We start from the raw sequence: 57,671 nt of genomic DNA on the forward strand, positions 1-57,671 counted from the left end.
CCTGAACCGTTGGCAGCAGCGGAAATGTTTTGCTGCTTCGTTGTGCCATCAATTGTATGCGGTCGTAGTAGTCTGTGTTAACCCGAAATGCATAATGAAAATTACCCTGCCAGTAACCGTTGCGATCGGCATCATTGTAATCGTTATACTTATCGGTGATGAGTGGCAGTGAAAGTATATTTTGTGTTTTCTCTACCGTGACGGTTTCCTCGACAGCCTGATTTATTTTTTTGATGTCTGCTTTTTTGAGACTTTCGATGTACTCTACGCGTTTCAAAAGCGCAGGCCAATAGTGATTCGCGAGATTTTGATAAACCACCGGAGCATTGGCATCCAGGGGGAACCATTTACTCTCCTCTGCCGGATCATCGCTATAGATGATGGAAACGCTATCTTCCTGAAGCTTGATGAAGACGGAGTAAACGTTATCCTGCAGTAAATATATACTGTTACCACGCTGCTGTCCCAGCATATCATAAGGACGCGTAATCGTAGCTTTTACATCATCGATATATAGTATCAGTTCATATTTATCCTCTGGTATAAGTTTGGTAGCCATCAGTCGGTTGATGTTGGCGGCATTGGCTTCGTAGTTGCCAAACACTGAAGGGACAGCTACTACCGGTTTTTGTTTCTTCAGAAGCGATTTACCTTTTTGCAGAAGCTTATACATACCAGTGCGCAGGAGTATCAGCGAATCGTCATCTTCATCGTATTCGAAACAGTCCGCGTGTAATATAGGTGCCACAATTTCATGGGTAATGTCTTGCCAGTTGCCGTCTTCGTCCCAATTGGAAATGTGTTTGTCCCACTGCGATTTGCCGGTGATGTTTACGTGATATTCATCCGTTTCTATAAATACATTTGCCCTTGCGTGGCCGTGTACGGTGAGGTCGCCATGGTTATAGTGTCCCCAAAACAGTTCGCGTATTTCAAGATTTCCGCTCACATATATTTCCTGTCCACCAACGATGAGGCTACCGGCAGAAAGATCTCCGGTTACAATAATGCTGCACGATCCGTCAGTCTCTTCGTTAAACGCATATTGCCTGATGTTCAGGTTTCCTTCTACAAAAACAACAACTATATTTTCATTGTTAAAAGGTGCATCGAGGGTGAGGGCATCCACATCAACGCTACTGCTGGCGTAAGCTGCAAAACTTCCGTCAAGATTGTCGGCTTTCCAGTGTGTACGCATCAGGCTATCGTTGGGAAGTTTGTCAAAAATCTGGCTAAGCGGTACAATCGAGAATGGCTTCATATATAGTATAAGTTCGGCTTAAAATAAAGTAATTTATCTGAGAGTTCGTTTGTAGGATGTGTAGAATATATCGGTAGATTTTTGATAACATTCTTATTCGTAATATTGTGTGTTCTGTGATGTGAACATGACGAAGCTGTTATTACTTCATGAATTACTTTCAGCACGGAACACGAATGCATGCCAACTCCGAGTTATCCTATATTGGAAATCATACCGGCTCTCCGGAATCACCTGGAGAACCGGAATATTGTTATTCTTCAGGCTCCGCCCGGTGCCGGTAAATCTACCGTGTTGCCATTGGAGTTGATGGAAGAAACGTGGCTGAGCGGAAAGAAAATTATTATGCTGGAGCCCAGGCGACTTGCTGCTAAATCGGTAGCGCAGCGTATGGCTGGTATACTGGAAGAAGATATAGGGCAGCGCGTTGGTTATCGCGTGCGATTTGAAAGTCGTGTAGGAAAACAAACGCGCATTGAAGTTGTTACCGAAGGTATACTTACCCGAATGCTTCAAACGGACAACAGCCTGGAAGAAGCCGGGCTTGTGATCTTTGATGAATTTCACGAGCGAAGTTTGCATGCCGATCTAGCGTTGGCGTTGTGTCTGCAGGCGCAGCAGTTATTGCGTGATGATCTTCGTATACTCATCATGTCCGCTACGCTGGATGGTGAGCAATTGTCATCACTGTTGAAAGCACCGATTGTTACATCGCAGGGGAAACAATTTCCGGTAACGATAAAATACCTGGGAGATGATACCTATACACCGGTAACAACGCGCGTAGTAAAAGCCGTACAGAAAGCATTGCGCGAAGAAGACGGTGATATACTGGTGTTTCTTCCGGGAGCAGGGGAGATTGTGCGTGTACTCACGCAGTTGGAAACAGAAGGTATAGATGCCAGTCTGCATCCGCTATACGGTGATCTCCCGTTTCAAAAACAACAGGAAGCTATACTGCCACATCCGTACGGTAAGCGAAAAATAGTAATTGCTACATCCATCGCGGAGACATCGCTTACCATTGAAGGTGTACGCGTGGTGGTTGATTGTGGACTGTCGCGTGTCCCTAAATTTGATCCGCGCAGCGGCCTTACACGATTGGACACCGTGCGTGTTACGAAAGATGCTGCCGATCAACGAGCAGGTCGTGCCGGACGATTGGCTGCCGGTATAGGGTACCGGTTGTGGAGTGAATCGGTGCAGGTTACATTAACCGCGAATCGTACACCCGAAATCGTAGAAGCAGACCTCGCACCACTCATGCTTGAGTTAAGTCAGTGGGGTGTAAAAGATCCGCGCGAGCTTACGTGGGTTACGCCACCACCGGCTGGTACAGCGAACCAGGCCAGGGAATTATTACAGCAACTGGAAGCCATCAGCCAGGGTGTAATTACCGCGCGTGGTAAGGAAATGCTAAAACTCCCTACACATCCGCGTATAGCCCACCTGTTGTTAGAGGCGTCTGATAAAGTATCCGCTTCACTGGCAACAGACATAGCGGCTATACTGGAAGAGCGTGATCCGCTGGCAAAAGAGTCGGGCGCAGATTTAGCATTGCGTGTAGAAGCGTTGCGTAAGTGGCGTAAAGGCGAAAAACATTTTGCTGATCGAAGTGTACTCGAACGAATTGAGCGACTCGCTTCCAACTGGCGAAGAATACTGAAGGTTGATATCGACAATACAATACCGCAGGATACGGAAGTGGGACGTTTATTGGTAGCGGCATATCCTGAACGTATAGCACAGCAACAAGGTAAACACAGCGAACGGTATAAACTTGCCAATGGACGCGTAGTAAAATTACAGGAGCATGATCCGCTGATGCGCGAGTCGTGGTTATGCGCTGCACAGCTTGATGCCGGCAGCGCTGAAGGAAAAATATTTCTCGCGGCGGCACTTCAAACAGCAGACCTGGTAAAGCTGGCACGTGAACAGGAAGCAATCCGTTGGGACGATGAACGAAATATAGTGATCGGTATAACAGAGAAGCGCGTGGGGAATCTTGTACTGGAAAATAGACCACTCGCAGCTATACCCGAAGATAAACGGATTGATGTGCTGTGTAGTATGATTCAATCCAAAGGTTTTAAATATATAGGTTGGACAGACGCGCAGTATGAATGGCAGGCACGCGTGATGAGTATAAAACAATGGCGCCAGGAAGAAGCGTGGCCCGATGTACGCGAAGAAAAGTTACTGGAAACAGTAGCCGTATGGCTGGCTCCGTTCCTGACAACCATCCACAAACTCAGCGAGCTTCAGCGGCTGGACTGGCATGCTATACTTCCATCATTACTTCCGTGGGAGTTAGGCAGTAAACTGGATACACTTGCCCCGGTACGATTAAAAGTACCAAGTGGCTCTATGATACAACTCAATTACTTTGACGATGCACGCTCACCGGTAATGGAAGTACGCTTACAGGAAATGTTTGGTTTATCCGAAACACCCGTTATAAACGAAGGTCGAACCAAAGTATTACTGCATTTACTATCACCCGGCTATAAACCCGTACAGGTAACACAAGATCTGAGAAGCTTCTGGCAAACCACCTATCACGAAGTACGCAAAGAGCTACGCATGCGTTATCCGAAGCATCATTGGCCGGAAGATCCGTGGACAGCGGAGGCCGTGCGAGGAGCGAGGAGGCGAGCGTAGCTCGGGGTGTTGATGTGCTGGTGTGTTAAGGTGTTGAGGTTGGCGGAGTGCTACGCACAGTTGTTATATTATATATGTAACACGTGGGATGGAGTATATAAAAGTATATACGAAAAAAGTGTTGATGTTATGGATTAAACAAACGCGCAAAGCGCTCCATCAACATCAACACTTCAACACATGAACACCCCAACACAAAAACACCCAAACACGTACCCACCTAAACACGTAAGCACGTGCCTACGTGCATCAGTCTTCGCGTTCGCGCTTGATCTTCACCCGCGCCTGTGGTCCTACCTGGATCGGTACTTTCTCTACCTCGAGGTTGGCGGCTTCTATACCGTATAGTTCTTCCGTGCTGAGACTATATTCTTTGAGTAATCTATAGCCTTGTATGATGAGACGGTCGAAGGAAGATATCTCGCTGTCGGAGGAAGCCCATGAATGTAAGATGATGAATTTGAAATCGGCCATCATGCTATACTTGTGCAGCGAAGGGTAGGAGCTGGTAAGATCGATCTCACCGGCATCGGCCATCTCGTGAATGATTTTATTGAACAGCAGATTTACCCGGTGGTTGGTCTTGAATCCGAGTTTGATCCGTACGAAGAAGCATCGCTTGGGAATGATCGTGTCCACTACATATTTACTGGTAAACGGACTGTCCACTGTATCTACGTGAACAAACCAGAATACATCGGCTCGCTTCGGTCTTTTCTTGAAGATCGAGTATATAATGTTTGAATCTATATAGCGCTTGCTGTCGGCCATGGCGAGGTATACCAGGTTGCTCGCTTCTTTGGGCACGGTTGTATCCGCCTGCAGATCCTGAATCATACCAACATAATGTTTCAGATCGACAAACTCGGTATGGCGTTCGCGCAGCCAGCGGGCATGCAGCAATACATACATCATTACGAAGAACAATACCGCGATGAGGAATGTAAACCATCCGCCATGTTGAAACTTATCGAGGTTCGATACAAGGAACATTCCCTCGAGCGAAAAGAAAAGTATGGCCAGTCCTGAAGAACGGAACTTCGATTTCTTGGCAGTCATGAAATAGAATACCAGCAGCGAAGTCGTCATGAGCATGTTGATCATGATGGCCAATCCGTAGGCACCTTCCATGGCAGCAGACTCCCTGAACATTAATACTACGGCTATACATCCGGCCAGTAATATCCAGTTGATAGCCGGTATATATATCTGTCCTTTTACCGTGCTTGGGTAACGTACACGGGTAGAAGGCCAGAGTTTCAGTTTCATCGCTTCGTTCACCAGTGTAAATGTACCGGAGATCAACGCCTGGCTGGCAATGATCGCAGCCATGGTGGCAATGATGATACCGAAGATGAGGAATCCTTCCGGGATGATGGCATAGAATGGAATTTTATCTCCGAGCGTTGTGCCCTGGTGATCGAGCAGCCAGGCACCCTGTCCGAAGTAATTACAGAGCAACGCTATCTTTACATAGGCCCAGCCTACACGTATATTTTCTTTTCCGCAGTGTCCTAAATCAGAATATAGTGCTTCCGCCCCGGTAGTACAGAGGAATACAGCACCCAGTAACCAGAATCCCTTCGGGTACTCGGCAATCAGGTGATACGCATAGTATGGATTGAGCGCGCGGAATATCTGCGGGTGATCGTAGAACTGCAGGATACCAAATATAGCGATGGTAAGAAACCAGATGGTCATGATAGGACCGAAGGTTTTACCGACTACGCTGGTACCAAACTGCTGGAATACAAACAGTGCAATCATGATGGCAATCACGATGGATACCGTTGGTATTTCCGGGTTGAGTATACGCAACCCTTCTATAGCAGACGACACACTGATGGCCGGGGTAATAAAGCCATCGGCAATGAGGGTACAGCAACCGATCACAGCCGGAAAAATTACCCAGGCAGCTTTATACCTTCTTACGAGTGCGTATAAAGCGAAAATTCCACCTTCACCTTTGTTATCCGCGTTGAGTGCGAGGTATACATACTTGAGCGTGGTGATGAGTGTGAGTGTCCAGAAAACGCAGGAGAGTCCTCCCAGAATCAGGTCTTCGTTTATAGTTTGCGTACCAACGATTGCCTTGAATACATATAACGGAGAGGTACCTATATCTCCGTATATAATTCCCAGTGAAACGAGAACGCCCCCAACGGATAAAGGTGTAAGATGTTTATTTGCCGAATCAGCCATATTTATAGTGCGCAGCCTTTTAGACGCGCGATGATTAGTCTGTTGCTCTTGATGTACAGGATGTAACTCGTTAGTCCCGCCCGGACACAGAGTTTATCGAGGAAGTTTGTAACTGGCAGCACAGGGGTAAACTTCCATACCAACCGGTTGCTGCCGGGATGAAGGTTCAACATGTTGTCGGGTAGAATCTTTGGTGTTTTACCGCTGATTACGTTCCCGATCATATATAGATTTACTCCTGTCTGTCGGAGATACCTCCAGGTGTTGCTTGCAGCTTTGTCTACCATACCCTGTACCAGCCGTGGAGTTGCTTCCACAAGATGGTTCAGGAAACGTTTTTGCCTGCCAATGTATGTATAAAAAGAGGATGCTATAGGATTTGATACAACGTTCGGGTATACGAATAAAGGAAGGGAGTTTTGACTATATGCATCCCGAACATTCTGTGTTTTTGATGCTTTCCATTCTTTATAGGCTGCCAAGCCACCCGCTCCACCACCAATCATGACGATACGGGGCTTGCCCAGATCTGCAATACGCGGGTGCGTGATAATTAACATGGGCATGTATATAGGGGCGAAAGTTTCTAAAAACGGTCGCAAATTTAACCCCCTTCCTGCAATCACAAAAAAGAAAAAGAAAGAATGTTCTAGCTGGCTGATCATCGTAATTTTCGTCTGTTTGGCGCAGTTCTAAAATAATTTGTGACAGGGTAATCACAACGCTGCCAAATCAGGTGTATTTTTGTTTAATAACCTCAAAAAAATCATTTATGCTTAGAAAGCTTGCTTACGCCCTGCCTATCGTTGTTATGATAGCCGGCTGTGACACAAAAGAAAAAGATGCGTTACGGTCGCAGGTAGATTCACTCAAGGTAGAACTTGAGACCAGCCAGAAGATGGCGGAAACGTTAACCGAAGTTGGTACACTGATGGACTCTATTGATGCCAGCCGTCAACTCCTGCGGGTAAATATGGTTGAAGGAACAACCTACGAAGACTATACTTCACGTATGAAAGACATCAACGGCTATGTGAAGGATACACAACGTAAACTGGATGAGCTTGACAAATCACTTGCATCTTCCAAAGCCAAGAACAGTGCCAACGCCAAGTTGATCAAGAATCTTCGCGAACAACTGGAAAGCAAGACGCAGGATATAGCGGCTTTACAGGAGCAGGTTGAAAAATACCGCAGCGAAAATCAGAACCTGATCACTACCGTAAGCATGCAGGAAGCTGAACTGGCCGACAAGCAAACACAGATCGAAGCAAAATCTCAGGAACTGGCATTGATCGAAGCACGTGTACAGGAATTGATGATCTCCAGCAAAATGTCTGAAGCTGATGCATACTTTGCAAGAGGCCAGGCTGTAGAAGAAGCAGCGAACCGTACCAAACTTGCGCCACGCAAGAAGAAAGAAACATACCGCGAAGCTGTAGAACTCTATAAGAAAGCCCTGTCACTCGGCAAGAACGAAGCACAGGATAAAATTACTGAGTTAGAGAAAAAACTCTAACGCATGTGCTGAAGTGTTCATGTGTTGAGGTGTTGAGGTTCGGTATAGAACCGTCAACCTCAACACATGAACACATCAACACACCAACACGATAGCTAGAACCACTTCTTATACCGGAAAAACGCCAGCATTCCCACTACCATTACGATCATTATTCCCCATACTCCGTAGTAGCCCCAGGTCCAGTCGAGTTCAGGCATGTGTTTGAAGTTCATACCGTATACACCTACAATAAATGTTAGCGGAATAAATATAGTCGAGATCACGGTAAGCACTTTCATAACCTCGTTCATTTTGGTATTCATCGCGTTGATGTGAATATCCGTAAGACTTGATACGAGATCTTTATAGGTATCCAGTGAATCGGTAAGGTGTATAACGTGCTCGTATACATCCGAGAAAAAGCGAAGGTTCTCTTCCTTTACAAAATCAGATTCTCCTTTTACAATTTTACTCAGTGCATCGCGCAGCGGGAATAATGCTTTGCGCAGAAAGATGAGTTCCTTTTTCAGGTTCTGTATTCTTGTAAACGTGCGCGTGGAAGGGTTCTGATATACGGTTTCCTCGGTCTCATCGATCAGGTCGCCAATGCGATCGAGTACATTATAGTAATTATCAACAATGATATCGATGAGGCGGTATAGCAGGTAGTCTGCCTGCTTCTTGCGCACGCGGCCCTGATCAAGACGAATGCGTTCGCGGAAGCCATCAAACCAGTCACCTTCTTTCTCCTGGAAGGAGATCAGGTAATCTTTACCTAAAACAAAACTGATCTGTTCGTAATCAATAGCCGTACCGTCAATGCGGTATAGCATCTTGAGTGTAAAGAAAAGATAGTCATCAAACTCTTCTGCTTTGGGACGCTGGTCGCTCAATACATCATCGATCAGGAGTGAATGCAGACAGAAGTGTGACTGTATTTTCTCGATGATATCCTGGTTGTTAAGACCGTCCACATTGATCCAATTAACCCGGTCTTTCTTTATGTGGGTGAAGACCGTATCAACAGATGTAGCAGTATATTTATCATATAACTCCCGGTTATAGGATATCAGCTCCAGTATTTCGCAGTCTGCCGGTGTGGAGGTAGAGGGAGTCTTTTGCGGGTTCATTTAGTTTCGGGTAGCATTATTGTCTTTGATATAGACCATCCGTTGCGGATAGGCGAGCGAGATACCGGCTTCGTCAAATCTGCGCTTGGTATTTTTCAGTACATCGCATTTCAGGTTAAACCCGTCAGAAGGATTCCGGGCCCAGCCATAGGCGCGAAGCTGCATCGCAGTTTCAGTAATATTTATTAATCGAACATTTACCTGCGGAACACCACTCTCAATCTCTTCCTGCGTTCGGTTATCAACACAGTCGGGATGCTTCATCGTCTCTTCCTGCAACACACGCATGGCTTGGTCAACATCGCTGTCGAATGAGACACCCATCTCTATAAAGATGCAAAGATTTTCGTGCGACAAAGACGAGTTGATGATGGTTTCGTTGTTAATAACCGAGTTCGGTATAACAATACGTCTGTTCTCAAAATCCTTGATCACGGTATGGCGAAGTGTTATATCTTCTACATCTCCGCTATATAACTGTCCTACGCGAACACGATCGCCCACACTGAAAGGTCTGAACATAACAATAAAGATACCGCTCACGATATTGGAGAAAGCTGATTGCGAAGCAAAACCTACGATGGCAGCCAGCACACCAGCCCCGGCAAACAAAGCCGTACCATAGCTCTTGAGCTTGGGTATGGAATTGAAAATAATAATGAGCGCGATGATATAAACGATAAACTCTACAGCATTTTTAAGGAAATTATACTTGGTCGGATCTACCTTCAGTTTGCTGGAGGCACCTTTTACCAGTCGCCCTATAATATATCGGAGTACTCGCGCGATAATAATGGCCACCACAAAAACGATGATGGCGAAAAAGATGTCATTCCAGAAATTTCCAACAAGGTTCATGCGGCTAAATACGGCAGTTCACAAGCAATTGTCAAGCACCTGGCGGCCGTTAATTGTTATCGGTTAACTGTTACACGTTATCCGTTAATTGTTATCTGTAAAAGCCCCTTTAGCGAATAACAATTAACGATTAACCATTAACGACTATATAACGTATGGGCCGAATTGCTTATACTTGCGCACATGTCTTTAAAGTTGGACAATATAAAGGCTCCGATTGCACGCGAGATGGAGGAGTTTGAGCAGAAGTTTCGGGCTTCCATGAAAACCCGTATACTCTTGCTCGATAAGATCATGAGCTACATTGTTAAGCGTAAGGGCAAACAAATGCGGCCGATGTTTGTTTTCCTGAGTGCTGGCACGTGCGGGCAGATCAGTGAGTCCACCTATCGCGGAGCTTCGCTTATCGAACTGTTGCACACCGCCACACTGGTTCACGATGATGTGGTGGACGAGGCTAACTATCGCAGAGGTTTCTTCTCGGTAAACGCGCTTTGGAAAAATAAGGTAGCCGTTCTGGTTGGTGATTTTCTGCTGGCCAAAGGACTCCTGTTATCAGTGGGCAACAAGGACTTTAATTTGTTAAGCATCGTATCCGATGCTGTGCGCGAGATGAGCGAAGGCGAATTGTTGCAGATGGAGAAGTCGCGCAAGCTCAACATTACTGAAGATATATACTACGAAATTATCCGCCAGAAGACAGCTTCGCTGATTGCTTCATGTTGTGCCGTGGGCGCGAGCTCTTCCGGAGCAGGCGAGGAAGCCACCAGGCTGATGCGTGAATTTGGTGAGAAGATCGGCATGGCGTTTCAGATAAAAGACGACTTGTTTGATTACGGTGAAGATGAAATCGGTAAACCCGTTGGTATAGATATCAAGGAGAAGAAGATGACGTTGCCACTCATCCACGCGCTGTCGAAGGCAAGCTGGCTTGAGAAACGCAAGATCATCAGCATCGTCAAGAACGAAAGCGGAAAACCCAGGAAAGTAAAAGAGGTAATTGATTTTGTGAAGCGCTCGGGCGGTATTCAATATGCCGAAGGAGTGATGAATAAATATCACCGCGATGCACTTCAGCTTTTAGAACGCTTTCCGGAATCAGACTATAAACGATCATTGATCCAGTTGGTACAGTTTACGATTGATCGTCATAATTAATTCTATATTCTTCCTTCGGTCACACATCCGGTAATTTTAGTAACTGCTATATTTTGACCAACTTTATACTTTAGGACAACGGATGGTTGTTGTCCCGGTATCCAGAAGGTATTCATATCCATGAGCGTTACACCAGGCAAAGACACTGCGTCAGACTTCGAGGAAGCGTTGAATATTTTATTCCAGTACTTCCGGAATATTATACCCTTAAAGGCGAGCGAGAAGAACGAACTGCGCGAGCGCATGCGCGCCCGGAGAATACGCAGGCGACAATTCATTCTGCAGGAGGGTGATGTATGCAAGCACTATACATTTATAGCCAGCGGATGTTTTCGCATGTATGCTGTGGATCGAAAAGGTACGGAGTATAATATACAGTTCGCTGCCGAGAACGACTGGATCACCGACATCGGAAGTTTCTTCTCTGAAAAGCCGAGTCATCTTTTTATAGAAGCCATCGAGCCATCGCATATATTACAGATCGAACACAAAGACCTGATACACCTGTATACCCATCATCACAAGTTCGATCGTAACTTCCGGGTAATCATTGAAAACAAGTTTGTTGAGTTACAAAACCGCGTGCTTCAAAACATCAGCTCGACTGCCGAAGAACGGTATACAGCTTTCATGGAACAATATCCGCATCTCTACAATCGCCTTCCGTCCACACAAATAGCCTCGTATCTCGGAGTTACACCGGAGTTTCTGAGCAAGATCAGAAAGTCGCTTTCTGAAAAACGTTGATGCCTTGCAACGTTGCGGGTACGCGGTATGGACAGCCCTGTATCATTGCAGTCTTAAACAAGTTTAAGAGTATTTCTTAATTTTCATTATAGGGCGCTGTGCTGTCAATGGCTCAACTTTGTATCGGTCTCAAATCAATATCGAACATATGAGCACTTCAAACGAAACACAGGCAATTCATGCTGTGATCAACGCGTACGGCAAAGCGTTGAATACAGCCGACTCTCAAACCATTATCGATCTGTATAGTTCGGATGGTTTATTCTTCCCGAATGGTTATCGCACCATTGACAAGCAACATTTGATTTCGAAAGCGGGCACGTTTTTAAAGAACGAAAAATTCTCGATCAACTTTCAGGTAAAAGATGTTGTTGTTCAGGGCGAGTTCGCTTTTGTACAATCAACATCCACCACCACCACGCGTAATTTGAAAGAACAAAAGGAAGTCACCAAAACAAGTCGTGATCTCCTCGTGTTGCGCAGGGAGCAAGGTATATGGAAAATATACCGCTATATGTTCAATGCAGTGAAATAGAGTTAGTCCCTCAAACTATATATACGATATGAAAGCTGCCGTACTTTATAAACCGGGCGGACCGGAAAATTTTGTCGTAGAAGAAAGACCTGTACCTGCAGCTGGTGCGGGACAGGTGTTGATAAAAGTGAAAGCGTTTGGTCTCAACCGATCCGAGCTCATGACGCGTAAAGGTTTTTCTCCCAACGTGAAGTTCCCCCGTATACTCGGCATTGAATGCGTGGGCGAAGTGGAGGTTGATCCTTCGGGAGAATTTATAAAAGGACAACCAGTGGCAGCGCTTATGGGAGAGATGGGCAGACTCTACGATGGAAGTTATGCCGAATATACGGTGCTGCCGAAGTCAATTGTATTTCCGTTTACGAGCCGTTTACCCTGGGAACAGCTCGGTGCATTTCCGGAAATGTTTCAGACCACGTATGGCTCCCTTTATCTTGCATTGAAGATAGCACACGGAGAAAAATTACTGGTTCGTGGCGGTACATCTTCCATTGGTATGCTGGCAACACAGCTGGCCAAAAACAGCGGACTCACGGTTATTGCTACTACACGAAGTGCTGTGAAAGAAGATATACTCCGAAAGAACGGTGCTGACGAAGTGTTGATCGATGATGGTAAACTGGCCGATGCTATACATGCAAAATTTCCGGAAGGTGTCGATAAGGTACTGGAGCTTGTGGGTATACCTACGTTGCGCGACTCGTTGCAATGTGTAAAGCCGGGCGGTACGGTTTGTATGACGGGTATGCTTTCAGAACAGTGGTCGGTAAAAGATTTTTCGCCTATGGAATTTATACCATCCACCGTTAACCTCACGGTATACGACAGTGGCGGGACAAAAGTAGACAGTCGTCACTTTCAGAATTTTATTGATGATGCAGAAGCAGGAAAGATCAGCTTAAATGTGAGCCGTGTATTCACACTGGATCAGATCAGAGAAGCCCATCAACTGATGGATAGCAATACTGCAACCGGAAAAATTGTTGTTGTTCCTTAACCCAATGGTTATGTTAAATATACCACCCATGCCAACAGCACACGATCTGCAGCCGGATGTTCGCGAAGAAGATCGCGTGTTGCAGTTTCGCGAAGATGTGCTGAAAGGATTAAAGTCCGGAACGAAGCGTTTAAGCTCCAAATATTTTTATGATGCAAAAGGCGATGCTTTGTTTCAGCAGATCATGCATTGCCCCGAGTACTATGTTACACGTTGTGAATTGGAAATATTTCGCGGGCAGGCTGCCGATCTTGTCAGGGCAATTACAATGAAAGATAAGCAGCCCTTTGACCTTATTGAACTTGGCGCAGGCGATGGTATAAAATCGCGACACTTGCTGCGAGCGTTACAGGAACAGCCCTGCGAGTTTACCTATATACCGGTTGATATATCGGGAAACATTTTGTCTTATCTCGAAGAAAGTCTGGCAGACCTTAACGGACTAAATATACTTTGCCTGGAAGGTGAGTATTTTGATATGCTCGCGGAGGCTACTAAAATTTCAGCCAATCGTAAAGTTGTTCTGTTTCTCGGAGCGAACATTGGCAATATGCCGGTATACGAAGCGGAAAAGTTCTGCGACCAATTGCGAAATGCACTGCAACCAGGCGATATCGTGTTAATGGGTTTTGATCTGAAGAAGAACCCGCAGACTATATTAAACGCATACAACGATGAAGCAGGCATTACCCGCGACTTCAATCTGAACTTGCTGACACGCATTAACCGTGAACTGGATGGTAACTTCGATCTTGATACGTTTACACATTACCAGACGTACGATCCTGAAACCGGAGCCTGCAAAAGTTACCTCGTGAGCAGTACAGAGCAGACAGTAACCGTGGCCGGTACGCCCATTTCATTCCAAGAAGGTGAATGGATATTTACCGAAGTATCACAGAAATATAGTATGAAGGAGATCGAAGTGCTGGCTGCCAATTCCGGATTTAGCATGGATACTACGTTTTTCGATTCGAAGCGCTGGTTTGTAGATGTCATCTGGATCGCGCGATAAATATACTTTTAATCACCAAATCAAGCCCACGCATGAATGCAGATTTACTGGAGCAGTATACACGCATACGGAAGCAAACGGAGTATATATGTACTCCTTTGGGGAATGAAGACTATGTTGTTCAGCCGATTGTTGATGTGAGTCCACCGAAGTGGCACCTCGGGCACACCACTTGGTTCTTTGAGACTTTTATACTGAAGCCTTACGATAAAGAATACCGGGAATTTGATAGTCAGTATAATTTTGTATTCAATAGTTATTATGAAACGGTTGGGGCACGCGTTATTCGGACAGACCGCGGTAACCTGAGCAGGCCCTCGGTAGCGGAGGTATATCAGTACCGGAAATACGTTGATCAGCACATGGTCAAATTTCTGGATAGTCATATCACTGATCAATCGCTGAGGGACACGATTGTTCTCGGCTTAAACCATGAACAGCAACACCAGGAGTTGTTGTATACCGACATCAAGTATATATTAGGACACAATCCGTTGTTCCCGATCTATAACCCGGATGACGATTTTCCAAAGTCTGCCGGTACGTCTTCATCGGCCACCCTGCGTATTCCGGCTGGTATATATGAGATAGGATATGCCGGTGATGGATTCTGTTTTGATAATGAGTGCGGACGGCACAAAGTATACCTGGATGACTATGCAATCTATACTTCGTTAGTTACCAATGCGGAATACCTGGCGTTTATAAACGATGGCGGATATAGCGATTTCAGGCACTGGCACGCTGAAGGTTGGGATTGGGTAAAGACAAAAAAAGTCATAGCACCTTTATACTGGCACAACATAGATGGGGCGTGGATGCACTATACTTTGCAGGGACTTAAACAGATTGATCTGCACAGTGCTGTTTGTCACGTAAGTTTTTACGAGGCATCGGCATTTGCAGCATGGAGCGGAAAACGATTACCCACTGAAGCGGAATGGGAAGTTGCTTCATCCGCTTTGTCTTGGGGACAACGGTGGGAGTGGACTGGCAGCGCATACCTTCCATACCCGCGCTTTAAGAGAGCGGCCGGAGCCATTGGTGAGTATAACGGGAAGTTCATGGTTAACCAGATGGTGTTGCGTGGTGCATCGGTGGCTACGCCTGCCGGCCACAGTCGGGCGACATACCGTAATTTTTTTCATGCTCCGCACCAATGGCAATTCACCGGAATAAGACTTGCCGGATAGCAGGATATACTTTAACATTGTTTGCCGGTAGCCATGTATAGTATAGCAGGCATTTCCCATAGCACGGTTGACTATGTACGATTTATTCTTTCAGAAATTCAGAGAAAAAGTTCCGCTGTCTGTTGAAGAAGAGCAGCAGATCAAGTCGTATCTCACTCCCAAGAAGCTGCGTAAGCGGCAATACCTGTTGCAGGAGGGAGACATTTGCAAGACGCTTGCATTTGTTGAGAAAGGTGCACTGCGCGAGTATTCTGTGGACAACGGAAGCGAGCATATTATACAATTTGCCGTGGAGGGCTGGACAATATCAGACCTGTTCAGTTTCTTAACAGGCGAACCGGCTATCTATAACATCGATGCGTTGGAGGATAGCGAGTTGATCCTCATAACCAGGACTGCGCATGAAGAGCTTCTGCAAACCCAGCCTAAATATGAAACGTATAACCGGGTGTTGATAACAAGCGCTTATGTAGCGTTGCAAAGAAGACTTACCGCGAGCATCAGTTTAAGCATCGAAGAACGGTATACTAATTTTACAACGATGTATCCTGACATTGCACAGCGCGTACCACAACACATGATTGCCTCCTACCTCGGACTTACGCCTGAAACACTAAGTCGTGCCCGCAAAAAAATGACTACCCGGAAGTAATTCCCTTCGCCCGTTTTATTGACAAAAGTCAATGGTTTTTCTTGCCTGAAAGCAATGCAGCGCGGTATGCTGCCATAGTAGCTTTGTATCATCAAACACAAAATAGGTATGAACACAAAGCAAACTATAGCGGTAATTGGTGCTACCGGCAACATGGGTGCAGGTATAGCACGCAATCTTTCAAAAGGTAATTACCGGTTGCTTCTTTGCGCCAACAACCAGGAAAAACTACAGGCACTGGTCCAGGACATTCGCAGGCATAACGCTGCAGCGGATATAGAAGCTGTTGATTGTACTGTTGAGGCAAGTTGGGAAGCTGATAGTATAATCGTTGCCGTTCCTTACCCGGCCGAGAAAGAAGTTGCAGACAAGATTCGCAAAGTCGCCAATCAGAAGAGCGTGATCAGTATTTCCAATCCGCTGAATGCCGCTTACAATGGCCTGACTACTGCACCGGATACAAGCGCTGCAGAAGAGTTGCAAAAGTTATTACCGAATTCAAAGGTGGTGAAGGCGTTCAATACAGTTTTCGCTGCCGATTTCGCAACACCTGTACTGGACGGCAAGCAGGTAGATTCTTTTATAGCTGGTAACAACCCGGAAGCTTTACAAACTGTTGCTGAACTTGTAAGTGCAACCGGACTCAACCCGGTTATCGCGGGCGATCTTTCCGTTAGCCGCACACTGGAGAATATGACGGTGCTGCTCATTCAACTGTCCATGAAGTATAACTATAATTGGCTGGCCGGTTGGAAAGTACTCCATCATTGATCTGAACTAAACACAAAACTATAAATATGAAAACAAACAACTTTACTTCATGGCGTATGCTCTACGCCTCTCTTGCCGTGCTGATCGTTTTACAAAGCTGTGAGCAGCGCGCATCATCACCGTACTCTCAAACCCAGGTGGATAGTTTGAAGAATATAGCGATTCAACTGGTAGCTTCGAATGACAGTATATCCAAACACCTGAAGACCTTTGATGAATTGGACTTTGATGTGTTCAGTAATCAGAAGTGGGATCGCCTGAAGGAGAGTCATGCATCCAACATTAAAGTATACTGGCCGGATGGACACGTAACAGAAGGTATCGATGTGCATATTGAAGACCTGAAGAAGTTATTTGTTCACGCACCGGATACACGCATAAAAGAACACCCTATAAAATTCGGGTCCGGAAATTATACCCTGGTAACCGGTGTCTTCGAAGGTACCTTTACCAAACCTATGCCGATCGGAAACGGTAAATTTATACAGCCCACCGGCAAAGCTTTTAAAATGCCGATGGCCACGGTAGGTATATGGGAGAATGGTGTGATGAAGGAAGAACATCTCTTTTGGGACAATCAAACATACGCCACACAACTCGGTCTTAAATAAAGTATAGTGAACAGGGGAGCGGTGGCGAGGCTCCTCTGTTTATCTTCGGTATATTTACAAAGGAGTGTTATATATGAAACGTAGTCAATTTATAAAGTCAATTGTAACAGGAACTATCGGTATGACAACATTATCAGCTTTCCGGGAATTTACTAATACGTTAGAAGAGCAGGAGCAGATTATGCCTGTGTTGTTTGTAGGACATGGTTCGCCTATGAATGGCATTGAAGACACAGCGTTTAGCAGGCGATGGACGCAGATGGCCAAAGAGATTCCTGTACCGAAAGCTGTGCTGGTTGTATCGGCTCACTGGTTTACCCGCGGTACTAAAATTACTGCGATGGATTTTCCGGAAACTATACATGACTTCGGTGGTTTTCCGAAAGCGCTGTTCGAAGTACAATACCCCGCACCAGGTAACCCGGCTCTCGCCAAAGAGACCGCTGCCTTGGTTCACTCGGCACACGTTGAACTGGATCACGACTGGGGGCTTGATCATGGTACCTGGACTATTGTGCGACACATGTATCCGCAAGCGAATATACCGGTGTTGCAACTGAGCATTGATTACACGAAGGCACCACAGTATCATTACGATTTGGCAAAGGAACTATATGCGCTTCGTAAGAAAGGTGTGTTGATCATGGGCAGCGGTAACATGGTACATAATCTTGGAATGGTTGCCTGGGATAAAATAAATGTGGAGGGATATGCGTATGAATGGGCAACAACCATCAACGATAAATTCAAGGAATTGATTATGGATGGTAATCACAAGGCGCTCATCAGTTACTCTGCGCTTGGTAAAGAAGCAATGCTGGCTATACCGACACCGGAACATTACCTGCCGCTGCTATATACTGCAGGACTGGCAACGGGTAAAGACCCTATATCTTTCTTTAATGATCAGGCGGTAGGCGGTTCGCTTACCATGACGTCCGTAAAATTTGGTTGAGTCATGCTATATGAAATAGTCTTTATTTTAATCAATACGTTAACGAACACTACGATCATGCCCCATACATCCATAAACGAAGATTATACTTCTGAGAATCTGGCGCTGCATTACCTGGTGAGACAACCCACGGTGAAAACGTCCACGCACAAAGCAATTATACTCTTGCATGGTGTTGGCAGCAACGAGCAGGATTTATTTAGCCTGGCCGACCAATTACCGGGCGATTATTATATTGTAGCAGCGCGTGGCCAGTATACATTGGGACCCGGCCGATATGCCTGGTATAATGTAGACTTCTCTACCGGTAAACCCGTTATCAATGCCGGGCAGGAGTTGTCTAGCCGCGAACTGTTGAAACAGTTTATCGGGCAACTGAAACAGAAATATAGCCTCGATGAGGTATATATAGGTGGGTTTAGCCAGGGTGCAATCATGAGTTATAGTATAGGGCTCACCAGTCCGGAACAAGTGCGGGGTATCATGGCGCTGAGTGGGAGAGTGCTGGAAACCATACAGGCATCTGTAACTGGAAATAACAGACTGTCGCGCCTGAAAGTATTTGTGGCACATGGTACGCAAGACGGCACGTTGCCTGTATTTTATGCCCAACAGGCAAAGACATTCCTGCAAACCCTGAACGTTTCGTTAACGTATCACGAATATACCATGGGACATCAGATCAATGCTGATGTGTTGGAGGATTTGGTCGCGTGGCTTAAGAAGGACTAATTGGTTCCGTACAAAAACTATATCAAGCACTATGAAAAAAAACATCCTGGCGCTGGTTGCTGGTATTGCCTGTAATCTTTCATTATCAGCACAAACAATTCAATTGGCGAATAATAAGCTGGAGCCTGTAAAGGTATCGATGTCGGTTGAGACATTGAAAGGTAAGCGCGCTGTAAAGGTTATAAAAGATTCCACCGTAGAAACATTTGATGAACCTACTTTTGTTAAACTGAAAGGTGTTGAATTCCAGGATGGCGCGATCGAGGTTAATGTATACAGTACATTACGGAAGGATGCCCCTGAGTTTGCACGTGGATTTATAGGTGTTGCCTTCCGGATTAACGATGACAATTCGAAGTTTGAATGCATCTATATACGTCCTGCCAACGGCCGGGCTGGCGACCAGGTAAGGCGAAACCATAGTATTCAGTACTTCGCCTACCCTGACTATAAGTTTCAACGATTACGAAAGGAATTTCCTGAGCAATATGAATCCTATGCAGATATAGGGTTAAAGGAATGGATCCGTATGAAGATAATCGTGAAGGGTTCGCAGGCAAAGTTATACCTGAATAATCAAAAGGAACCCTCGCTTATTGTCAACGATCTGAAGCTCGGTACAGATGCGAAGGGAGGCATTGGTTTATTTGTAGACGTGGGTACGGAAGGTTACTTTTCGGATATAAAAATAATGAAGTAACGATTCTCGTTCAATCCTAAATCTCATACGTCATCGGGGTGCATTCAAATCCCTCGGATTTTAAAAGCACCTCGATATATATTTCCGATACATGCCTGCAGGTAATACGTAACACCTTATCACAATCATCCAGATCGATCGTCCATTTTTTCACTCCGGCAACGCTGTTCATGGCCATTTGAAGTACTGGCAGATCGCGCTTGTCAACATTGGTTTTGAATAACAGGATATCCATGGTATATACTTTCAGTTATGGGTTTATATAATCGTTGGATACAAATGTGAGAAATAGCCTGGCGGCAAAACTTGATCTTGGTTAAGATCGGAAGGTTGGTTATACGTTTTGCTGTCTTGTTTCCGGAACGCAACCGTGCCGTATAGCTGTATCTCATCACTGATGTCCCAGGACGATATCCCCCGGGCGATCCTGAAATCAGATCGTTTTATCGTACTCCTGAATTCAAGTTTCAGGAGCTTTGTTTTTTCGTCCGCGTGCGTTGCGTTGCTGTGGTTTGTTATTTCAAACACCACGTATTTTGATACTCCGCACAGGCAGAATTTTCCATACAGGAGATACTCGTTATCTCCCGTTTGTTCCCAATCGGTACTTTGAAACGTGATGGTCCTGTATTCGTTCACGCGAAAGCAGGATGATCCCTTGAATCTTCTTTCAATCCATGCAGTCTTAGCCCTTACACTATCGGTATATATAGTCATCTTCAGAACAGCCGTTGAAAGATCACGTTCGGGTGATAGCATGGTAGCATCAAAGTCAGCAAATGTCCCGGTGAGTGTTTCCCCCATGGTTCGGTCAAGCGAAAAGCAAATGGAGGAGTGCCTGTGGTCGGATACATTGATTTGCGAAAGATGGTATCTGTTCATAATGACATGATTAATTATATATATAGCAGATCACGAAATAACCGGACTTGTTTCCGGTTGAGAAGGTTGTCCTTTCCATCGATCGATGATCAGGTATATAGCAGGGACAACAAACAGGGTAAGGATCATGGAGCTTGTGAGTCCGCCAATAATTACCCAGGCCATGCCATTCTTGATCTCAGAGCCGGGCCCGGATGAAAGCGCTATCGGCAACATACCGAGTATCATGGCGAGTGTCGTCATCAGGATTGGGCGAAGGCGTTCTTTACCGGCCTCTACCAGTGCATCTTTTACAGCATGACCTTCCTTTTTTAACTGGTTGGTAAAGTCAACAATAAGAATGGCATTTTTGGACACCAGTCCCAACAGCATGATCATTCCGATAATCGAAAATATATTCAGTGTTTCCATCGCGAGGGCGAGCGCAAGTAACGCACCAATCAGCGCCACGGGTATGGAGAACAACACTACGAACGGGTATATAACGCTTTCGTATAGCGCCACCATAATCAGGTATACCAGTATAATAGCCGTGAGCAGGGCCAGTCCCAGGCTGCCAAAAGCATCGCCCTGGTTTTTTACATCACCTAAATATTCTACTGTTATACCGGCAGGTATCGTTACCTGTTTTACTTTCTCTTTGATATCCGAAGCTACCGTTCCGGTAGGACGACCCACTACATTTGACTTTACCGTGATCGAATTTAACCGGTCGCTTCGCTGCAATACACTTTCACTTTGTCCGTTACCGACATCAGCAAACTGGCTGAGTAAAAATGTTTGTCCATCGTTGTTGGTAAATGGCAGGTTCCGGACATCCGCTATATCAGATCGGTTGTATTGATCAAGACTTATCAGGATATCGTATTCATTACCAGCCTGCTTGAATTTACTTTTGTCATCGCCACTAAAGGCATTTTGCAACGCACCGCCTACCTGACTAGCGTTGATTCCCAGCAGTGTCATTTTTTCGCGGTTCAGTTTTACATAAACTTGTTGCTTCTGGTTTTTTACCGAGAGTTCAACAAACTGAGTTCCGGGCACCGTGGCCACTATATCTTTATACTGTTCTGCTATTTTTCGAACCCGCTCCAGGTCTACACCTTTGATGGCGATCTGTATAGGAGCTGCATTGGTATTACCGGTAATGGACACCGGTGATACGGAAACTTTAATACCGGGTATAGATGCACTTAACTTTTGCTGGATACGAACACCGAAGTCTTCGGAAGAAATGTTTCGATCCTTTACATCTTTGAGACTCACCGTAAGTTCAGCCAGGTTAGCGCTGTTGCTGGTACCTGCTACACTTCCGGTAACAAAGCCAATACTCGAAAATACTTTTTCAACTTCCGGACTTTGCATCACAATCTGTTCAGCCTGTTGTGTTACCAGGTTGGTTTGGTAGATGGAGGCGGTAGGTGTGAGTTCAAGGCTGACCATAAGTTCACCCTGATCACCAGCCGGTATAAAGGCAGCACCGATAAAACCTTTTGCTACCAGCATAAGGGATGCTATAATAAGTATAATTACACCCGACAACAGGTAGCGTTTTTTGTGCAGCACAACGGTAAGGGCACTCGCATATATAGCTTTGATCGACTCGATAAAGCGTTCAAAGCTCAGGTTCAGTTTGCCCCACCATGTTTTCGGATCCAGCTCTGGAATTGATCCGAAGCGACTTGCCAGCATGGGCGTAATGGTGAACGACACAAACAAACTCATGAGTGTAGAGAATACGACCACCAGCGAGAACTCCCGAAGTATAGCACCGATGAGACCTCCGGATAATGCCAGCGGTAAAAACACCACAACGTCTACCAGCGTAATGGCCATGGCCGTAAAACCAATTTCATTACGACCATCAAGTGCAGCTTTCATACGATCAGCACCCATCTCCAGGTGACGGTATATATTTTCCAGCACCACAATGGAATCATCCACGAGTATACCAACCACAAGCGACATACCCATCAACGACATCAGGTTGAGTGAGAAGTCCATGAGGTACATGGCAATAAATGTTGGTATAATGGACGAAGGCAACGCTACCAGTACAAACAACGAACTGCGTACGCTATGCAGGAAGGCAAGCATTACAATAGCCACAATCAATATAGCCAGACCAAGATCTTCAATAACGAGGTCTGCTGATCGAAGTGTATAAGTGGACTGATCAGACGACACGGTAAATTTGAGATCATCACCGGTATATTGCTCTTCCATGGTGGCGAAAGCTTTTCGTACTTCCTTACTTACATTCACTGCATTGGCATCCGATTGCTTGATGATTTGCACACCGATGGAAGGTAAACCGTTTACGTGGTTGATAGCCGTTGTGCGGGCGGTGGCATCGATCACTTCGGCAACATCTTTCAAATATATACTTCCGCTGCCCGGGCGCTGTCTCACGATAAGGTTACGAATCTGCTCAACCGAATTTACGTTAGCATCATACTGAATGGACAATTGCTTATCGGTTGTCTCAATTCTTCCGGCAGGAAAAGACTGGTTGGCTTGCTTCACGGCATCCGTCACTTGCGTAATACTCATGCCGTATGCATTTAGTTTATCCTGGTTGATATTTACCTGTATCTGGCGTTCATCACCACCAATGATATTCACTTGTCCTACACCCGTAACATTTTGCAGCACCGGCCGGAGTTGTTTATCTACAAGGTCGTATAGATTTCGCGGGGCCAGTCGGGAAGTGATACCGGCACGAATTACTGGTGTCTCTTCGAGATTTACTTTACTGACGATGGGACGATCTATATCTGCCGGCAGATCATTCAATACCTGATCAGCCTTGCGCTGAATGTTCCGTTCGGCTTTATCTATATCCGTTCCGCTTTTCAACTGAATGGCAATCTGCGATACACCTTCCTGCGAAGTAGAGGTAATTTTATCAAGGCCTTCCACCGAAGCAAAGGCATCTTCCAGTTTCCGCGTCACTGACGTTTCCACTTCTGCTGCCGAAGCACCGGGATATACTGTGCTGATGGAAACTGTAGCCACTTCTATTTTCGGAAGCAGGTTATAGTTCAGTTTAAAATAACATTGCACCCCGAAGAGAATGAGCACGGTAAATATTACAATGATCAGTAAAGGCCGCTTAACGGCAACTTCTGCTATTGACATGATTGCTTCTGTTTAATGAGATATACGAACCGGAGTACCTTCTTTCAAATTGATCTGCCCGGAGGTTACAACTACATCGCCTGCACGAAGTCCTTCGATTACCTGAATGTTGCCGTTCAGTTCTTTCCCGGCTTGAATCGCCTTCTGGTGTACAACACTATCGGAGACTATATATACCGATGCATTGCGTGTACTCTCCACCAATGCTTCGCGCGGAATAACCAGCATTCTTTTCGAAGTGTTTTTGGAGAAGTCAACATACACGAATGTGCCGGAACGCAGCAGCGAACGCTCGGTGTTGGTCATCATGATCTCAACATTATAGTTGTGTGTTGCATCAGCCTGCGGACTTATAAAACTTACGTTTCCGGAAAACACTTTTCCCGGGTATACGTCTGTGGTGATCTTTACCGGTTGTCCCTGCACAACCTGGTATACTTCGCTCTCGGTGAGATTAACAGCAACTTTAGCTTTGGAGAGATTGATAACGGTAGCAATCTCGCCACCACCGTTGATATACATACCTTGCTCGGCAGACTTTACGGATATTATACCGCTTATGGGTGCCTTGATCGAAGCATCGTCTATACTTTTCTTCACCTGGTTTACCTGGTTAACGGCATCCTGGTAATTTTTGCTGATCTCGGTTACCTTTTCCTGTGTAGCAGCTTTACCCAGCCACAGTTCAGTATATATTTTCAGATCGTTTTCCAGTTTGGCGGCGTTGGTCTCTGCTTTTTGCAAATCAAGTTGCAGCGCCCGGTTGTCCATTACTGCGAGTACTTGTCCTTCGTTTACATGATCGCCCAGTTCAAAGCGTACATGCCGGAGTATACCTCCGCTCAAGGCCAGTGCTTTTACTTCTTTGAACGGAGCAATGCTACCGGTTTTAATCATGCTTAGCTCCATCACCTTTTCTTCTGCCGTAGCAACTTTTACCGGTATGCGTACGATTGTTTCCGTAGACTTGTTTTTCTTTTCATCGATCTTCTTCTTGTTTGCTGAAAGCTTGTAGGCGATCAACACAATAATAAAGAAGCCAACGATACTGATGATATATTTACTTTTCATAAGATTTAATTATAGCGCCTGGTAAAAAGTCTTTAATGTTCCCTGTGCTTTCTCCAGGTCAACCTTGGTCTGGAAAAATGTATAGAGTGAATTGAGGTAGTTGCTTTGCGATTCTTTCAAGGTATTCTGCGCGTTCAGCCACTCCGTTAAATCGGTTGTGCCTTTCTGGTATTGAAGGTTGATGGCATCAAATGAAGATTGCGCAAGGGCGATGTTCTCTTTGTTGAGTTCGAGGTTCTGCTGTTCCTGCACAAGTTTGGTTCGCGTATTCGCCAGCTCCATCTGGTATTTACTTTCCTGTAGTTTCAGGTTTTCGGTAGCGCTTTGCCATTTATACTTCGCTTGTGCGATTTGCGCGTTTCGCTTAAAGTCCAGAATAGGAATCGTAAGTTTTATACCGATGGCGGAATAGGCAGCGAGCGAAGACCATGCCTGGTTCAGGTTATCACCAAAACCGATGCTACCATAACGCGCATAGGCCGTGAGTTTAGGGTAAATTAGATTTTTTAGTCTGCGTTCATCAATCTCATTAAGACGAGTCGTAACCTGCGCTAGTTTATATTCGGTGCGGTTGCTTACCGATGCTTCATAGAGTATATCTGCTGCCGGTGTTATGAGGTTCGCGGCTTCATCACTGGAAGGTTTTACTTGCAATGAGTCCTGCATGGGGAACCCCATTTCATACTTGAGCTGATTTTCGGATAGCGTGAGATTCGTTTCGGCTACTCTGATTTGCGCGAGTGAATTGTTATAGTTCACTTTTATCTTTTCAAGATCCTTTTGCAGCGTTACGCCTTTTTTTACTTGTTGTTCCGTTATCAGCATTTGCCCGCGGTAGGTCTCATTTGTAGCATGAAGCTGATCAAGCTGTTCGCGATACACGGCTATCTCGAAATAAGCCGAGCAGATGTTATAGATGATCGTCTCTTCGTTCTTCGTAATGTTTAATTCAGCCTGAAGCTTATTATACCGGTTGGCCTGCAGACCGGTGATGAGCGATTTATCAAATATAGTCTGGTCTACCTGCGCTACCGGGTTAAGCTGATAACGTTTCGTGAATGCTACCCGCAGATCGGTAGGACTAAATATACCGGCTGGTATAACCGTTTCCTGCACTTTGATATTGTCATCAAGCGAGCCGGTCAGTGTTACGGTAGGCAGATACGCAGCCAATGCTTCACGCGCTTTTGCGTCTGCGGTTTGCTTGTCGTGCCTATATATAGCATTGTTACTGTTATTCTTCAGCCCGTATTCAATGCATGATTTTAATGTCCAAGCGTCCTGTGCCAATAGCGTGCACGAGAAGGACAATAGGATGCTAAACAATAATATTCTGATCATGATGTGTTCTTTTCGGTAGGCAGTGCCAGGCATATATCTTTGATTCGGTTTCAATTGTATATCAGAACTGGTAGCTGATACTGCTTTGTACTATAAATGATTTTTCGTGGTACGCCACATTCACGACACGTTTGTTGAGTTCGTTGAACCTGTTGAGCGAAATTTTCTGATCGGTGTTAAAGGTTTCCAGTTTTTGCATCAGGGTATAGCCGGCTACCAGGTTTAGTTTCCAGCGCTGGCCAAGCCTGGCGTCATAAATGAGACCTGCGTTGTTTTGTCTCAGGTGTATATATTGTTCTTTTTCCGGTTCGCTCAGGCGGTACATATTGTTACCGCCAAGCCACGCGGTAGCTCCAATCGAATGAACTTCTGATAATTTATACTTAAGTGAAGCGCGTACCGGTAATATAGCAAGCAGGCTCAGGCGCTTGCTGATGGTCCAGTCCATATCCAGTATGGGAAGCAGGAATGTACCGGAGTAGCTTTTTGAATACGTTGGTGTTATGCCGTACTTGAACTTTTTATTCTGTCGCAACCCGATTCTAAAACCAATATTGTAAAGTATATCTTGCCCCTCTAGGTCTTGTTTAAAATCGGAGGCAACCGTAACAGAACCTATGAACCCAATGTTGGTGGCACGCGAAAGTGAATAATTGGCAATTACCGGAATGGACACCGAGTGAAAATCATTGCTGCCTATTTTACGTTCATCCGAAAGTATAAGTCCCTGGTAACGCACACCTGCTTTGATCAATACCGGATGGGCAGTCTTGAAATTTTTATAGAGCGGTAAACTGAAGTCAACGGTTGGCATTTGCACGGTGAAACGATGTCCATCGGCCTTTATGGAAGAAACTGTATTACTTACAGTAACGCCACCCAACTTTGGTGATGTAGTGATTAATTTCTGGCGCATGATGCTGTCCATACGCGCTGCATCGTTTGCGTTTTGTTGTGTGCTGTTCTTGTTGTCAGCATTGGTATTGGATTGTGCCCGGCATACGTTCGATAGCAGGACGGCTAACAGCACCAGGAATACTATGCTAAATACATCGTTACTTTTTGTTGTCGCTTCCATAAAGATTAAATTATGGAGGCAAAAGAAGTGCAAGCAGCGTTGCTATAGGGGCTTATTATACAAAACGGCAGCCATTTTATACCAAACCCTGTTTTTGTGGGTGTCTTTATATAGCGTAGGAAATGATGTTGGTGTAATTTTGCAATTCCGAAATGATGACGTGGTAAATTATTTTCCCCAAAACATGATCAACGACCCTCAAAAGGTAAAACACCGACACATAATTAGTTTTCTTACAGAAGATCGGTATAGAATATGGCACCATGTTATATTTTTAGTGGGTCTTTTGTTGCTGCTTTGGCAATCGAATTTTTCGAATTCATATATAGGTATCTATAAATATTACAGCCTGATGACAGCTTATTTTGCTTTTGTTATCATGGTGTATATAAATATATACGTTCTGGTTCCCTATTTTTTCTTTAGAAACCGGTATGGGCTATACCTTGCGTTGTTGGTAATGCTTGTTATCCTCGGCTTGCAGGCCATGGGATATGTTTTGAATACGCACCTAGTTGATTATCGCATTGTAAGACCAACACAAATACAAGGTGTTTATGAGGGCACCGTTATATCGATTAGTATTATCCTCGTTACCACGATGGTAAAACTTCTGCAACGATGGACGAAAGACAATGACCGGATAGCCGAGTTGAACAATCTTACGTTGCGCATGGAGTTGAATGAATTGAAAAATCAGATCAACCCGCATTTCCTGTTCAACATGTTAAACAATGTAAAGGCACTGATCAGAACAGACCCGGAGAAAGCTTCGTTTGTTATTGTGAAATTGTCGGAGTTCTTACGGTTTCAGCTTTATGAGAATAACGAAGATAAAACGTTGCTAACTTCCGAGATAAATTTTTTGTCGAACTTTATTGGCCTGGAGAAAATCAGGCGTGATAATCTTTCTGTTTCCCTGCAGAGTAACACAGATCAGCGTGTGCTGAGTAGTGTTTTTGTACCTCCCAACCTGTTTACCACGTTCGTTGAAAACGCTATCAAGCATAGCGTGGATTTAACCGATACGGAAACGTATATACACATCAACATCATGGTTGAAAATCAAAAGCTATATTTCACCTGTAGTAATTCGGTAAGCCATGAATACAGGGTTGCCGATAAGAAGAACAGTGGTTTAGGACTTGTCAATATCAAAAGACGACTGGAGTTGCTATATGGCGATAGTTATAGCCTCGACATTAATGCTGCCGAACATAAATATACCGTAACCCTAATCATTCCTATATGACCTGCATAATTGTTGATGACGAGCCGCTGGCACGGGACGAAATGCAATCGTTGATACAGGAGGTGTCGCAGCTTGAAATTATAGGTAAATTTTCAAACGCCCGGGCAGCACTCGATTTTCTTAAAACGAAGGATGTTGATATTATTTTCCTGGATATAGAGATGCCGGTTGTTACGGGACTGGAGTTTGCCGAACATATACCTAAACAGAGTCTCATCATCTTTACGACAGCTTATTCTCAATATGCTTTGAAAAGTTACGAGCTGGATGCTATTGATTACCTGCTCAAACCCATTGAGAAAACCCGTGTGGAGAAAGCTATAAACAAGGCGATACTCTATAAGAATCTGCTCTCGGAAGATGTTGCTAAAAATACGGTCGAGTCGAACACAGAGAATTTCCTTTTTATAAAGGCGGACAGGCGATACTATAAAATTAACTTTCGCGACATCCGGTATATAGAAGGTCTTAAAGATTATGTGGTTATATATACCCAGCAGCAGAAGTTGCTCACGGCTATGAACCTGAAAACGATTCATCAGAAAATACCACAGGCTACTTTTCTTCGAGCCAGTAAATCATACCTCGTAAATAAAGATCATGTGGATTCGTTTGATAACCACAGTGTATATATAGGCGAATCGGAAATTCCACTGGGCGAAGTATACAAGAAGGAATTCCTGGAAAAGTTTCTGGGCAATGCACTCAATCCTGATGTATAATTTTAAGTATATATAGCGCCACAAATATCGAGTCAATAATATGTAAGCGTTGCCTTTATTATGGTGAAAAATATAGCGATACGGGGTGCTGTTCTTCATGTATATCACCAGAAGACAGGGAAGGAGAGTCCCACCCTTATTTTCCTGCACGATTCTTTAGGATGCATCGAGCTCTGGCGCGATTTTCCTGCCGCGCTTGGCAATTCCACAAACTGCAACGTACTTGTTTACGACAGGCAGGGTTACGGCAAGTCTACACCGTTTACTGCAGAAGGTCGTGACACCAACTACCTCGAGACAGAAGCAGATATACTCAGTCTGTTGATGAGGCAATGCGATATTAAGAAAGCTATACTCTTCGGGCATAGCGATGGTGGCTCGATCGCGCTGATTGCTGCTGCCAAATACCCCTCTGATATTATAGGCGTTATTACGGAAGGAGCGCACATCTTCGTTGAAGACATCACGCTAAATGGAATACGTGGAGCGGTGCAGGCCTATCAGACAACCAACCTGAAGCAACGTCTGCAAAAGTATCATGGCGACAAGACCGATGCTGTATTTGATGCCTGGACGAAGACGTGGTTAGCCGATACATTCAAATCCTGGAACATTGAATTTTTTTTACCGCAGATACAATGTCCGGTGCTGGTGATACAAGGCGAAGCGGATGAATATGGATCTATAGCGCAGGTGAATGGAATTGTTGAGCAGGTAACGGGTGATGCGCGTAAACTCATGATTCCCTCAACAGGACATACACCTCACAAAGAGGCAAGCGCCATCGTTCTGGAACACGCTACGCTTTTTATAAAGAGTTTAACGGCATCGTAGACATATACTGCTATAAACGACAAAAGCCCCACGCACTATAACATGAGGCCTTTGTACTTAACCTAAACTATTGTGAAGAAATCTATTGCAACACGATACGGGAGCGACCTGCTTCCAGTATGGCATAATCTTTAAAACCCTGAAACGCTTGGTCATCCAATGAGCCGGCTTGCTCAGGAGTATATTGTCCGCCATTGTCCCACCACTTCTTCGCGTTTTCACGCGCCTGCTTCTTGTCTACATTCTCGAACAGGTTAATGCACGAGTCGGAGATCATCCACGGTTTATCAATGCTGCTATATTTATCAAATATCATGGTGCGCATCTGCGTACCGCTGGCAACATTCTTGAAGTGAGATACGGTATAGGATAACGTCTCTGGTTCTGTCATGATCATGTCCCAGTATTTTTTAGAAGCAATGACCTGTGACGTAGTCAACAGATAGCCAAATCCGCTTTCGATCGGTTCACGGGTTATGGGACAGCGCGCTTTCAATTCAGGTTTTTTCTTACCGAGGAGTTTATCAAAAAAGGCCATAACTTTCTTTATTTATAAGGTTGATGTTTAGGAGCAACTTATACCCATTAGATACTTCGCCAGCAGCCAATAGTTGCATATAAGACTGAAAAAATCGTGAAAATGTTACAAAAGGCCCAAATTGAGTTGTATTGGGCCTTTTGTAAATCCGGATTGACTAAAAGTGTTCGTAATTGAACCTTAAACTGTCCGTAATCAGAGCTTCGCTGGTGCCTTTCCGTTCAGTTTTTCGGACTTGGTCTTCTGAAATTTCTCGTAGTTCAAAAAGAACTCTTCCAGTTTTTCTACCGGGAGCTTTTTGGCAATGATTTTCTTCTTGTCATCGAGTACAAAAAGACTTGGCGTAGTAACAGCATCGTACAGGTCTGCGTAGGTTCCGCCATAGGTGCGTGGTCCGTTTACAGTCACCCACTTCATGTTCATGGTCTTGATATAGTCGCGCATCTTGGCCATAGACGTATCGGTGCTCACAGCGTATACTTCAAGGTTGAAGCGAGTCTTATCCTTGGTATAAAAATCTACCAGCTTTGGTGTTTCAGTTTTGCAATGTCCGCAGTCCGGATCGAATATATATACAATGGTATATTTCGTTTTGATATCGTACATGGAACGCGGCTTGAAGTTCGCGTCCTGCATCATCAGGTTCGGAGCTGTTTTACCAATGAGACTCTTACGCAGGCGATCAGCATAATCCTTCAGGTTCTTCTTCAGTTTGTCGGTTACCCAGAAATCCATTTCGCCAGACGCAAAGTATTTATCGAACAAGCGTACATATACTTCATCAAGACCCATGATCTCCGGCTGTTGATATTTCAACAGGCAAGTCCACACGGCATATTTATAGGTCTCCTGGTTCTTCTTCGCTTTTACTACGATCTTATCGATAGCCTTGGTGATGGAGTCAACCTGTGGTGCATATAGTTTATCCAGATACTCGTTGATCTTGTCGCTATATACCGGGCGCGGCATGCGTAGCAAACCTTCATTGCCCAGATCAAAGTTGTCGAAGAAATGTTCGCGATACCAGCGAAGCTGAAATGTAGAGTCGATGGTGCCATCTTTCTTCTTCGGTGCCTCCGGAACTTTAAGCGCCATCGTTGATTTAAAAATGACAGCGGTCATGGTGCCGGGGTTCTTGGCGGCAATGTCACTCTGGTAAGCGACTACTTTTTCGTTCACTTTGGCAAAGGCAGCCCGTGCTTCTTTCTTTTGATCTTCAGCAATTGTGCTGTCTTGTATTACTTTGATGAAGGGCTCTGCTTCTTTATGGCGCTCCATGTTAAAGAGCATGTTGTCGAAGAAAAGACGGTTATCAGCGTCACCGGTAATTTTCATGTGCTTGATATAGTCGTCAGTTTTAGTCTCCATACTGAAATGCTGCGACTTGCTGATCACGAAGTCAAATATTTTAGACTTATCGAGTACGAGGAAATATACCCCGTGTGCGAGTTCCTTCTTGCCGGTAAACGTAAATTCACCTTTGGCGTTGGCGCGGGCAGTGTCCTTCAGGTATGTGCTTTCACCATAGTAATGTCCCAGGTAAACGGTGGTGTCTTTCCATCCGTCAACTTTAAACTTCAGATTATAGCCGGGTTGTGCGTAACAAGAGGCAGTCACTAAAAGACAAAAGGCAAAAAGTAAGTAGCGCATAATAAAAATTATTTCGGTGCGAATTTCAACATTTCAACGTTTCAGGTCAACGGTGATTAATCGCGTCTGCTGATCTTTTGTAACATTGGCTGAACCCTAAAATTATAGGGTAGGCCCGCATGTACGTGTTAAAGATTTGTTAAAGCTCCTAAATGGTACATACTGGTTCATCTTTATAGTGGCTGTCTTGAAAAAACTGGCGCTTGTTGTTGCCTCCAACCTCGTTGAGACTGCATTCGGACTGTTGTGAGCTTCCGCATTCCGTTAAAAACCGTTAAACTTGAGCCCTGAATTAAAAACGAATGTCACTTCAGATACGGAATCTTACCAAAGTCTACGGGCAGCAATACGCTGTCAATAACATTTCCTTTGAAGTGGCAGCAGGTGAGATCGTAGGTTTTCTCGGGCCCAACGGTGCCGGTAAATCTACTACCATGAAAATAGCAACGTGCTATCTTCCTCCCACCGAAGGTGAAGTGCTGGTGGGTGGCCATAACGTTGTGGACAATGCGATGGAAGCTAAACGCATTACCGGGTACCTGCCGGAACACAACCCGCTATACCTTGACATGTATGTGCATGAGTACCTCGGCTTCATTGGTAAACTATATGGATTGTCGGGGAAGACGTTACGACAGCAGGTAGCGGAGATGGTGGAGCGCTGTGGTCTTACGCGCGAACAGAATAAAAAGATTGAGACACTTTCGAAAGGATACCGGCAACGGGTTGGACTGGCGCAGGCTTTGATTCACAATCCGAAAGTGTTGATCCTCGATGAGCCCACGTCAGGACTCGACCCGAACCAGTTGGTGGAGATTCGTAAACTCATTAAAGATATCAGTCGCGATAAGACAGTGATCTTCTCTACGCACATCATGCAGGAGGTACAGGCACTGTGTAATCGCGTTGTTGTGATTAACCGTGGTAACATAGTGGCCGATGATACGGTTGAGCATCTCCTGCAAACACAACAGAGCAACGTGGTAGTGGTAGCAGAATTTGAAAAAGGTGTAACGGCCGAGCAACTTCAGCAACTGCCGGAAGTGATCAGTGTCCAATCGCTGGATACATTCAAGTTCAAGGTAGTGGCTGCAGCCGGTGTCGATATACGCCCTGCGTTGTTCCGTTTTGCTGCCGACAATAATTTATCACTCATCGGGTTGAAGCAGGAAGAGAGCTCGCTCGAAAATATTTTTCATTCGCTTACGGCACAGTCTCCGGTGGAGCATAATCAAAATTAAATTTACTTTGCTGCGTTTTTAACAATCATGCTCCAGGTACTAGCCAAAGAATTCAGTAGCTTTTTAAACTCGCTCATCGCGTATGTGGTGATCGGAGTTTTTCTTACCGGCATCGGCTTGCTCATGTGGGTTTTCCCGGAGACTTCGGTGCTTGATTACGGGTATGCCGATATGGACACGCTGTTCTCGCTCGGTCCGTATGTATTTATATTCCTGATTCCAGCCATTACCATGCGCAGCTTTGCCGAAGAGAAGAAGGCCGGCACCATGGAGTTGCTCATGACCAAACCGCTCAGCGACTGGGATGTTATTCTCGGGAAATTCTTCGCCACGTTCTGCCTGGTACTGTTGGCACTGGCACCCACCGTGCTATACTATATTTCAGTATATAGTTTGGGTAACCCAGCAGGTAATGTTGATACCGCTGGTATTGTGGGATCGTATATAGGATTGTGCCTGCTCGCGGGTGTGTTTTGCTCGGTGGGTATATTTGCATCGTCTATTACGCCTAACCAGATCGTTGCGTTTATTGTAGCAGCGTTTCTGTGTTTTATACTCTTTACCGGATTTGAATCGCTGGCAACACTTAACGTGTGGTCGGCCTATGCCTTGGTGATCAAACAACTCGGTATAGTATACCATTATGAATCACTCAGTAAAGGTCTTGTGGACAGTCGCGATGTGCTTTACTTTCTGAGCGTGATCTTTCTGTTATTATCGGCAACAAAATTAATTTTAGGAAGCAGGCAATGGTAAACTGGAAGAGCAGAAAACTGGGCGACTATTTATTCTTTGCCAACGGTATTGTGCTGGTGGTATTGATTAACCTGCTGGCATCGCATTATTTTTTCAGGGTTGACCTTACAGATGAGAAGCGCTATAGCATCAAGCCGCAGACGCGCGAGATACTCGATAACCTCGAAGAAGAAGTATATGTTGAGGTATACCTGGAAGGCGAACTGAACGCAGGCTTCCGCAGATTTCAGAAAGCCATCCGTGAAACACTGGAGGAGTTCAGAATATATTCCGACAATAAGGTAAACTATATATTTACCAATCCTGCTACAGCCAAAGGGCAGCAGGCGCAAGCCGAGTTTATGAACGATCTCGGCAGACGCGGTATACAACCTACCAATGTGATTGATACCAAGGACGGACAGCGCGTGGAGAAAATTATTTTCCCCGGGGCAATTGTATCAGCCGGAGGAATGGAATCGGGGTTGATGTTGCTGAAAGGAAGCACCGCGAAAACATCAGACGAACGAATCAACCAGTCGATTGAAAATATAGAGTTTGAACTCATTAATACAATCTATAAACTTGCAAACACCAACCGGAAGCGCATCGGTTTTGTTACCGGGCATGGCGAGTTGGAAGGAGCCGGTATCGCGAGCTTCAACAACGATCTGCTGGAAGTATACGATGTATATAAAACCAATCTGGCTACAGCAACGGATCTTCCGAAATATACCGCGCTGATCATAGCGAAACCTCACGCTGCGTTTTCGCAGATTGATAAATTCAGGCTCGATCAATACATCATGCAAGGTGGTAAAGTTGTGTTTCTCCTCGACAAACTTGATGCAAGTATGGACAGCGCCTCGCTCGAAAATTACTTTGCCGTTCCATACGACCTCAATCTTGACGATCAGCTTTTCAAATACGGTGTGCGCATCAACCCTGATCTTATACAAGACCAGAGTGCAGCGCCATATCCGATTGTTACCGGTGAAGCAGGAGGGAAGCCTCAAATGCAGTTGATCGACTGGCCATTCTTTCCGCTCATTAATCATTATGCAGAACACCCGGTTACGCGTAATCTCGATGCCGTGGTGTTGAAGTTTGCGAGCAGCATTGATACTGTAAAGGCACCCGGAGTAAAGAAGACTCCGTTGATGCTCACTTCAAACTATACACGTACCATTACCGCCCCGGTAAATGTGAGTGTAAATGAATTACGAAAGAATGTAAAGGCTGAAGATTTTTCAAAGAGTGCTATACCGGTGGGCTACCTGCTGGAAGGAAGTTTTTCATCGCTGTTCAAGAACAGATTTTTACCGGAAGGTTTAGGACAGTCAGCCGTGATCGAACAAAGTAAAGATACCAGGCTCGTAGTCATTGCTGATGGCGACATCATTCGTAATGAAGTAAATCCGCGCTCACGCCAGCCGCAGCCACTGGGGTTCTATCCATTCACGAATTATACTTTTGCCAACCGCGAATTGTTAATGAATATACTCGCGTACCTCACTGAAGATAACGGGTTGATACAGGCGCGCAGCAAACAGATACGGATTCGTCCGCTTGATCGTGAGAAAGTAAAGCAGGAAAAAATAAAATGGCAGGTGATCAATCTTGGAGTGCCGCTTGTGCTGCTGATTGTTTTCGGAGTAGTGCGCGCGTACTGGAGGAAGAATAAATTTGCCCGGTTCTGATATGCAGGAGAAAAAAAATAAACGGTTACTGATTATACTGGTCGTGTTGCTGGCAGCCACTGCGGCTACCGTGTGGTATGGCAAGCGTGACAATACTTTTGAAGTAGACGAGACTATTTTCAGAAAGGCCGATCTCCGCGAAGTAAACGAAGTTATATTACAATCGCCTGCGGGAAAAGTAGATTTGAAATACCTGGGTTCAGCCTGGAAAGTAAATGAAGCCTATAATGCAGACCGTAATATGATCGAAGTATTGTTTGCTACATTAGGTCAGGCAAAACCGAAGCGACCTGTGGCACAGTCGCAGCAGGACTCAATTAGTAAAGTAATCGAAACCAGTGGTGTGAAGGTATCGTTGATCTCGGGAGGCAAAACCGTAGAGGAATTTTTTGCCGGAGGAAATGAAGCAAAGACACAGGCATACTTTAAAGGTGTGGGAGCGGGTACCCCTTACGTTATGTCGATTCCCGGCTATCGCGTTTATGTGTCGGGTATATTTGAATTGAACGAGAAGGGCTGGCGCGATAAATACATCTTTGGTTTCAACTGGAGAAACTTCAAAAACCTGGAGGTTCGCTTCCCAAGTCGCGAAACGGACAACTTCCTGGTAGAAATGGATGATAACTTTTTTGGGATAAAAGGTGTGCAGACGGATACCTCAAAGATGAACAACTTCCTGGATGCGGTGTCGCTGCTTACAGCAGACGAGTACATCGATGCGACACCCACACTGGATAGTCTTTCGAAAAAAGATCCGCTGTTTATCCTCACGGTCACCGACATAGCAGAAAAAAAATACGAGTTAAAAATTTTTTCTTCGGGTCCGCAGCAATTTTTTGGGCAGATCGGAAACGACTGGAGCGTGCTGCACGAAAACAAAATCAGGGCTATTCTCCATCCGAAACGATATTTTTTAAAATGATTTCTTGATTTGCCGGATTTTTTTGCAATTTCCCATTCATTTTATAATTCGGTTTTCTTTATAACTTTACCGCCGCTTTAACAACCTCAAACACTTTTTCACGAATGAAGTTTATCGTTAACTCTGCTTACCTGCTGAAGCAACTTTCTAATATCAATGGTGTAATTACTACAAACCCGGTAGTTCCCATCCTGGAGAATTTCCTGTTTGAACTTGAGAAAGGAAGTTTGACGGTAACGGCTTCTGATCTTCAAACCTCGATGATCACCGAGATTCAGGTTGAATCAAAAGAAAAAGGAAGCATCGCGGTGCCTGCCCGTATTCTTCTCGACACGCTGAAGAACCTGCCGGAGCAGCCTGTTACGTTTTCTATCGATGACTCTACTTATAGTGTTGAGATTATTTCTGACAACGGTCGTTATAAACTTTCCGGTGAGAATGCTACGGATTTCCCGAAGGTTCCTACAGTATCGAATGATTTCTCAGCAGAAATTTCTACCGAGGTTTTATCACGCGCAGTAAACAACACCATTTTTGCTACCAGCAACGATGAGCTTCGTCCTGCGATGACCGGCGTATATGTAAACCTGGGCGATAAGAATACAACATTCGTGGCAACAGACGGACACCGCCTGGTGCGTTACAGAAGAACCGATGTTAAATCGGATAACGGTAATGCGATCATCATTCCACGTAAAGCATTGAACCTGTTGAAGGCAACGTTGCCTTCTGAAAATACAGACGTTAGCCTGAATTTTAACATGTCTAACGCCTTTTTCAAATTCGGCAACATCAAAATGATCTGCCGTCTGATCGATGAGCGTTTCCCTGACTACGACAACGTAATCCCTAGCGGAAATAATATCAAGATGACGATTGAGCGTAACGACCTGCTCGGTGCTCTCAAGCGTATCTCTATCTACGCGAACAAAACAACACACCAGGTTCGTCTGAAAATTACCGGAAGCGAACTGCAGATTTCTGCAGAAGACTTGGACTTCTCAAACGAAGCTAACGAAAGACTGAGCTGCGAGCACGAAGGCGAAGACATCGAGATCGGCTTCAACGCAAAGTTTCTGATCGAAATGCTTACCAACTTGGATTCTGACAAGATCAGACTTACCATGTCTGCTCCGAACAAAGCAGGTGTAATTTTACCAGTAGATAAAGACGAAAGCGAAGACATTCTGATGCTGGTAATGCCTGTTATGCTGAACCAGTACGTATAGTACAAGCGTAACACCTTTCACTGTTATATACCCCTGTTGTATGAAAGCAACATTATTCGTAATTCTATTACTGACTACGAGTATGCCCGCTTGGGCACAGTTTAATCAATCCGTAGTGGCGGTTAATGATGAGCGTGTAGTCAGTCCGTTGATTATGAACCCGGCAGGGGAGGGAGCGTACAAAGTATATATGCCGCCTGGACTGCGCATGCGTAATGCCGGCCGTACGCTTACCATTATTGGTGGCGCAATGCTGGTGGGCGGAGTCATTGTATTTGGCAGTGCAGACGAAACGTATTACAGCTACAACTCTTACAACGGTACTACCTACGAAGAAGGCGATCCAAAAGCAGCCATAGGTATATTAATGATGGCAGGCGGTTTAGGCATGACTATACCAGGTGTTATTCTCTGGACAAAAGGAGCGAAGAAGTACAAGCGATACCTCGAACAACATGAAGGCGAGCAAACCGTTTCATTCAACATGAACGGCAATGGAGTTTCACTTCGCTATCAATTCTAAATGATCGGAAAAACTATAGCGCTATACCAGCACTCCGCGTTTTCCCAACTCGATCACTTCCATATTCTTAATTTCTTTCTTTACAATCTCAAAGCGTACAATGGTTTTAATGGCATGAAAGCCATGATTACCGGCTGCACCCGGATTGAGATATAGCATGCCGTTAAAGGCAGCATCGCGCTTTACGCGAAGTATATGCGAGTGCCCACAAATAAATATATCGGGAGAACTTTCCTTTAGCAATTTTTTGACGCGTGGATTATAATTAGGAGGTGCACCACCGATGTGAGTCATCCAGACATCGAGGCCTTCGCAGGTAAAACGCAGATCTTCAGGATACACCGCTTGCACCGTTTTATCATCAATGTTACCATACACTGCGCGAAAGGGTTTAAAGGCAGCAAGCTCATCGGCAACAATCTTGTCGCCTATATCTCCGGCATGCCATACTTCATCGCAGTCTTTAAAATAATCGAATACTTTTTTGTCCAGGTAACTATGCGTGTCCGATAGAAGTCCGATTCTCATGGTTTCAAAAATGCTAACAAAATCACATACAAACATCATCAGTTGTATCAACTATATTTTCCGGCTACATACACACCTCAACACACCAACACATCAACACAAAAGAAGTATCTTGCATCAAACCTGATGTACTACATGCGTCTACTTCTACTCCTCCTGTTAAGCGGAACCACGTTGTTCTCCGTTGCGCAAGACCATGGCTTTCCATACGGCCAGACTACGTATCGTGAACTCGATATGAAAGCATATGAAAAAGATACAGCTGCCGTGGCGGTTGTGTTAAATGAATTTGGTGAAGCCTATATCGACAACAGCAATGATAACAACCTGCTGTTTGAATATCACGCCAAGATCAAGATACTGAAGAAAGGCGGACTGCGTTATGCTGATTTTGAGATACCGTTGCGTAAGCAGGAGTCTCGTGCTGAACGCGTGCGCTCGGTAAAGGCATCGAGCTTCAATTATGAAAATGGTTCGATGAAGGAAACGAAGCTCGAGAATAAGAATCTGTTTACGGAAAACATAAGTAAGTATTGGGATGCAAGCAAATTCGCTGTGCCGAATGTTCGGGTAGGGAGCGTTATCGAAGTACACTATATTGTTGAATCACCTTTCATTTTCAATTTTCATAACTGGGAGTTTCAGTCTGACATACCCAAGGTTATGAGCGAGTACTGGGCAACGGTGCCGGCCAACTATAAATTCAACATTTCACTGAAAGGATATCTGCAGCTTAGCAAGAACGAAAGCGAAGTGATCCGCGATTGCTTTACACCCGGTGGAGGCTATAATGCCGACTGCGCCAGATTTAAGTGGGGCATGAAAGATATACCCGCATTTAAAGAAGAGTCCTATATGACGGCTCGCTCAAACTATCTCTCCATGATAAACTTTGAACTTGCCGAGGTACATTATTTTGATGGGCGCAAGGATAAGATCACGCGAGAGTGGGCTGATGTTGAAGACGAGCTTCGTAAGAGTGATAAGTTCGGAATCCAGATCAGGCGCGGAAAAGATATAGTGGATGAACACGTGGAGCAATTAATCGCGGGTGAAACCGATCCGCTCGCGAAAGCAAAAAAGATCTACGAGTTTATCAAAGCATGGTATCGCTGGAACGATGTATATGGTATGTATAGCGAGTTCGGAATAAAACGTGCGTTCGATGCGAAAGCCGGTAATGTAGGCGACATCAATCTTTCATTGGTCGCTGCATTGAAGTATGCTGGACTGAGTACAGAGCCTGTGATCTTGTCGACACGCGGGAACGGGTGGGTAACGGAATTGCACCCGGTACTAAGTGATTTCAATTATGTAGTGGCTAAAGTCAATGTGAACAACAAATCGTATTTACTCGATGCGACTGATGATTTTCTTCCGTTCGGTATGCTGCCTGAGAAATGCCTGAATGGTAAAGGACGTGTGCTCGGTGAAAAGGAATCGTATTGGTACGACTTGAATCCGGTGGAGAAATCAAGGAAGATTACCCTGATCAATCTGAAACTTGAGCCGGATGGAGTTTTCAAGGGAACATTACAGTCTACTTATAATGGATACGCTGCGCTGGACAAGCGTAAGGAAGTTCATACTGCAGGCAGTGATAAAGAATTTATACGTGAGCTCAGTAAAAAGATGAACAACCTTGAGATCCGCGATTTCAAAATTGAAAATATAGAAGAGCTTGGCAAGCCACTGGTGATGAAGCTGGATATAGAGATGGCACAGACTGAAAACATGAATGCATCGGGCTTTTTGTTTAATCCTTTTGTTATTGGTCGGTGGGAACAGAACCCGTTTCGCTCTGCTGAAAGAATATATCCGGTTGATTTTGGTGTACCATTAGAGGAGACTTTGATACTAAATTTTGAGTACCCGGATACTTTTGCTCCGGTGGATCTTCCTCAGAAGGTAGGACTTGCACTACCTAATGCCGGAGGACGGTACTTGTTTGATCTGCAACAGCAGGGGAGCAGGCTTTCGATCAACAGTTCACTGCAGGTATCACGCACACTCTTTACCTCGGAAGAATATCATTTTCTGAAGGAGTTGTTTAATCGTGTCATCGCAGTACAACAAGCCGATCTTATCTTTAAAAAGAAGTGATGTAATGTGATGTGTTTACACACATTAGAGCAATCAAACGTGTGCTTATATTCATTCTTTTACTGTTGAAACAGCGTTGTTTTTAAGAATGATTCTAAATTACATTTTATTATATGATTTATATACCAACTTCGCTTTCCATGTATACCTTCGCGCGAAATGATGGGATTGCTGCTTAAAAAACCTCATTTGAGGTAAGATTTTCATCATTATTTATTGCGCAACGAATCAAATAAATTTGAAAAAATGAGTTCCGATAGTAGATTTGTGCCGCTTGTTTTGAAAACGGACACTGAACCTAACATGATAAAACATTTCACTTCTTCCGCTTGCAAGTTCTTTACTCTCGTCCTCGTTTTCGCATTAATCAGTTTTACCAATTACGCTCAGGAAATTTCCAAAGACCCCGCTGCTATCAGCGCAGGTCAGGCGTTGTTTAATGCGAACTGTAAAGCTTGTCACAGAGTACATCAAAAATTAGTTGGTCCAGCACTGGCCGGTGTATATGATAGAACACCATCCATTGACTGGATCAAGTCTTTTGTAAAGAACTCTTCGGCTGTTATAGCCAGCGGTGAACCGTATGCAGTAAAACTGTATAACGACTATAACAAAACGCAGATGACTGCCTTCTCCGCTTTCAAGGATGAAGAGATCATGAACATCCTTGCGTATGTTAAAGCTGAGACTGACAAAGGACCTGAGCCAACTACTAACGCTGGGCCTACTCCTCCAACGGGAACAACGCCTCAAGACGGCCTTCCTTCATCATACCTCAATGTTATATTGATCGGTATGGTAGTGATCCTTATACTCCTCCTGGTTGTATTAGGATTCCTGGTATCTGCACTGAAGCGCTTCCTCGATCAGAAGACACTTTCAGAAGAAGAAGCTGACGTTGTAAACCCAACTGTAACAACAGGATCAATTTTCAAGAGCCGCGGTTTTGTATTTGTAGTAGTGTTTGTAACAGCAGCACTTGGTTTCAAAGCGGTAATCAACGGCCTATACTCAGTAGGTGTTCAGCAAGGTTATGCTCCGAAACAACCTATAGCTTTCTCGCACAAGATTCACGCAGGTCAATATGAAATTGACTGTAAATACTGTCACGTAGGTGTAATGAAAGGCAAGAGTGCTACCATTCCTTCCGTGAACATCTGTATGAACTGTCACAACCAGATCAAGTCCGGTACACTCACAGGTGATACGGAGATCGGTAAAATTGTAAAGGCGTATGAAACGAGCAAGCCAATCGAGTGGGTTCGTATTCACAACCTTCCTGATCTCGCATATTTCAACCACTCACAACACGTGAATGTGGCTGGTGTTGAGTGTCAGACTTGCCACGGTCCGATTGAGACTATGGATGTAGTTCGTCAGCACTCATTGTTAACCATGGGCTGGTGTATCGACTGTCACCGCAAGACTGATGTTAACACGAAAGGCAATGCCTACTATGATAACCTGGTAGAGATTCACAACCAGAGCAAGAAGACACCAATGAAAGTAGAAGACATCGGTGGACTTGAATGTTCAAAGTGTCACTACTAACATAAACTATTTAGAAAAAGAATTAACTGATAACGGATAACGATTCACTGTAAAATGGAAGAATCTAAAAAGGTATACTGGAAAGGCATCGAGCAGTTGGCAAACAATCCAGAGTTTGTGAAGAATGCTCATCACGAATTTGCTCAGCCTGGTCCGGAAGAAGACCTGGGACATTCGCGCAGGGATTTTTTGAAGATGATGGGCTTTGGCGTGTCTGCCGTTGCATTGGCTGCGTGTGAGGCACCTATCCGCAAAGCTATTCCTTATGTTAACAAGCCGGTAGATATAGATCCGAGCTTACCAAACTACTACGCTTCATCGTATGTTAACGGTGGCGACTACTGTAGCATTGTTGTAAAAACTCGCGAAGGTCGTCCGATCAAAATAGAAGGTAACGCACTCTCCAATGTAACCAAAGGTGGGGTAAGCGCACAGGTAGAAGCATCTGTACTCTCTTTATATGATAACGCCCGCCTTCGTGGCCCGAAGGTTGGAAAAGATAAAATCAGCTGGGAAGATCTCGACAAACAAGTAATTGCAAAACTGAACGAGATCTCTGGTAAGGGTGGACAAATCAGAATTGTTAGTAACACGATACTGAGCCCAAGTACAAAAGCTGCTATTGAAAAATTCAAAGCAACATACGCTTCAACACAACACATTCAGTATGATCAGACATCTTCATACGGAATTGTTAAAGCAAATGAAGAATCGTTCGGTGCTGCTGTTGTACCTTCTTATGATTTCAGCAAAGCTAAAGTTATAGTAAGTGTTGCTGCTGACTTCATCGGTAGCTGGATTTCTCCTATAGAATTTACAAAACAATACGCATTAACCCGCGAGGTTACAGAAGACAAACGTGATATGTCTCGTCACTATCAGTTTGAATCTATACTCTCGATCACCGGTGCCAATGCAGACTACAGAACACAAATCAAACCTTCAGAAGAAGGCGCTGTAGTGATTCAACTCTATAATTTACTCGCAGGTAAAGCAGGACGTCCTACCGTAAGTGGTGGCGTAGAGAAAGCTAACATTGCGAAAGCAGCAGAAGAACTTTGGACTAACCGCGGCAACGCTTTGGTAGTAGCAGGTTCTAACGACAAGGCTATACAAGTGGTTGTTAACGCAATCAACGATATACTCGGAAGCTACGGCACTACAATCGATCTGAACACTCCGGTAAATTTCCGCCAGGGTGACGATGTAGCGATGTCTAACTTCGTAAATGAATTAGAAGCAGGAAAGATCGGAGCAGTAATTTTCTATAACTGTAACCCGGTATATGATTTCCCTGCTGGTGACAAGATTGCTGCTGCATTGAAAAATGTGGAGCTGTCTGTTGCTACAAGCTATAAAGAAGATGAAACCGGAACGCTTGCCAAGTATATGGCTCCGGATCATCACTTCCTTGAAGCATGGAACGATGCAGAGCCGAAGAAGAATTTCTTCAGCCTGGGTCAGCCGACTATCACACCTATCTTCAAATCACGTGCAGCACAGGAGAGCTTGCTCGTGTGGTCAAATGAACCGAAGGCTGATTACTTTGAATTTGTAAAAAATAACTGGAGAACCTGGTTCTATAAAGATCAGACTTTCGACTTCCAGAGTTTCTGGGATAAATGCCTGTATGATGGCGTATACGAACTGCCGCCAACGGCTGCTGCAGCTGTAACATTCGCAGGTAATGTAGGTGCCGCTGCTGATGCAATTGCAAGCAACTACAAAGCAGGAGCATGGGAACTGGTGATCTACGAAAGTGGTAACATCGGTAATGGTTCACAAGCCAACAACCCGTTATTGCAAGAGCTTCCGGATCCTATCACAAAAGCTACATGGGATCACTATGTAACGGTTGCTCCGAAAGATGCTAAAGACATCGACTTCTCTGAAAGCGTAACAAAATACGCAACCATCACTTTCAACGATAAAACTGTAAAACTTCCAATGCTTGTTCAGCCAGGTCAAACTCCTGGTACAATAGGTATACCTGTAGGTTACGGTCGTACGAAAGCTGGTAAGGTTGCTGATAACATCGGGCAGAATGTATATCCGTTCGTTGCTCTTGTAAATGGTTCACTGAGCTACAGCGCAACAGTAACCTTTACTCCAACAACGGAAACATATCAGATAGCACAAACACAAACTCACAACACCTATATGGGCCGTGAGACTGTAGTGCAGGAAACATTATTGTCTGAGTATAAAGACAAGAACTGGGATCGTGATTTCCATCCGTCAGTAGCAACCTGGACAGATCCAGAACACAAAGTAGCCCCGGGCGAGATTTCATTGTGGAAAGGTCATGAGTATAACAACCACCATTGGGGAATGGCGATCGACCTGAACACATGTACAGGTTGTGCAGCTTGCGTGGTGGCATGTAACGTAGAAAACAACGTAGCACTGGTAGGTCGCGAAGAAGTAATCAACCGCAGAGAAATGCACTGGTTACGCATCGACCGTTACTATAGCAGCGATGCTCCTGCTGATGATTGGAGAGGTATAGAAGTAGCGGCTGAAAATCCGGATGTAGTATTCCAGCCGATGCTGTGCCAGCACTGTAACAACGCACCTTGCGAAACAGTTTGTCCGGTAGCAGCAACTACACACAGCACGGAAGGTCTCAACCAAATGACCTACAACCGTTGTATCGGTACGCGTTACTGTGCAAACAACTGTCCTTATAAAGTAAGACGTTTCAACTGGTTCAAGTACCACGATAACCGTCAGTTCGAAACCGCTAACCCGGCAATGAACTCAGACTTGGGTAAGATGGTATTGAATCCGGATGTAACGGTTCGTTCACGTGGTGTAATGGAGAAATGTTCATTCTGCGTGCAACGCATACAAGCTGGTAAACTCACCGCGAAGAAGGAGAGAAGACCATTGAAAGACGGAGAGGTGGTAACAGCATGTGCTGCAGCCTGCTCTACCGGAGCGATCGTATTCGGAGACATTAACAATCCGGAAAGTAAAGTATCGAAGCTTCTGAAAATCAGACCGATGGATGAGAAACATCCTCACCGCATCGACAAGATTGCAGACAACCCGCGTGCTTACCAGGTATTAGAAGAAATTGGTGTGAAGCCAAACATCTGGTACCTCACGAAAGTAAGAAACAAGGATGCTGCTAAAGCATAAGCTGCATACTCACAGATAATAACTTATAACGAATAACGGATAACTTTTTAGATAAATGCAAGTTACGTCATCAGTTCGCGATCCCCTGGTAACCGGTGGTAAAACGGTAAAAGATGTTTCGCACGATATCAGCCGACACGTAGAGAATAAACCTCCGAGATCATGGTGGTTGGCACTGGCTGTTTCGCTGGTAGTTTTTGCCTACGGACTTTACTGCGTATGTACAGTGCTCTGGCATGGGATAGGAGTTTGGGGATTAAATAAAACAGTAGGTTGGGCGTGGGATATCACGAACTTCGTATGGTGGGTTGGTATCGGTCACGCAGGTACACTGATCTCTGCGATCCTCTTGCTGTTCCGTCAGAAGTGGAGAATGTCCATCAACCGTGCTGCAGAAGCGATGACGATCTTTGCCGTTATCTGTGCGGCAACATTCCCGCTCATTCACATGGGACGTCTCTGGTTAGGTTTCTACTGGGCGCTTCCACTGCCGAACGCATTCGGTTCTCTCTGGGCAAACTTTAACTCGCCTCTGTTGTGGGACGTGTTCGCGATCTCGACATACTTCACGGTATCATTGGTGTTCTGGTATATAGGTCTTATTCCCGACTTTGCTACGATCCGCGACCGCGCGGTAGTGCAAGGCAACCAGATCCGAGCAGCCGTATATAATGCGTTGAGCTTCGGCTGGCAAGGTGGTGCTAAAACCTGGATGCGTTACGAAGCCGTAGCGCTGATTCTGGCAGGTCTCTCAACACCACTTGTATTGTCTGTTCACACGATCGTATCCATGGACTTTGCTACTTCGGTTATTCCGGGATGGCACACAACAATCTTCCCGCCATACTTCGTGGCTGGTGCGATCTTCTCAGGCTTCGCGATGGTACTAACTCTGCTGTTGATTACCCGCGTAGTATTTAAACTCGAAGACTATATCACGATATACCACATTGAATTGATGAACATCATCATCATCGTAACCGGTTCAATTGTAGGTATCGCATATATCACGGAGTTGTTCATCTCCTGGTACTCAGGTGTTGAATACGAAGGATATGCATTCTATAACCGCGTACAAGGTCCTTATGCATGGGCATACTGGTCAATGATGACTTGTAACGTAATCTCTCCTCAATTATTCTGGATCAAGAAGATCAGAATGAGCATCGTAGCAACATTCGTGCTCTCGATCATTGTAAACATAGGTATGTGGTTCGAGCGTTTTGTGATTATCGTTACATCACTGCACCGCGACTATATCCCTTCGAGCTGGACCATGTTCCACCCGACGATGTACGATATCGGTGAATACGTATTCACATTCGGATTGTTCTTCACAGCGTTCCTGCTCTTCGCCAAGTTCTTCCCGGTGATTAACATGGCAGAGGTGAAAAGCATTGTGAGATCAGACTCTGAAAAAGTAGGTCACAGTTCACATGTAGAAGAAGAAGTTCACGCTTAATAAGACTTGAAGAAATGACTGCAGATAAAAACTTTTTAGTAGGCGTATTTGATAACGAAGAAGTACTGCTGGACGGCATCAGCAAAGTGCGCTCGACTGGCCTGAAAATACACGATGTATTCTCTCCATTCCCGGTACACGGTATAGATGATGCATTGGGATTGAAAAGATCCCGTCTTCCAAGAGCTGCTTTCTTATTCGGTCTTACCGGTACCAGCCTTGCATTAACCATGCAGATATGGATGCTCGGATACGACTGGCCAATGATCATTGGTGGTAAGAACTTCGCGTCACTTCCTCCATTTATCCCTGTGACCTTCGAGTTAACAGTTCTTTTGGCTGCGTTAGGTATGGTGGCAACATTCATGATCGTAAGTGATCTGAAGCCCTATAAATGGCCACGTCAGTTTGACGTGAGAAGCACAGACGATAAACACGTAATGGCTATCGATCTGGCCCTGAACGGTGGTAAAAGCAAAGAAGAGATTTCTCGTATCCTGAAGGATGCCGGTGCTTCTGAAGTAAATGAAAAGAATTTTGAATAATCATAGAATATTGACCATGCGCTTTGTAACAAGCTTGTTCGTAGGACTTTCAGCTGCAGTGTTGTTAACATCATGCGGTGCCGGTGGTGAAGATCAGGGTACAGAATATGCACCTAACATGTATCACTCGGTTGCTTACGAGCCCTATACTCAGATCGTAGATGAAGATGCAGGACGTTGGGTTACATCCATTGATTACCCGGACGGACACGCAGAGTACTTCAACTCAAATAAATTCAATCCGAATCGCATGAACATGCGTGAGTCAGCTCCCAATACAGTGAGCCGCAATAAAAACGGATGGCTTCCTTACCGCCTCGGTAAAGACAGTCTGGCGTATGCATCTGCGCACATGAAGAATCCATTAGATTCAACAGCAGAGATTATAGCTTCTGGTAAAGCGCTATATGAAATGTACTGCGATCATTGTCACGGACCAAAAGGTGCTGGTGATGGTAAAGTTGCAGCCGGTGTTAAGATTGACGGTGTTCAGAAAGGTAACTACAACGGTGTGCCTGATTATAAATCTGATGCATTGAAGAATATATCAGAGGGTCACATCTTCCACGTGATTACGCACGGTAAAGGTCTGATGTGGGCGCATGGTTCACAGATCAGTCCGGAAGATCGCTGGAAGATCGCCAAGTATGTAAAGACACTTCAAAAATAAAAGGCAGTTATCAGTTGCCTGAATAATGCTGGGAAGCTGATGACTAAAGAACTTTAACGGATAACAAATAACGATTAACGAATAACGGAACTGAAATGGCTCATCACGTAGAAGTTGCTGAAGAACAATATGTATTTAGACCGGAGACCAAGAAGAAGCTATACATACTCCTTGTTGTAGGTATAGTAGTATTCGCGTTGGGCCTCGTGTTGGCAATGAATGACAGTGGTCATCATGGTGCAGCACACGGAGACGGTCACGCTGTAGTAGCGGAAGCACAGAAACTGGTAGCATCTGCAGACCAGCATGGCGCGGCTTCAGAAGGTCATGCAGCACATGCAGACGCTGGCCACCACGCTGAAACAAAACCGTGGGTAAAAAGACTATTCAGCACACTCTGGATGAACAATGTGTTCTTCACAGGACTTGGTATAATTGGTTTATTCTTCGTAGCCATTCAATACGCAGCACAAGCTGGCTGGTCAGTAGGCGTGAAGCGTGTTCCACTGGCAATGGGATCGTGGATTCCGGTGGCTGGTATATTAATGCTTGGACTCTGGTTCCTTACTCACCACGATATTTTCCATTGGACACACAGCTACCTTTACGATGTAAATGGTGCTGAGTTTGATAAAATCATAAACAAGAAGGCTCCGTTCTTCTTCTGGCCATTGGCTGGTGGTACTTTCCCGCTGTTCTTTATTGCGCGGATGGTAATCTTCTTCGGCCTCTGGTATTACTTCTTTGTTCAGATCAGAAAAAATATGCTCGCTGAAGATCTGGAAGCTACAAATGCTTACTGGTATAAAAACCGTGTAACAGCAACCTGGTTCCTTATCTTCTTCGGTGTAAGCTCTTCTGTATCTGCATGGGATTGGGTGATGAGTATCGATACACACTGGTTCTCAACCATGTTTGGCTGGTATGTATTCGCGAGCTGGTGGGTAACAGGTTTGGCGGTGATCACCTTGATCGTAGCACACCTGAAGTCTGCAGGCTACCTGAAAATTGTTAACTCGAATCACCTGCACGATCTTGGCAAATTCTGTTTCGCATTCTCGATCTTCTGGACCTATATCTGGTTTGGTCAGTTCCTTCTGATCTACTACGCAAACATTCCGGAAGAGACTATATATTTCTACGAGCGTATGAGAAACAGTCCTTATAGCTGGATATTCTACCTGAACCTGATTCTGAACTTTGTACTTCCTTTCTTGTTATTCATGACGAGAGACGCGAAGCGCCAGATCTCTATGTTGAAAGTAGTATGCCCGGTTATCATCGTTGGTCACTGGTTCGATTTCTTCAATATGGTAACACCAGGTGTTATGAAATTGGAAGGAGGAGTAGGATTCCTGGAAATAGGTGTAGCACTGATATTTGCAGCTGTATACCTGTTGGTTGTTCTGAACAGCCTGTCGAAATTCCCGCTGTTCGGAAAGAATGATCCGATGTTACAAGAAAGTCTTCATCACCACATTTAATATTTAGAAAAGCGCTATGATGAGTTTGATTATTTTTCTAGGTGTTGCTCTGGTCCTTGCGATCCTGTTCATGATCTTCCGGATCAGCACCCTGGTAGGTATTGCGAAAGGAAAGAAAGAAGGTTACGTAGGAGCAAACAATGGAGTTCACGGTACGCTCTTTATCATCTTCATGGTGGTGGGACTCGTTGCTTTCTTTTGGTATTCATATGCCCATTTTGATGAGTATACACTTCCAATAGCTTCGGAACATGGTAAGGAAACAGATAAGTTGTTCTGGATCACAATGGCAGTAACGGTGATCGCATTTGCGATCATCAGTATTGTAATGTTCGTGTTCATCTATCAGTACAGATACAACCCAGCAAGAAAAGCAAAATTCTTCCCGGACAACCATATATTGGAATTGACCTGGACGATTATCCCGGCTATTGTACTTGCTGTATTGATCTTTACTGGTCTCCGTACATGGAATGAAATCACTGCACCTGCATCAAAAGATGCTGAGGTGATCGAAATTATAGCACAGCAATTTGCGTGGACAGCGCGTTACCCTTCAAAAGATAAAGAGCTTGGAAAGGTTAACTATAAATTGATCGATGCTGTAAATGAATTTGGTCTCGATCTGTCTGACAAAAATTCTTATGATGACTTCAAGTCATTGGAACTTCACTTCCCGGTAGATGAGGAAATCCTTTTGAAGATCAGAGCAAAAGATGTATTGCACAGCGTGTTCCTGCCACACTTCCGCGTGAAGATGGATGCTGTACCCGGTATGCCGACACAATTCAAGTTTAAGGCTACCAAAACGACCGAAGAAATGAGAATAGAGACAGGCAATCCTAATTTCAATTACGAATTGGCTTGTACAGAGATATGCGGTAAAGGTCACTTCTCGATGAGAATGCCGGTTATCGTAGAGGACAGAGAATCATATGATCGCTGGAAAGCTTCACAGGAAGCTTGGTTGAAACAGAATCCGGATTACCTGAAAAATGTACCGGCTCAACTGAAGGAAGCAGCTATGATTAAGGCCGGATTACAGAAAGATCCAGGGGCAGGGGTAGCAGCAGTGACAGAATAAGTTTTTCGAATCTAAGAATTATCAAGACATGGCAACGACCGATATTCACATCCATCAAGACGTACACCATCACGATGATCACGGCCACGAGCATGATGAGCATCATGAAGGTAACTTTTGGACAACCTATATTTTCAGCCTCGACCATAAAATCATCGCCAAGCAATTCCTGATCACGGGTATATTTTGGGCGTTGTTAGGAGGAACACTCTCGGTGATCTTCCGTCTTCAGCTTGGTTTCCCGGATATGAATCTGGATTGGTTGAAACCTGTGCTGGGCGAATGGATCACTCCAGAAGGAAAGCTTGATCCTGAGTTTTACCTCGCGTTGGTTACAATGCACGGAACCATCATGGTGTTCTTTGTATTGACTGCCGGCTTGAGCGGTACATTCTCAAACTTCCTGATTCCGTTGCAGATCGGTGCACGCGATATGGCGTCTGGTTTCATGAACATGCTTTCATATTGGTTCTTTTTCTTATCCAGTGTTGTAATGTTCGTTTCATTGTTCCTGGAAACAGGTCCTGCAGGAGGTGGATGGACTATATATCCTCCGTTGAGTGCATTGCCTCAGGCAATCAAAGGCTCCGGCATGGGTATGACCCTGTGGCTGGTAGCCATGGCGTTGTTCATTGTAAGTTCATTGCTGGGTAGCATCAACTATATTACTACTGTAATCAACATGCGTACCCGTGGTATGTCATTCACCAGAATGCCACTTACTATCTGGGCGTTTTTCTTCACAGCAATCATCGGTATACTTTCGTTCCCTGTACTTTTCGCAGCTGCATTGTTATTGATCTTCGATCGTAGCTTTGGTACCAGCTTCTATCTGTCGGATATCTATATCGGTGGTGAAGCATTGGCGCACGATGGTGGTAGCCCGATCCTGTTCCAGCACTTATTCTGGTTCCTCGGTCACCCGGAAGTATATATCGTATTGTTACCTGCGTTAGGACTTTCTTCGGAGATTATTGCGACAAATTCACGCAAGCCAATCTTCGGTTACAAAGCGATGATCGGTTCTATGCTCTTCATTGCAATCCTGTCGTTCATCGTATGGGCGCACCACATGTTCGTAACGGGTATGAACCCATTCCTGGGATCGATCTTCATGCTGTTGACGCTTATCATTGCTGTACCATCAGCGGTTAAAATATTCAACTATGTAACAACATTGTGGAAGGGTAACATTGTGTTTACGCCTGCTATGTTGTTCTCGATTGGTCTTGTATCGTTCTTCCTGACAGGTGGTATCACTGGTATATTCCTCGGTAACTCTGCGATCGATATTCAATTGCACGATACATACTTCGTAGTGGCTCACTTCCACCTGGTAATGGGTAGTGCATCGTTCTTCGGTATGCTGGCCGGTATATATCACTGGTTCCCGAAAATGTTCGGTCGTATGATGAATGAAACACTTGGACAAGTACACTTCTGGATAACATTCGTTGGTGTATACCTGGTGTTCTTCCCGATGCACTATATCGGTATAGCTGGTTTCCCAAGAAGATATTACTCTTGGACCAACTTCGAAACGTTCAGCGGCTTTGCTGACTTGAATATGCTGGTGTCTGTAGCGGCTATCTTAACACTTGCTGCACAGTTCATCTTCCTGTTCAACTTCTTCTATAGCATCTGGCGCGGTCGTTTGGCTCCGCTCAACCCATGGAATTCAAATACACTGGAGTGGACTACACCACGCAAACCTGGTCACGGTAACTGGGTAGGAGAGATCCCATCTGTATATCGCTGGCCGTATGACTATAGCAAGCCGGGTGCAAAAGAGGATTTCATCCCGCAGCACATCCCATTCTCAGAAACACCTGAGTCGAATCTTCCGCACGAGAATGAGCTCATCAAGCTTGAGACATCCAATGGGGAAGGAGCGATCATTATAGAAGGTAATAAACACTAATAAAATTCAGTTCAAGGTTTCAGATTTCAGATTCAGCATTGATCTCTTTCAATACTGGATCTGAAGTCTGGAACCTTAAACTTTATAGCCCATGCGGTCTTTTCGCAGACTTACGATCTCAACCCTTATTGCTGTTTACCTGTTGATCCTGGTAGGGGGAATTGTACGCAGCACTGGCTCGGGTATGGGATGTCCGGACTGGCCGAAATGCTTTGGCAACTGGGTGCCTCCAAAATCTGTATCGGAACTTCCTTCTGACTATAAAGACATCTACGCGCAGTATCGCGAAAAGAAGAACATCAAGTTTGCCAAGTACCTGCGTGCACTGGGCATGGAAGACACCGCAGAGAAATTACTCAACGATCCTTCGGTTCGCGAAGAGAGTGATTTCAATCCTACCAAAACATGGATTGAGTATGTCAATCGCATCGTAGGTGTTGTCATCGGCTTTTTGATCTTCGCAGTTTTCATATCATCACTTCGATTCTGGAAGACAGAAGGCAGACTCACAGTGATATCGTTCGTGACATTTTTACTGGTAGGATTTCAGGGATGGATCGGCTCTTTTGTTGTATCGACAAATCTTACTCCATGGACGATAACCGTACACATGTTTCTGGCCATTCTCATTGTAGCATTGCTGGTATACCTGGTGCATCGAAGCAGTTATGTAACAACGATTGATTCACCAATCGGATTCTGGTGGCTGATTGTATGCATGGCCGTATTACTGGTACAAACATTACTGGGTACGCAAGTGCGCGAAGCCATAGACAATGTTTCGGCCTGGGCCATTCGTGAAGCGTGGATTTCGAACCTCGGTGTTGAGTTTGTGCTGCACCGTTCGTTCTCCTGGATCGTACTCGTTTTGCATGTTGGATTAATCTTCAATTTGCGTAAAACTGTGCACTCAAAAGCTTTCCTCCTTACCCTAATCGTGCTAATTTTGGGCACCATTTTAACAGGCGCGGGCATGGCGTACTTCGCTGTTCCGCCCTACCTTCAGCCGCTGCATCTGCTGTTCGCCACCGTTACTTTTGGAGTGCAGTTTTTGTTGTTGCTGAAGCTTAACCGGAAACAAGAACCTGTAGTAACGAATTGATGGTAGCGCAACAAATACATGATCTTACGGGTGCAGCGTTTGTAGCAGCAAAGGCTAAAGCATACTGGGAGTTGCTGAAGTTCAGACTCTCATTTCTCGTTGCATTTTCATGTGCTTTTGGTTTTGTATTGGCAACACCACGTGTTGACTGGTTTATACTCACCATGGTATTTACGGGAGGTTTTCTTCTTTCTGGTTCATCGGTTATCGTGAATCAGATCATCGAAAAAGATCTTGATAAATTGATGACACGTACCATGTCAAGACCGTTGCCAACCAATCGTGTTACGATAAACGAAGCGATTCTGGTTTCGGCATTTTGCTTTATAGCAGGTGTTGGTTTGTTAATGAAATATACCAATCCACTCACAACAGCACTCTCCATACTTTCCATGGTGCTATATAGTTTTGTATATACTCCGTTGAAACGTGTTGGTCCGGTTGCTGTGTTTGTTGGTGCTATACCGGGTGCTCTGCCTCCTTTGTTGGGCTGGACTGCAGCTACCGGTAATATATCACACGAAGCATTGATCATCTTTGGTATACAATTCATCTGGCAGTTTCCTCACTTCTGGGCTATCGCCTGGGTAGCTGATGAAGACTATAAAAAGGCTGGATTTAAATTATTACCGTCAAGCGGAGAGAAAGACTTGAACACAGCTGTGCAGATTATGATCTATACCATGTGTCTCATTCCGCTGGGAATGTTACCGGCTACATTTGGTATTACGGGTGTGAACTCGGCTATAGTAGCAACGATTTGTGGCGTACTGTTCTTTGCACAGACATTTTCATTGATGAAGTCCGGTGACAGAAAGGCCGCACTTAAAATTATGTTCGGATCTTTTCTATACTTGCCGATTGTACAGATTGCATACTTGTTGGATAAAGTTTGACAGATAAAGAAGGGAAGGAAACAATATGGTACCAGATATTAAAATCGTAGAAGAAGCCAAGAGACCACTGGCCATGAACCCGAAGAAGTTCGGATTGTGGCTCTTCATTGCAACGGTCATTATGCTTTTCGGTGCGTGGACGAGCGCATATATAGTAAAGCGTGGTGACATGGGTTGGTCTGAAATTATAGTGCCGGATCTATTCTGGGTAAACACAGGTATTATACTCGCCAGCAGTGTAACCATGGTGTGGGCCGTACGTGCTGCACGCAAAGACAATTTTGAGTCATTGAAGATTGCGTTAAGCATTACAACGATACTGGGTATAGCATTCGTGATTGGCCAGTTTATGGCGTATGGTCAGATGGTTGAATTGAAAGAACACTTTACCGGTGGGCCGGTGTCGCATTCATTTGTATATGTGTTGAGTGGTGCGCATGCAGTTCACTTAATAAGCGGTGTGGTTTTTTTGATCTTCGTACTGGTAGCGGTGTTTCAATCAAAAGTACATTCCAAAAACATGAACCAGATAGAAATGTGTGCCACGTATTGGCATTTTTTGGATGTTCTTTGGCTATATTTGTTCGTCTTTCTGCTTCTGAATAAGTAGGAGAGGAACGTAAAAAGAAGGGATTATAGAATGAGATCGGTAAAGATCTGATCTTCACAAAGTAGAAAAACTTGAACTAATAACGATAAATTAAAATGGCAAGTACCTCAGTAGCAACAGCTCCGGGACGGAGCGCTTGGGATGGCGGAGTATCACCAATGGGTGCCAGTTATGGTAAATTGATGATGTGGTTCTTCCTGCTGTCAGATGCTTTCACTTTCTCTGCACTTCTTATTACATACGGATTGGTGCGTTCAGCACACCCGGTATATACAGGTACTGTGCATGCATTTAAATTTTCTGCAGGCTACTGGCCAATTCCGGAAAGAGTATTCGAAGCTGTTCCTTTTTTACACGGTGTAGAAGCTCCGCTGGTTTTCGTAGGTATCATGACCTTCATCCTCATTATGAGTTCTGTTACCATGGTGTTGGCAGTTGAGGCGGGTCATCGTATGGATCGCAAAGCTGTTGAGAAATGGATGTTGTGGACAATCCTCGGTGGTATAGCTTTCTTGAGCTGCCAGGCTTGGGAGTGGGGTCACTTTATCCACGGAAGTGAAACCGGAAGAGCGGTTGTAGAAGGCACTAAATTCTTTGGAGCAAACCTGGTTCACAACCAATATGGTCCTCCTGATTTTGCAGCATTCTTCTTTTTCATTACAGGTTTCCACGGCTTCCACGTATTCAGTGGCGTGTGTCTGAATTTCCTGATATACTATAACACGGTAACGGGTGTTTATGAAAGAAGGGGCCATTATGAAATGGTAGAGAAAGTAGGTTTATACTGGCACTTTGTAGACCTCGTTTGGGTATTCGTATTTACCTTCTTCTACCTTGTATAAATTAAGAAAACGCTAACTGTTAATAGAATAAACATGGCACACGCTCATCAAGAAACTGTACACGTAAATGTATTGCCTCCGGATCGCGCGAAGATCAAGAAACTGTGGATGACAGCATTGATCCTCCTGATCATTACAATCCTGGAGTTTATCGTGGCATTTACGGTTCCGCATGAATATAAAGATCTTCGTGTCTGGATATTCATCACCATGACCATTGTAAAAGCTGCTTATATCGTAGGCGAGTTTATGCACTTGCGCTATGAAGTAAAAGTTTTGATCTGGTCTATTCTTATTCCGATGATCTTCATCGTGTGGATGCTGGTAGCATTCCTGTATGAAGGTATGGCGATCAGTAATGTCAGATAAGATTGTAATCGTATAGATATATACAGGAGGCTTAGGTGCGAACTTAAGCCTCTTTTATTTCATCGCGGAAGCCGATGATTTGAAGGGAAGCGCAATCTATAAATTATGAAAGGCAACAAGTTGATTTTTCTTTTTCTGGCATTTCTGCTGCCGGTGCTGATCTTTTTGTTTCTGAAGTTCTTTGGTAAAAATGAATTTGCTGTAGAGCCGCTCTATAACACAGAAGCCCCCGAAGTGCCATCGGGCTGTGCACCCGTATCAATACCGTATCACGTTCCGGACAGTATTACAAAAACATTCACACTTGAAAAAGACAGTCTCACGCTACTGGTATTTGGCAGGCCAGATAAAGAAGCTTTGACGCAATTAGCACGTGTTGACGAAGAGTTTGACGGTGATGCCATTCACAAGAGGATCATCGCACCGACTCATGCGGAGTATACTTCGCTGAAGCTGTGTATATTCTTTCTGAAGGAACCTTTTGACCTCGTTCTGGTTGATAGAAGAGGAACGATTCGGGGCCAGTACGTAGCTAATGATCGCGAAGAAGTAGACCGGTTGCTGACCGAAATAGCGATCATCCTTAAAAAATACTAACTGAACTATGGAACAAATACTAAATGCCGGCCAGGGCAATGCGAAGCCACAACGAGAGCCGTACAAAAAACTGATTATAGCGGTGTCGATTTTGATTCCGGTAGTAGTGGCAATTCTGTTCGGAGTAAAGATACCCGGATATGATCTGTCTTTCCTTCCGCCTATATATGCAACCATTAATGGTATAACTGCCGTGTTGCTGGTGGCTGCTGTAATTGCTGTAAA

Annotated in this window: 53 protein-coding genes (2 of these 53 cut by a window edge); 39 read left to right on the forward strand and 14 right to left on the reverse strand. The window is 44.8% G+C overall.

Annotated elements, in window-relative coordinates; translation table 11 throughout:
* Window positions 1–1,261, reverse strand: the 5' portion of a protein-coding gene (locus tag ACFQ21_RS16650) for a hypothetical protein (RefSeq protein WP_377580411.1). The gene continues 1,439 nt to the left of window position 1, outside the view; the window shows 1,261 of its 2,700 coding nt (coding positions 1–1,261); its start codon is at window positions 1,259–1,261; its stop codon lies off the left edge, out of view.
* Window positions 1,262–1,441: 180 nt separating this feature from the next.
* On the opposite strand from ACFQ21_RS16650, the gene hrpB reads away from it, so the two are divergent.
* The gene (hrpB, locus tag ACFQ21_RS16655; RefSeq protein ID WP_377580412.1) at window positions 1,442–3,922 is read left to right on the forward strand and encodes an ATP-dependent helicase HrpB; all 2,481 of its coding nucleotides are present in this window, start codon (window positions 1,442–1,444) and stop codon (window positions 3,920–3,922) included.
* A 249-nt stretch (window positions 3,923–4,171) separates the two neighbouring features.
* Here hrpB and ACFQ21_RS16660 read toward each other — a convergent pair whose 3' ends face one another.
* Window positions 4,172–6,124, reverse strand: a complete 1,953-nt coding sequence (locus ACFQ21_RS16660) for a KUP/HAK/KT family potassium transporter (RefSeq protein ID WP_377580413.1) — start codon at window positions 6,122–6,124, stop codon at window positions 4,172–4,174.
* A 2-nt stretch (window positions 6,125–6,126) separates the two neighbouring features.
* The gene (locus ACFQ21_RS16665; protein ID WP_377580414.1) at window positions 6,127–6,684 is read right to left on the reverse strand and encodes a hypothetical protein; all 558 of its coding nucleotides are present in this window, start codon (window positions 6,682–6,684) and stop codon (window positions 6,127–6,129) included.
* Window positions 6,685–6,896: 212 nt separating this feature from the next.
* Here ACFQ21_RS16665 and ACFQ21_RS16670 point away from each other — a divergent pair, with 212 nt between their 5' ends.
* Complete coding sequence (locus ACFQ21_RS16670) at window positions 6,897–7,643, forward strand: hypothetical protein (protein ID WP_377580415.1); 747 nt, start codon at window positions 6,897–6,899, stop codon at window positions 7,641–7,643.
* Between the two features lie 95 nt (window positions 7,644–7,738).
* On the opposite strand, the gene corA is transcribed toward ACFQ21_RS16670, so the two are convergent.
* Window positions 7,739–8,755 (reverse strand): magnesium/cobalt transporter CorA, encoded by a 1,017-nt coding sequence (corA, locus tag ACFQ21_RS16675; RefSeq protein ID WP_377580416.1) that lies wholly within the window; start codon window positions 8,753–8,755, stop codon window positions 7,739–7,741.
* The gene (locus ACFQ21_RS16680) at window positions 8,756–9,613 is read right to left on the reverse strand and encodes a mechanosensitive ion channel family protein (RefSeq protein WP_377580417.1); all 858 of its coding nucleotides are present in this window, start codon (window positions 9,611–9,613) and stop codon (window positions 8,756–8,758) included. It abuts the gene before it with no gap.
* Window positions 9,614–9,796: 183 nt separating this feature from the next.
* Here ACFQ21_RS16680 and ACFQ21_RS16685 point away from each other — a divergent pair, with 183 nt between their 5' ends.
* From ACFQ21_RS16685 to ACFQ21_RS16740, 12 genes are all read left to right on the forward strand, one after another.
* Window positions 9,797–10,771, forward strand: coding sequence for a polyprenyl synthetase family protein (locus ACFQ21_RS16685; protein WP_377580418.1), 975 nt, complete (start codon window positions 9,797–9,799; stop codon window positions 10,769–10,771).
* A 120-nt stretch (window positions 10,772–10,891) separates the two neighbouring features.
* Window positions 10,892–11,518, forward strand: coding sequence for a Crp/Fnr family transcriptional regulator (locus ACFQ21_RS16690; protein ID WP_377580419.1), 627 nt, complete (start codon window positions 10,892–10,894; stop codon window positions 11,516–11,518).
* 148 nt (window positions 11,519–11,666) lie between these two features.
* On the forward strand, window positions 11,667–12,053 hold the full coding sequence (locus ACFQ21_RS16695) for a YybH family protein (RefSeq protein ID WP_377580420.1): 387 nt from the start codon (window positions 11,667–11,669) through the stop codon (window positions 12,051–12,053).
* 28 nt (window positions 12,054–12,081) lie between these two features.
* A complete protein-coding gene (locus ACFQ21_RS16700) occupies window positions 12,082–13,050 on the forward strand; it encodes a zinc-binding alcohol dehydrogenase family protein (protein ID WP_377580421.1) in 969 nt (322 codons plus the stop codon).
* Window positions 13,051–13,060: 10 nt separating this feature from the next.
* Window positions 13,061–14,065: an L-histidine N(alpha)-methyltransferase gene (gene egtD / locus ACFQ21_RS16705; protein WP_377580422.1), complete on the forward strand. Its 1,005-nt coding sequence runs from the start codon at window positions 13,061–13,063 to the stop codon at window positions 14,063–14,065.
* Between the two features lie 32 nt (window positions 14,066–14,097).
* Complete coding sequence (gene egtB / locus ACFQ21_RS16710; RefSeq protein ID WP_377580423.1) at window positions 14,098–15,258, forward strand: ergothioneine biosynthesis protein EgtB; 1,161 nt, start codon at window positions 14,098–14,100, stop codon at window positions 15,256–15,258.
* Between the two features lie 73 nt (window positions 15,259–15,331).
* Entirely contained in the window at window positions 15,332–15,910 is a 579-nt protein-coding gene (locus ACFQ21_RS16715) for a Crp/Fnr family transcriptional regulator (RefSeq protein ID WP_377580424.1), read from the forward strand.
* A 108-nt stretch (window positions 15,911–16,018) separates the two neighbouring features.
* Window positions 16,019–16,681 (forward strand): NADPH-dependent F420 reductase, encoded by a 663-nt coding sequence (locus ACFQ21_RS16720; protein ID WP_377580425.1) that lies wholly within the window; start codon window positions 16,019–16,021, stop codon window positions 16,679–16,681.
* A 26-nt stretch (window positions 16,682–16,707) separates the two neighbouring features.
* A complete protein-coding gene (locus tag ACFQ21_RS16725; RefSeq protein WP_377580426.1) occupies window positions 16,708–17,292 on the forward strand; it encodes an ester cyclase in 585 nt (194 codons plus the stop codon).
* Between the two features lie 121 nt (window positions 17,293–17,413).
* Window positions 17,414–18,247, forward strand: a complete 834-nt coding sequence (gene ygiD, locus ACFQ21_RS16730) for a 4,5-DOPA-extradiol-dioxygenase (RefSeq protein ID WP_377582031.1) — start codon at window positions 17,414–17,416, stop codon at window positions 18,245–18,247.
* Between the two features lie 3 nt (window positions 18,248–18,250).
* Entirely contained in the window at window positions 18,251–18,979 is a 729-nt protein-coding gene (locus ACFQ21_RS16735) for an alpha/beta hydrolase (RefSeq protein ID WP_377580427.1), read from the forward strand.
* 31 nt (window positions 18,980–19,010) lie between these two features.
* On the forward strand, window positions 19,011–19,679 hold the full coding sequence (locus ACFQ21_RS16740; protein ID WP_377580428.1) for a family 16 glycoside hydrolase: 669 nt from the start codon (window positions 19,011–19,013) through the stop codon (window positions 19,677–19,679).
* 16 nt (window positions 19,680–19,695) lie between these two features.
* On the opposite strand, the gene ACFQ21_RS16745 is transcribed toward ACFQ21_RS16740, so the two are convergent.
* The 6 genes from ACFQ21_RS16745 to ACFQ21_RS16770 all read right to left on the reverse strand — a co-directional run bounded on the left by ACFQ21_RS16745 (window position 19,696) and on the right by ACFQ21_RS16770 (window position 27,192).
* On the reverse strand, window positions 19,696–19,914 hold the full coding sequence (locus ACFQ21_RS16745; RefSeq protein ID WP_377580429.1) for a hypothetical protein: 219 nt from the start codon (window positions 19,912–19,914) through the stop codon (window positions 19,696–19,698).
* 23 nt (window positions 19,915–19,937) lie between these two features.
* Window positions 19,938–20,561: a YceI family protein gene (locus ACFQ21_RS16750; RefSeq protein ID WP_377580430.1), complete on the reverse strand. Its 624-nt coding sequence runs from the start codon at window positions 20,559–20,561 to the stop codon at window positions 19,938–19,940.
* A gap of 30 nt (window positions 20,562–20,591) precedes the next feature.
* Entirely contained in the window at window positions 20,592–23,702 is a 3,111-nt protein-coding gene (locus ACFQ21_RS16755; RefSeq protein WP_377580431.1) for an efflux RND transporter permease subunit, read from the reverse strand.
* Window positions 23,703–23,714: 12 nt separating this feature from the next.
* A complete protein-coding gene (locus tag ACFQ21_RS16760) occupies window positions 23,715–24,773 on the reverse strand; it encodes an efflux RND transporter periplasmic adaptor subunit (RefSeq protein ID WP_377580432.1) in 1,059 nt (352 codons plus the stop codon).
* 9 nt (window positions 24,774–24,782) lie between these two features.
* Entirely contained in the window at window positions 24,783–26,114 is a 1,332-nt protein-coding gene (locus ACFQ21_RS16765; protein ID WP_377580433.1) for a TolC family protein, read from the reverse strand.
* 61 nt (window positions 26,115–26,175) lie between these two features.
* Window positions 26,176–27,192, reverse strand: a complete 1,017-nt coding sequence (locus tag ACFQ21_RS16770; protein WP_377580434.1) for a DUF6268 family outer membrane beta-barrel protein — start codon at window positions 27,190–27,192, stop codon at window positions 26,176–26,178.
* Window positions 27,193–27,544: 352 nt separating this feature from the next.
* On the opposite strand from ACFQ21_RS16770, the gene ACFQ21_RS16775 reads away from it, so the two are divergent.
* From ACFQ21_RS16775 to ACFQ21_RS16785, 3 genes are read left to right on the forward strand one after another with little or no spacing between them, the layout of a single operon-like run.
* Window positions 27,545–28,444 carry a sensor histidine kinase gene (locus ACFQ21_RS16775; RefSeq protein ID WP_377580435.1) on the forward strand — a complete coding sequence of 300 codons (900 nt, stop codon included), beginning with the start codon at window positions 27,545–27,547 and terminating at the stop codon, window positions 28,442–28,444.
* Entirely contained in the window at window positions 28,441–29,166 is a 726-nt protein-coding gene (locus tag ACFQ21_RS16780; RefSeq protein WP_377580436.1) for a LytR/AlgR family response regulator transcription factor, read from the forward strand. Before ACFQ21_RS16775 ends, ACFQ21_RS16780 begins: the two co-directional genes overlap by 4 nt.
* 60 nt (window positions 29,167–29,226) lie before the next feature.
* A complete protein-coding gene (locus ACFQ21_RS16785) occupies window positions 29,227–30,000 on the forward strand; it encodes an alpha/beta fold hydrolase (protein ID WP_377580437.1) in 774 nt (257 codons plus the stop codon).
* An 82-nt stretch (window positions 30,001–30,082) separates the two neighbouring features.
* Here ACFQ21_RS16785 and ACFQ21_RS16790 read toward each other — a convergent pair whose 3' ends face one another.
* The gene (locus ACFQ21_RS16790; RefSeq protein ID WP_377580438.1) at window positions 30,083–30,538 is read right to left on the reverse strand and encodes a hypothetical protein; all 456 of its coding nucleotides are present in this window, start codon (window positions 30,536–30,538) and stop codon (window positions 30,083–30,085) included.
* A gap of 195 nt (window positions 30,539–30,733) precedes the next feature.
* On the reverse strand, window positions 30,734–32,188 hold the full coding sequence (locus ACFQ21_RS16795; protein WP_377580439.1) for a redoxin domain-containing protein: 1,455 nt from the start codon (window positions 32,186–32,188) through the stop codon (window positions 30,734–30,736).
* 302 nt (window positions 32,189–32,490) lie between these two features.
* On the opposite strand from ACFQ21_RS16795, the gene gldA reads away from it, so the two are divergent.
* From gldA to ACFQ21_RS16825, 6 genes are all read left to right on the forward strand, one after another.
* Complete coding sequence (gldA, locus tag ACFQ21_RS16800; RefSeq protein WP_377580440.1) at window positions 32,491–33,429, forward strand: gliding motility-associated ABC transporter ATP-binding subunit GldA; 939 nt, start codon at window positions 32,491–32,493, stop codon at window positions 33,427–33,429.
* 27 nt (window positions 33,430–33,456) lie between these two features.
* Window positions 33,457–34,185 carry a gliding motility-associated ABC transporter permease subunit GldF gene (gldF, locus tag ACFQ21_RS16805; protein ID WP_377580441.1) on the forward strand — a complete coding sequence of 243 codons (729 nt, stop codon included), beginning with the start codon at window positions 33,457–33,459 and terminating at the stop codon, window positions 34,183–34,185.
* On the forward strand, window positions 34,179–35,864 hold the full coding sequence (gldG, locus tag ACFQ21_RS16810) for a gliding motility-associated ABC transporter substrate-binding protein GldG (RefSeq protein ID WP_377580442.1): 1,686 nt from the start codon (window positions 34,179–34,181) through the stop codon (window positions 35,862–35,864). The genes gldF and gldG overlap by 7 nt, the downstream gene beginning before the upstream one ends.
* A 1-nt stretch (window position 35,865) precedes the next feature.
* Window positions 35,866–36,786, forward strand: a complete 921-nt coding sequence (locus ACFQ21_RS16815; RefSeq protein WP_377580443.1) for a DUF4340 domain-containing protein — start codon at window positions 35,866–35,868, stop codon at window positions 36,784–36,786.
* 104 nt (window positions 36,787–36,890) lie between these two features.
* A complete protein-coding gene (dnaN, locus tag ACFQ21_RS16820) occupies window positions 36,891–38,015 on the forward strand; it encodes a DNA polymerase III subunit beta (protein ID WP_377580444.1) in 1,125 nt (374 codons plus the stop codon).
* A gap of 40 nt (window positions 38,016–38,055) precedes the next feature.
* The gene (locus ACFQ21_RS16825; protein WP_377580445.1) at window positions 38,056–38,538 is read left to right on the forward strand and encodes a hypothetical protein; all 483 of its coding nucleotides are present in this window, start codon (window positions 38,056–38,058) and stop codon (window positions 38,536–38,538) included.
* A gap of 21 nt (window positions 38,539–38,559) precedes the next feature.
* Here ACFQ21_RS16825 and ACFQ21_RS16830 read toward each other — a convergent pair whose 3' ends face one another.
* Window positions 38,560–39,066, reverse strand: a complete 507-nt coding sequence (locus ACFQ21_RS16830) for a metallophosphoesterase family protein (protein WP_377580446.1) — start codon at window positions 39,064–39,066, stop codon at window positions 38,560–38,562.
* 135 nt (window positions 39,067–39,201) lie between these two features.
* On the opposite strand from ACFQ21_RS16830, the gene ACFQ21_RS16835 reads away from it, so the two are divergent.
* From ACFQ21_RS16835 to ACFQ21_RS16910, 16 genes are all read left to right on the forward strand, one after another.
* Window positions 39,202–41,169, forward strand: a complete 1,968-nt coding sequence (locus ACFQ21_RS16835) for a DUF3857 domain-containing protein (RefSeq protein WP_377580447.1) — start codon at window positions 39,202–39,204, stop codon at window positions 41,167–41,169.
* A 303-nt stretch (window positions 41,170–41,472) separates the two neighbouring features.
* Window positions 41,473–42,720, forward strand: a complete 1,248-nt coding sequence (locus tag ACFQ21_RS16840) for a c-type cytochrome (protein ID WP_377580448.1) — start codon at window positions 41,473–41,475, stop codon at window positions 42,718–42,720.
* 54 nt (window positions 42,721–42,774) lie between these two features.
* Window positions 42,775–45,864 (forward strand): TAT-variant-translocated molybdopterin oxidoreductase, encoded by a 3,090-nt coding sequence (locus ACFQ21_RS16845; RefSeq protein ID WP_377580449.1) that lies wholly within the window; start codon window positions 42,775–42,777, stop codon window positions 45,862–45,864.
* A gap of 55 nt (window positions 45,865–45,919) precedes the next feature.
* Entirely contained in the window at window positions 45,920–47,326 is a 1,407-nt protein-coding gene (nrfD, locus tag ACFQ21_RS16850) for an NrfD/PsrC family molybdoenzyme membrane anchor subunit (RefSeq protein ID WP_377580450.1), read from the forward strand.
* 14 nt (window positions 47,327–47,340) lie between these two features.
* Entirely contained in the window at window positions 47,341–47,871 is a 531-nt protein-coding gene (locus ACFQ21_RS16855; protein ID WP_377580451.1) for a DUF3341 domain-containing protein, read from the forward strand.
* Between the two features lie 16 nt (window positions 47,872–47,887).
* The gene (locus ACFQ21_RS16860; RefSeq protein WP_377580452.1) at window positions 47,888–48,541 is read left to right on the forward strand and encodes a c-type cytochrome; all 654 of its coding nucleotides are present in this window, start codon (window positions 47,888–47,890) and stop codon (window positions 48,539–48,541) included.
* A gap of 95 nt (window positions 48,542–48,636) precedes the next feature.
* The gene (locus ACFQ21_RS16865) at window positions 48,637–50,025 is read left to right on the forward strand and encodes a quinol:cytochrome C oxidoreductase (RefSeq protein WP_377580453.1); all 1,389 of its coding nucleotides are present in this window, start codon (window positions 48,637–48,639) and stop codon (window positions 50,023–50,025) included.
* Between the two features lie 16 nt (window positions 50,026–50,041).
* The gene (locus ACFQ21_RS16870; protein ID WP_377580454.1) at window positions 50,042–51,109 is read left to right on the forward strand and encodes a cytochrome c oxidase subunit II; all 1,068 of its coding nucleotides are present in this window, start codon (window positions 50,042–50,044) and stop codon (window positions 51,107–51,109) included.
* A 28-nt stretch (window positions 51,110–51,137) separates the two neighbouring features.
* Entirely contained in the window at window positions 51,138–53,030 is a 1,893-nt protein-coding gene (locus tag ACFQ21_RS16875) for a cytochrome c oxidase subunit I (protein ID WP_377580455.1), read from the forward strand.
* Window positions 53,031–53,121: 91 nt separating this feature from the next.
* The gene (locus tag ACFQ21_RS16880; protein WP_377580456.1) at window positions 53,122–54,132 is read left to right on the forward strand and encodes a COX15/CtaA family protein; all 1,011 of its coding nucleotides are present in this window, start codon (window positions 53,122–53,124) and stop codon (window positions 54,130–54,132) included.
* A complete protein-coding gene (gene cyoE / locus ACFQ21_RS16885) occupies window positions 54,132–55,028 on the forward strand; it encodes a heme o synthase (protein ID WP_377580457.1) in 897 nt (298 codons plus the stop codon). Before ACFQ21_RS16880 ends, cyoE begins: the two co-directional genes overlap by 1 nt.
* 25 nt (window positions 55,029–55,053) lie before the next feature.
* Complete coding sequence (locus ACFQ21_RS16890) at window positions 55,054–55,638, forward strand: cytochrome c oxidase subunit 3 (protein ID WP_377580458.1); 585 nt, start codon at window positions 55,054–55,056, stop codon at window positions 55,636–55,638.
* A gap of 95 nt (window positions 55,639–55,733) precedes the next feature.
* Window positions 55,734–56,480, forward strand: a complete 747-nt coding sequence (locus tag ACFQ21_RS16895) for a cytochrome c oxidase subunit 3 (RefSeq protein WP_377580459.1) — start codon at window positions 55,734–55,736, stop codon at window positions 56,478–56,480.
* Between the two features lie 33 nt (window positions 56,481–56,513).
* Window positions 56,514–56,849, forward strand: coding sequence for a cytochrome C oxidase subunit IV family protein (locus ACFQ21_RS16900; protein WP_377580460.1), 336 nt, complete (start codon window positions 56,514–56,516; stop codon window positions 56,847–56,849).
* Window positions 56,850–56,954: 105 nt separating this feature from the next.
* Window positions 56,955–57,446 (forward strand): hypothetical protein, encoded by a 492-nt coding sequence (locus tag ACFQ21_RS16905; RefSeq protein WP_377580461.1) that lies wholly within the window; start codon window positions 56,955–56,957, stop codon window positions 57,444–57,446.
* A 7-nt stretch (window positions 57,447–57,453) separates the two neighbouring features.
* A protein-coding gene (locus tag ACFQ21_RS16910; protein ID WP_377580462.1) for a DUF420 domain-containing protein crosses the window boundary here: on the forward strand, window positions 57,454–57,671 show its start. The gene runs 334 nt beyond the window's last position; the window shows 218 of its 552 coding nt (coding positions 1–218); the start codon lies at window positions 57,454–57,456; its stop codon lies off the right edge, out of view.

The organism is Ohtaekwangia kribbensis (assembly GCF_042676245.1).
In the GTDB taxonomy this organism is placed as follows: domain Bacteria; phylum Bacteroidota; class Bacteroidia; order Cytophagales; family Cyclobacteriaceae; genus Ohtaekwangia; species Ohtaekwangia kribbensis.

Coding starts and splice junctions, on each gene's coding strand:
- ACFQ21_RS16700 (WP_377580421.1), top strand. CDS start 12,082: ATGAAAGCTGCCGTACTTTATAAACCGGGCGGACCGGAAAATTTTGTC.
- ACFQ21_RS16840 (WP_377580448.1), top strand. CDS start 41,473: ATGATAAAACATTTCACTTCTTCCGCTTGCAAGTTCTTTACTCTCGTC.
- ACFQ21_RS16830 (WP_377580446.1), bottom strand. CDS start 39,066: ATGAGAATCGGACTTCTATCGGACACGCATAGTTACCTGGACAAAAAA.
- ACFQ21_RS16755 (WP_377580431.1), bottom strand. CDS start 23,702: ATGTCAATAGCAGAAGTTGCCGTTAAGCGGCCTTTACTGATCATTGTA.
- ACFQ21_RS16780 (WP_377580436.1), top strand. CDS start 28,441: ATGACCTGCATAATTGTTGATGACGAGCCGCTGGCACGGGACGAAATG.
- gldG (WP_377580442.1), top strand. CDS start 34,179: ATGGTAAACTGGAAGAGCAGAAAACTGGGCGACTATTTATTCTTTGCC.
- egtB (WP_377580423.1), top strand. CDS start 14,098: ATGAATGCAGATTTACTGGAGCAGTATACACGCATACGGAAGCAAACG.
- ACFQ21_RS16735 (WP_377580427.1), top strand. CDS start 18,251: ATGCTATATGAAATAGTCTTTATTTTAATCAATACGTTAACGAACACT.
- ACFQ21_RS16860 (WP_377580452.1), top strand. CDS start 47,888: ATGCGCTTTGTAACAAGCTTGTTCGTAGGACTTTCAGCTGCAGTGTTG.
- corA (WP_377580416.1), bottom strand. CDS start 8,755: ATGAACCCGCAAAAGACTCCCTCTACCTCCACACCGGCAGACTGCGAA.
- ACFQ21_RS16845 (WP_377580449.1), top strand. CDS start 42,775: ATGGAAGAATCTAAAAAGGTATACTGGAAAGGCATCGAGCAGTTGGCA.
- ACFQ21_RS16770 (WP_377580434.1), bottom strand. CDS start 27,192: ATGGAAGCGACAACAAAAAGTAACGATGTATTTAGCATAGTATTCCTG.
- ACFQ21_RS16715 (WP_377580424.1), top strand. CDS start 15,332: ATGTACGATTTATTCTTTCAGAAATTCAGAGAAAAAGTTCCGCTGTCT.
- ACFQ21_RS16855 (WP_377580451.1), top strand. CDS start 47,341: ATGACTGCAGATAAAAACTTTTTAGTAGGCGTATTTGATAACGAAGAA.
- gldF (WP_377580441.1), top strand. CDS start 33,457: ATGCTCCAGGTACTAGCCAAAGAATTCAGTAGCTTTTTAAACTCGCTC.
- ACFQ21_RS16660 (WP_377580413.1), bottom strand. CDS start 6,124: ATGGCTGATTCGGCAAATAAACATCTTACACCTTTATCCGTTGGGGGC.
- dnaN (WP_377580444.1), top strand. CDS start 36,891: ATGAAGTTTATCGTTAACTCTGCTTACCTGCTGAAGCAACTTTCTAAT.
- ACFQ21_RS16680 (WP_377580417.1), bottom strand. CDS start 9,613: ATGAACCTTGTTGGAAATTTCTGGAATGACATCTTTTTCGCCATCATC.
- ACFQ21_RS16725 (WP_377580426.1), top strand. CDS start 16,708: ATGAAAACAAACAACTTTACTTCATGGCGTATGCTCTACGCCTCTCTT.
- ACFQ21_RS16880 (WP_377580456.1), top strand. CDS start 53,122: ATGCGGTCTTTTCGCAGACTTACGATCTCAACCCTTATTGCTGTTTAC.
- ACFQ21_RS16815 (WP_377580443.1), top strand. CDS start 35,866: ATGCAGGAGAAAAAAAATAAACGGTTACTGATTATACTGGTCGTGTTG.
- cyoE (WP_377580457.1), top strand. CDS start 54,132: ATGGTAGCGCAACAAATACATGATCTTACGGGTGCAGCGTTTGTAGCA.
- ACFQ21_RS16665 (WP_377580414.1), bottom strand. CDS start 6,684: ATGTTAATTATCACGCACCCGCGTATTGCAGATCTGGGCAAGCCCCGT.
- ACFQ21_RS16895 (WP_377580459.1), top strand. CDS start 55,734: ATGGCAAGTACCTCAGTAGCAACAGCTCCGGGACGGAGCGCTTGGGAT.
- ACFQ21_RS16900 (WP_377580460.1), top strand. CDS start 56,514: ATGGCACACGCTCATCAAGAAACTGTACACGTAAATGTATTGCCTCCG.
- ACFQ21_RS16720 (WP_377580425.1), top strand. CDS start 16,019: ATGAACACAAAGCAAACTATAGCGGTAATTGGTGCTACCGGCAACATG.
- ACFQ21_RS16790 (WP_377580438.1), bottom strand. CDS start 30,538: ATGGCCTTTTTTGATAAACTCCTCGGTAAGAAAAAACCTGAATTGAAA.
- egtD (WP_377580422.1), top strand. CDS start 13,061: ATGTTAAATATACCACCCATGCCAACAGCACACGATCTGCAGCCGGAT.
- ACFQ21_RS16740 (WP_377580428.1), top strand. CDS start 19,011: ATGAAAAAAAACATCCTGGCGCTGGTTGCTGGTATTGCCTGTAATCTT.
- hrpB (WP_377580412.1), top strand. CDS start 1,442: ATGCCAACTCCGAGTTATCCTATATTGGAAATCATACCGGCTCTCCGG.
- ACFQ21_RS16785 (WP_377580437.1), top strand. CDS start 29,227: ATGGTGAAAAATATAGCGATACGGGGTGCTGTTCTTCATGTATATCAC.
- ACFQ21_RS16685 (WP_377580418.1), top strand. CDS start 9,797: ATGTCTTTAAAGTTGGACAATATAAAGGCTCCGATTGCACGCGAGATG.
- ACFQ21_RS16825 (WP_377580445.1), top strand. CDS start 38,056: ATGAAAGCAACATTATTCGTAATTCTATTACTGACTACGAGTATGCCC.
- ACFQ21_RS16890 (WP_377580458.1), top strand. CDS start 55,054: ATGGTACCAGATATTAAAATCGTAGAAGAAGCCAAGAGACCACTGGCC.
- ACFQ21_RS16795 (WP_377580439.1), bottom strand. CDS start 32,188: ATGCGCTACTTACTTTTTGCCTTTTGTCTTTTAGTGACTGCCTCTTGT.
- ACFQ21_RS16835 (WP_377580447.1), top strand. CDS start 39,202: ATGCGTCTACTTCTACTCCTCCTGTTAAGCGGAACCACGTTGTTCTCC.
- ACFQ21_RS16775 (WP_377580435.1), top strand. CDS start 27,545: ATGACAGCTTATTTTGCTTTTGTTATCATGGTGTATATAAATATATAC.
- ACFQ21_RS16760 (WP_377580432.1), bottom strand. CDS start 24,773: ATGAAAAGTAAATATATCATCAGTATCGTTGGCTTCTTTATTATTGTG.
- gldA (WP_377580440.1), top strand. CDS start 32,491: ATGTCACTTCAGATACGGAATCTTACCAAAGTCTACGGGCAGCAATAC.
- ACFQ21_RS16670 (WP_377580415.1), top strand. CDS start 6,897: ATGCTTAGAAAGCTTGCTTACGCCCTGCCTATCGTTGTTATGATAGCC.
- ACFQ21_RS16745 (WP_377580429.1), bottom strand. CDS start 19,914: ATGGATATCCTGTTATTCAAAACCAATGTTGACAAGCGCGATCTGCCA.
- ygiD (WP_377582031.1), top strand. CDS start 17,414: ATGACAACATTATCAGCTTTCCGGGAATTTACTAATACGTTAGAAGAG.
- ACFQ21_RS16865 (WP_377580453.1), top strand. CDS start 48,637: ATGGCTCATCACGTAGAAGTTGCTGAAGAACAATATGTATTTAGACCG.
- ACFQ21_RS16765 (WP_377580433.1), bottom strand. CDS start 26,114: ATGATCAGAATATTATTGTTTAGCATCCTATTGTCCTTCTCGTGCACG.
- nrfD (WP_377580450.1), top strand. CDS start 45,920: ATGCAAGTTACGTCATCAGTTCGCGATCCCCTGGTAACCGGTGGTAAA.
- ACFQ21_RS16750 (WP_377580430.1), bottom strand. CDS start 20,561: ATGAACAGATACCATCTTTCGCAAATCAATGTATCCGACCACAGGCAC.
- ACFQ21_RS16905 (WP_377580461.1), top strand. CDS start 56,955: ATGAAAGGCAACAAGTTGATTTTTCTTTTTCTGGCATTTCTGCTGCCG.
- ACFQ21_RS16695 (WP_377580420.1), top strand. CDS start 11,667: ATGAGCACTTCAAACGAAACACAGGCAATTCATGCTGTGATCAACGCG.
- ACFQ21_RS16875 (WP_377580455.1), top strand. CDS start 51,138: ATGGCAACGACCGATATTCACATCCATCAAGACGTACACCATCACGAT.
- ACFQ21_RS16690 (WP_377580419.1), top strand. CDS start 10,892: ATGAGCGTTACACCAGGCAAAGACACTGCGTCAGACTTCGAGGAAGCG.
- ACFQ21_RS16870 (WP_377580454.1), top strand. CDS start 50,042: ATGATGAGTTTGATTATTTTTCTAGGTGTTGCTCTGGTCCTTGCGATC.